This is a genomic window from Streptomyces sp. NPDC004266, from assembly GCF_042874095.1.
Taxonomy (GTDB): domain Bacteria; phylum Actinomycetota; class Actinomycetes; order Streptomycetales; family Streptomycetaceae; genus Streptomyces.
On sequence record NZ_JBIAMM010000001.1, the window covers coordinates 507470 to 564448 of the forward strand.

General features: G+C 73.0%; 48 protein-coding genes (2 of these 48 only partly in view). 24 read left to right on the plus strand and 24 right to left on the minus strand.

The window, feature by feature from the left end; translation table 11 throughout:
* On the minus strand, nt 1–613 hold the 5' portion of the coding sequence (map, locus tag ACFYUZ_RS02275) for a type I methionyl aminopeptidase (RefSeq protein WP_389305506.1). Its footprint begins 245 nt before the window's first position; the window shows 613 of its 858 coding nt (coding positions 1–613); the start codon lies at nt 611–613; its stop codon lies off the left edge, out of view.
* A gap of 61 nt (nt 614–674) precedes the next feature.
* On the opposite strand from map, the gene ACFYUZ_RS02280 reads away from it, so the two are divergent.
* Nucleotides 675–908, plus strand: a complete 234-nt coding sequence (locus tag ACFYUZ_RS02280; protein WP_093876397.1) for a hypothetical protein — start codon at nt 675–677, stop codon at nt 906–908.
* Nucleotides 909–935: 27 nt separating this feature from the next.
* Here ACFYUZ_RS02280 and ACFYUZ_RS02285 read toward each other — a convergent pair whose 3' ends face one another.
* Together ACFYUZ_RS02285 and ACFYUZ_RS02290 are read right to left on the minus strand one after the other, a co-directional pair.
* On the minus strand, nt 936–2297 hold the full coding sequence (locus ACFYUZ_RS02285; RefSeq protein ID WP_389305508.1) for an MFS transporter: 1362 nt from the start codon (nt 2295–2297) through the stop codon (nt 936–938).
* Between the two features lie 92 nt (nt 2298–2389).
* On the minus strand, nt 2390–2992 hold the full coding sequence (locus ACFYUZ_RS02290) for a hypothetical protein (RefSeq protein WP_389305510.1): 603 nt from the start codon (nt 2990–2992) through the stop codon (nt 2390–2392).
* 106 nt (nt 2993–3098) lie between these two features.
* On the opposite strand from ACFYUZ_RS02290, the gene npdG reads away from it, so the two are divergent.
* Nucleotides 3099–3797 (plus strand): NADPH-dependent F420 reductase, encoded by a 699-nt coding sequence (gene npdG / locus ACFYUZ_RS02295; RefSeq protein WP_389305512.1) that lies wholly within the window; start codon nt 3099–3101, stop codon nt 3795–3797.
* Nucleotides 3798–3877: 80 nt separating this feature from the next.
* Nucleotides 3878–4066: a hypothetical protein gene (locus ACFYUZ_RS02300; RefSeq protein WP_389305514.1), complete on the plus strand. Its 189-nt coding sequence runs from the start codon at nt 3878–3880 to the stop codon at nt 4064–4066.
* Here ACFYUZ_RS02300 and ACFYUZ_RS02305 read toward each other — a convergent pair.
* Nucleotides 4063–4857: a site-2 protease family protein gene (locus ACFYUZ_RS02305; protein ID WP_389305516.1), complete on the minus strand. Its 795-nt coding sequence runs from the start codon at nt 4855–4857 to the stop codon at nt 4063–4065. The genes ACFYUZ_RS02300 and ACFYUZ_RS02305 overlap by 4 nt on opposite strands.
* 143 nt (nt 4858–5000) lie before the next feature.
* Between ACFYUZ_RS02305 and ACFYUZ_RS02310 the strand changes: the two genes are divergently transcribed.
* Nucleotides 5001–8297, plus strand: coding sequence for a BTAD domain-containing putative transcriptional regulator (locus ACFYUZ_RS02310; protein ID WP_389305518.1), 3297 nt, complete (start codon nt 5001–5003; stop codon nt 8295–8297).
* A gap of 15 nt (nt 8298–8312) precedes the next feature.
* On the opposite strand, the gene ACFYUZ_RS02315 is transcribed toward ACFYUZ_RS02310, so the two are convergent.
* The 3 genes from ACFYUZ_RS02315 to panB form a co-directional block, all read right to left on the minus strand.
* On the minus strand, nt 8313–9173 hold the full coding sequence (locus tag ACFYUZ_RS02315; RefSeq protein ID WP_389305520.1) for an ABC transporter permease: 861 nt from the start codon (nt 9171–9173) through the stop codon (nt 8313–8315).
* The gene (locus tag ACFYUZ_RS02320; protein ID WP_389305522.1) at nt 9170–10180 is read right to left on the minus strand and encodes an ATP-binding cassette domain-containing protein; all 1011 of its coding nucleotides are present in this window, start codon (nt 10178–10180) and stop codon (nt 9170–9172) included. The genes ACFYUZ_RS02315 and ACFYUZ_RS02320 overlap by 4 nt, the downstream gene beginning before the upstream one ends.
* A gap of 99 nt (nt 10181–10279) precedes the next feature.
* Complete coding sequence (panB, locus tag ACFYUZ_RS02325; protein WP_389305524.1) at nt 10280–11143, minus strand: 3-methyl-2-oxobutanoate hydroxymethyltransferase; 864 nt, start codon at nt 11141–11143, stop codon at nt 10280–10282.
* 189 nt (nt 11144–11332) lie between these two features.
* Here panB and ACFYUZ_RS02330 point away from each other — a divergent pair, with 189 nt between their 5' ends.
* From ACFYUZ_RS02330 to ACFYUZ_RS02345, 4 genes are all read left to right on the plus strand, one after another.
* Nucleotides 11333–12979, plus strand: coding sequence for an MFS transporter (locus ACFYUZ_RS02330; protein WP_389305526.1), 1647 nt, complete (start codon nt 11333–11335; stop codon nt 12977–12979).
* 91 nt (nt 12980–13070) lie between these two features.
* Nucleotides 13071–13727: a TetR/AcrR family transcriptional regulator gene (locus tag ACFYUZ_RS02335; RefSeq protein ID WP_389305528.1), complete on the plus strand. Its 657-nt coding sequence runs from the start codon at nt 13071–13073 to the stop codon at nt 13725–13727.
* Nucleotides 13728–13929: 202 nt separating this feature from the next.
* Nucleotides 13930–14952 (plus strand): endonuclease/exonuclease/phosphatase family protein, encoded by a 1023-nt coding sequence (locus tag ACFYUZ_RS02340; RefSeq protein ID WP_389305530.1) that lies wholly within the window; start codon nt 13930–13932, stop codon nt 14950–14952.
* A 91-nt stretch (nt 14953–15043) separates the two neighbouring features.
* Nucleotides 15044–16276 (plus strand): MFS transporter, encoded by a 1233-nt coding sequence (locus ACFYUZ_RS02345; RefSeq protein ID WP_389305532.1) that lies wholly within the window; start codon nt 15044–15046, stop codon nt 16274–16276.
* Here ACFYUZ_RS02345 and ACFYUZ_RS02350 read toward each other — a convergent pair.
* The 5 genes from ACFYUZ_RS02350 to ACFYUZ_RS02370 form a co-directional block, all read right to left on the minus strand.
* Entirely contained in the window at nt 16242–18002 is a 1761-nt protein-coding gene (locus ACFYUZ_RS02350; protein WP_389305534.1) for an NAD+ synthase, read from the minus strand. The two genes, ACFYUZ_RS02345 and ACFYUZ_RS02350, sit on opposite strands and share 35 nt — an antisense overlap.
* Nucleotides 18003–18249: 247 nt before the next feature.
* Nucleotides 18250–18669, minus strand: a complete 420-nt coding sequence (locus ACFYUZ_RS02355) for a CBS domain-containing protein (protein ID WP_389305536.1) — start codon at nt 18667–18669, stop codon at nt 18250–18252.
* Nucleotides 18670–18793: 124 nt separating this feature from the next.
* Nucleotides 18794–19423, minus strand: coding sequence for a DUF305 domain-containing protein (locus tag ACFYUZ_RS02360; protein ID WP_389305538.1), 630 nt, complete (start codon nt 19421–19423; stop codon nt 18794–18796).
* Nucleotides 19420–20097 (minus strand): DUF3105 domain-containing protein, encoded by a 678-nt coding sequence (locus ACFYUZ_RS02365; protein WP_389305540.1) that lies wholly within the window; start codon nt 20095–20097, stop codon nt 19420–19422. Before ACFYUZ_RS02365 ends, ACFYUZ_RS02360 begins: the two co-directional genes overlap by 4 nt.
* Before the next feature lie 91 nt (nt 20098–20188).
* Complete coding sequence (locus ACFYUZ_RS02370) at nt 20189–20527, minus strand: hypothetical protein (protein ID WP_389305541.1); 339 nt, start codon at nt 20525–20527, stop codon at nt 20189–20191.
* A gap of 293 nt (nt 20528–20820) precedes the next feature.
* Here ACFYUZ_RS02370 and ACFYUZ_RS02375 point away from each other — a divergent pair, with 293 nt between their 5' ends.
* The 3 genes from ACFYUZ_RS02375 to ACFYUZ_RS02385 all read left to right on the plus strand — a co-directional run bounded on the left by ACFYUZ_RS02375 (nt 20821) and on the right by ACFYUZ_RS02385 (nt 23909).
* Nucleotides 20821–22182, plus strand: a complete 1362-nt coding sequence (locus ACFYUZ_RS02375) for a glutamine synthetase family protein (protein ID WP_041128921.1) — start codon at nt 20821–20823, stop codon at nt 22180–22182.
* A 504-nt stretch (nt 22183–22686) separates the two neighbouring features.
* Nucleotides 22687–23208 (plus strand): GNAT family N-acetyltransferase, encoded by a 522-nt coding sequence (locus tag ACFYUZ_RS02380; RefSeq protein WP_389305543.1) that lies wholly within the window; start codon nt 22687–22689, stop codon nt 23206–23208.
* Between the two features lie 11 nt (nt 23209–23219).
* The gene (locus ACFYUZ_RS02385) at nt 23220–23909 is read left to right on the plus strand and encodes a histone deacetylase (RefSeq protein WP_389305545.1); all 690 of its coding nucleotides are present in this window, start codon (nt 23220–23222) and stop codon (nt 23907–23909) included.
* Here the strand turns inward: ACFYUZ_RS02385 and ACFYUZ_RS02390 are convergent.
* Nucleotides 23836–24267, minus strand: coding sequence for a VOC family protein (locus ACFYUZ_RS02390; RefSeq protein ID WP_389305547.1), 432 nt, complete (start codon nt 24265–24267; stop codon nt 23836–23838). The genes ACFYUZ_RS02385 and ACFYUZ_RS02390 overlap by 74 nt on opposite strands.
* A 47-nt stretch (nt 24268–24314) precedes the next feature.
* Nucleotides 24315–26432, minus strand: a complete 2118-nt coding sequence (locus ACFYUZ_RS02395; protein ID WP_389305549.1) for a PIG-L family deacetylase — start codon at nt 26430–26432, stop codon at nt 24315–24317.
* A gap of 231 nt (nt 26433–26663) precedes the next feature.
* Between ACFYUZ_RS02395 and ACFYUZ_RS02400 the strand changes: the two genes are divergently transcribed.
* A complete protein-coding gene (locus tag ACFYUZ_RS02400; RefSeq protein WP_389305551.1) occupies nt 26664–29651 on the plus strand; it encodes a bifunctional [glutamine synthetase] adenylyltransferase/[glutamine synthetase]-adenylyl-L-tyrosine phosphorylase in 2988 nt (995 codons plus the stop codon).
* 15 nt (nt 29652–29666) lie between these two features.
* Here ACFYUZ_RS02400 and ACFYUZ_RS02405 read toward each other — a convergent pair whose 3' ends face one another.
* On the minus strand, nt 29667–30110 hold the full coding sequence (locus ACFYUZ_RS02405) for a MarR family winged helix-turn-helix transcriptional regulator (protein ID WP_389305553.1): 444 nt from the start codon (nt 30108–30110) through the stop codon (nt 29667–29669).
* 73 nt (nt 30111–30183) lie between these two features.
* Between ACFYUZ_RS02405 and ACFYUZ_RS02410 the strand changes: the two genes are divergently transcribed.
* Complete coding sequence (locus tag ACFYUZ_RS02410) at nt 30184–30594, plus strand: VOC family protein (protein ID WP_389305555.1); 411 nt, start codon at nt 30184–30186, stop codon at nt 30592–30594.
* A gap of 38 nt (nt 30595–30632) precedes the next feature.
* Here ACFYUZ_RS02410 and ACFYUZ_RS02415 read toward each other — a convergent pair whose 3' ends face one another.
* Nucleotides 30633–31247, minus strand: a complete 615-nt coding sequence (locus tag ACFYUZ_RS02415) for a TetR/AcrR family transcriptional regulator (RefSeq protein ID WP_389305557.1) — start codon at nt 31245–31247, stop codon at nt 30633–30635.
* Nucleotides 31248–31359: 112 nt separating this feature from the next.
* Here ACFYUZ_RS02415 and ACFYUZ_RS02420 point away from each other — a divergent pair, with 112 nt between their 5' ends.
* Together ACFYUZ_RS02420 and ACFYUZ_RS02425 are read left to right on the plus strand one after the other, a co-directional pair.
* Nucleotides 31360–32901 (plus strand): APC family permease, encoded by a 1542-nt coding sequence (locus ACFYUZ_RS02420; RefSeq protein WP_389305559.1) that lies wholly within the window; start codon nt 31360–31362, stop codon nt 32899–32901.
* The gene (locus ACFYUZ_RS02425; RefSeq protein ID WP_389305561.1) at nt 32811–34379 is read left to right on the plus strand and encodes an amidohydrolase; all 1569 of its coding nucleotides are present in this window, start codon (nt 32811–32813) and stop codon (nt 34377–34379) included. The genes ACFYUZ_RS02420 and ACFYUZ_RS02425 overlap by 91 nt, the downstream gene beginning before the upstream one ends.
* A 60-nt stretch (nt 34380–34439) precedes the next feature.
* Here ACFYUZ_RS02425 and ACFYUZ_RS02430 read toward each other — a convergent pair whose 3' ends face one another.
* Nucleotides 34440–35351, minus strand: a complete 912-nt coding sequence (locus ACFYUZ_RS02430; RefSeq protein ID WP_389305563.1) for a phosphatase PAP2 family protein — start codon at nt 35349–35351, stop codon at nt 34440–34442.
* Between the two features lie 74 nt (nt 35352–35425).
* Complete coding sequence (locus tag ACFYUZ_RS02435) at nt 35426–36460, minus strand: LacI family DNA-binding transcriptional regulator (RefSeq protein WP_356905382.1); 1035 nt, start codon at nt 36458–36460, stop codon at nt 35426–35428.
* A gap of 336 nt (nt 36461–36796) precedes the next feature.
* Between ACFYUZ_RS02435 and ACFYUZ_RS02440 the strand changes: the two genes are divergently transcribed.
* The 7 genes from ACFYUZ_RS02440 (at nt 36797) to pulA (ending at nt 50001) form a co-directional block, all read left to right on the plus strand.
* Nucleotides 36797–38074, plus strand: coding sequence for an extracellular solute-binding protein (locus ACFYUZ_RS02440; RefSeq protein WP_389305566.1), 1278 nt, complete (start codon nt 36797–36799; stop codon nt 38072–38074).
* 19 nt (nt 38075–38093) lie between these two features.
* Nucleotides 38094–39107: a carbohydrate ABC transporter permease gene (locus ACFYUZ_RS02445; protein WP_389305568.1), complete on the plus strand. Its 1014-nt coding sequence runs from the start codon at nt 38094–38096 to the stop codon at nt 39105–39107.
* Nucleotides 39101–39973 carry a sugar ABC transporter permease gene (locus ACFYUZ_RS02450; RefSeq protein WP_389306256.1) on the plus strand — a complete coding sequence of 291 codons (873 nt, stop codon included), beginning with the start codon at nt 39101–39103 and terminating at the stop codon, nt 39971–39973. The genes ACFYUZ_RS02445 and ACFYUZ_RS02450 overlap by 7 nt, the downstream gene beginning before the upstream one ends.
* A 48-nt stretch (nt 39974–40021) precedes the next feature.
* Nucleotides 40022–41695: a glycoside hydrolase family 13 protein gene (locus ACFYUZ_RS02455; RefSeq protein ID WP_389305570.1), complete on the plus strand. Its 1674-nt coding sequence runs from the start codon at nt 40022–40024 to the stop codon at nt 41693–41695.
* A complete protein-coding gene (locus ACFYUZ_RS02460) occupies nt 41683–42762 on the plus strand; it encodes a LacI family DNA-binding transcriptional regulator (RefSeq protein ID WP_389305572.1) in 1080 nt (359 codons plus the stop codon). The genes ACFYUZ_RS02455 and ACFYUZ_RS02460 overlap by 13 nt, the downstream gene beginning before the upstream one ends.
* A 122-nt stretch (nt 42763–42884) precedes the next feature.
* On the plus strand, nt 42885–44570 hold the full coding sequence (locus tag ACFYUZ_RS02465) for a carbohydrate-binding module family 20 domain-containing protein (protein ID WP_389305574.1): 1686 nt from the start codon (nt 42885–42887) through the stop codon (nt 44568–44570).
* A gap of 67 nt (nt 44571–44637) precedes the next feature.
* Nucleotides 44638–50001, plus strand: coding sequence for a pullulanase-type alpha-1,6-glucosidase (pulA, locus tag ACFYUZ_RS02470; protein ID WP_389305575.1), 5364 nt, complete (start codon nt 44638–44640; stop codon nt 49999–50001).
* Nucleotides 50002–50072: 71 nt separating this feature from the next.
* Here pulA and ACFYUZ_RS02475 read toward each other — a convergent pair whose 3' ends face one another.
* Nucleotides 50073–50585: a GNAT family N-acetyltransferase gene (locus ACFYUZ_RS02475; protein ID WP_389305577.1), complete on the minus strand. Its 513-nt coding sequence runs from the start codon at nt 50583–50585 to the stop codon at nt 50073–50075.
* Between the two features lie 53 nt (nt 50586–50638).
* Here ACFYUZ_RS02475 and ACFYUZ_RS02480 point away from each other — a divergent pair, with 53 nt between their 5' ends.
* Nucleotides 50639–50971 carry a 5-carboxymethyl-2-hydroxymuconate Delta-isomerase gene (locus ACFYUZ_RS02480; protein WP_389305578.1) on the plus strand — a complete coding sequence of 111 codons (333 nt, stop codon included), beginning with the start codon at nt 50639–50641 and terminating at the stop codon, nt 50969–50971.
* Here ACFYUZ_RS02480 and ACFYUZ_RS02485 read toward each other — a convergent pair.
* A complete protein-coding gene (locus ACFYUZ_RS02485; RefSeq protein ID WP_389305580.1) occupies nt 50956–51669 on the minus strand; it encodes a TetR/AcrR family transcriptional regulator in 714 nt (237 codons plus the stop codon). The two genes, ACFYUZ_RS02480 and ACFYUZ_RS02485, sit on opposite strands and share 16 nt — an antisense overlap.
* Before the next feature lie 37 nt (nt 51670–51706).
* Between ACFYUZ_RS02485 and ACFYUZ_RS02490 the strand changes: the two genes are divergently transcribed.
* Nucleotides 51707–52171 carry a hypothetical protein gene (locus ACFYUZ_RS02490; RefSeq protein ID WP_389305582.1) on the plus strand — a complete coding sequence of 155 codons (465 nt, stop codon included), beginning with the start codon at nt 51707–51709 and terminating at the stop codon, nt 52169–52171.
* A gap of 6 nt (nt 52172–52177) precedes the next feature.
* Here ACFYUZ_RS02490 and ACFYUZ_RS02495 read toward each other — a convergent pair whose 3' ends face one another.
* The 4 genes from ACFYUZ_RS02495 to ACFYUZ_RS02510 form a co-directional block, all read right to left on the minus strand.
* On the minus strand, nt 52178–53230 hold the full coding sequence (locus ACFYUZ_RS02495) for a PDR/VanB family oxidoreductase (protein WP_389305584.1): 1053 nt from the start codon (nt 53228–53230) through the stop codon (nt 52178–52180).
* A complete protein-coding gene (locus ACFYUZ_RS02500) occupies nt 53230–54114 on the minus strand; it encodes a metal-dependent hydrolase (RefSeq protein WP_389305585.1) in 885 nt (294 codons plus the stop codon). Before ACFYUZ_RS02500 ends, ACFYUZ_RS02495 begins: the two co-directional genes overlap by 1 nt.
* A 72-nt stretch (nt 54115–54186) precedes the next feature.
* The gene (locus ACFYUZ_RS02505) at nt 54187–56316 is read right to left on the minus strand and encodes a hypothetical protein (protein WP_389305587.1); all 2130 of its coding nucleotides are present in this window, start codon (nt 56314–56316) and stop codon (nt 54187–54189) included.
* 55 nt (nt 56317–56371) lie between these two features.
* Nucleotides 56372–56979, minus strand: partial view of a tyrosine-protein phosphatase gene (locus ACFYUZ_RS02510; RefSeq protein WP_389305589.1) — the 3' portion only. The gene runs 193 nt beyond the window's last position; 608 of the gene's 801 nt are visible here — the last part of the coding sequence; its start codon lies off the right edge, out of view — the gene reads right to left on this strand; it ends in the stop codon at nt 56372–56374.

The following is a 56979-nucleotide window of genomic DNA, read 5'->3' on the forward strand; positions in this document are numbered from 1 at the left end:
GCCCCGTGAAGTCGCGCACGACCCCGTAGCCGAAGCGCTTGGCGTACGACTCGATGACCCGCCCGATGATGTTGATCTGGCGGCCCGGCTTCACCGCCTTGATGGCCCGGTTGAGGGACTCCCGGGTGCGCTCCACGAGCAGCCGCGACTCCTCGTCGACGTCGCCGCAGAGGTACGTGGCGTTGTTGTCGCCGTGGACGCCGTTGATGTACGCGGTGACGTCCAGGTTCACGATGTCGCCGTCCCGCAGGACGGTGGAGTCCGGGATCCCGTGGCAGATGACCTCGTTGATCGAGGCGCACAGCGACTTCGGGAAGCCGCGGTAGCCCAGCGTGGACGGGTAGGCGCCGTGGTCGCACATGTACTCGTGCGCGACCCGGTCGAGCTCGTCGGTGGTGACGCCCGGGGCGATGTGCTTGGCGGCCTCCTCCATCGCCTGCGCGGCGATGCGGCCGGCGATCCGCATCCGCTCGATGGTGTCGGAATCCTGCACCTCGGGCCCGGTGTACGGGGCCGGGGCGGGCTTCCCGACGTACTCGGGACGGCGGATGGAGCCCGGAACGGAGCGATGGGGGGAGAGCTCCCCCGGTACGAGAAGCGACTGGCCAGACATGCCAGCGAGTCTAACGACCGGGTCTGGGGCAGCATGGTCCCGAAGGAAGGAGCCGAAGACGATGGCCCTGTTCAAGAAGCGCACCACGGGCAAACCGGGCGAGTGGTACTACTGCCTGGAACACAAGAAGGTCGAGGAGGGCCCCGAGTGCCCGGCGAAGAACCGCTTCGGCCCGTACGCCAGCCGTGAGGAGGCCTCCCACGCCATGGAGACCGCCCGCGACCGGAACCTGGAGTGGGAGACCGACCCCCGCTGGCACGACGCCGCCGGGAAGGACCGCACGGAGGACGAGTAACACCCCCGCGGGGGCGGCCGGGACCCGTCAGACGGTTCCGGCCGCCTCCTCCCGCGTGCCCTCCTCCCGGGCGCCCTCCCGCTGGGCCCCTTCCCGCTGGGCCCCTTCCCGCTGGGCCTTCCGGCGCAGCGAGTCCTCGTCCGTCGCGGAGTCGTACGCGAGGAGCCTCGGCAGCGCCAGACAGAGCAGCCCCACCGAGGCCACGCACGCCACGCCGCCCGTCCAGACGGCCGCCCGGGTGCCGGTCCAGCCGGCCATCGCGCCCGCCCGGACCTGGCCCAGCTGCGGGCCCACGCTGTAGGAGAGCACCTCGATGCCGGCGAGCCGGCCGCGCAGCTCCTCCGGGATCGTCTGGTTCCAGATCGTGGCGCGCCCGAGCCCGCTCAGCATGTCGCCCGCGCCCGCCAGGCCCAGGCAGAGCAGCACCAGCCACACGTTCCCGAACCAGCCGGCCGCCGCGATCGCCAGACCCCAGCCGGCCGCGCCACCGGCCACGAGCAGCCCGTGCCGCCGCACCTTCGAGGTCCAGCCGCTGGTCAGGCCCAGGACCAGCGAGCCGATCGAACCCGCCGCGTACATCAGGCCCAGCGACCAGTCCGCGTCCAGCTCGTCCGCGAGGAACGGGAAGATCGTGTTCGGGAAGGCGAACAGCATCGCCGCCAGGTCGATCACGTACGTGCCGAGCAGGACCGGCCGCGACCAGGCGTACCGCGCGCCCTCCGCGATGCCCCGCAGCGAGGGCTTCTCCGCGTCGTGCGCGGCCGGCGCGGGGGAGAGCCGGCGGCACATCAGGACCGAGACCGTGAAACAGACGACCGTCACCCCGTACGCGGGCGCGTGGCCCGCGTACGCCACCACCAGACCCGCGACCGCCGGACCCGCGATCGAGCCGATCTGCCAGCGCAGCGAGTTCAGCGCGGCCGCCGCCGTCTGCTGCTCGTGCGGCACGATCCGGGCGAGCAGCGAGTCGAGCGCCGGACGCTGGAGCCCCGCGAGCGCCGACACCCCGGCCGCCACCACGTACAGCGGCCAGAGCATCGGCTCCGGGAGCAGCGCGTCGACCAGCAGGAGCACGGCGATCAGGCCGAGCCCCGCCTCCGTCCAGAGGATCACCTTCCGACGGTCGACCGCGTCCGCGAGCGCCCCGCCGTACAGGCCGAACACCACCAGCGGCACCAGCTCGACCGCGCCCATCGCGCCGACCGCCAGCGGCGACCCCGTCAGCTCCTTGATCTGCAGCGGCAGGGCGATCATCGCCGTCGCGCTGCCGAAGTACGTGACGAGCCCCTGCACCCACAGGAGCCGGAAGTCACGGGACGAACGCCACGGCGCCGGATCGGGCAGCAGTGCGGTGAGCCTGGCGAGGAGGGAAGCGAGGGGGGAGGACACGACAGGCCATGCTCCGTCCGCCGGACGCCGGAGACAACCGAATTACGGCGGTACGGGACCGGGGCCCTCCGCAGGCCTGCGGAGGGGGAGACCTACCAGCGGGTCGGGGGCGGGGCCGTCAGACGGTCCGCGAGAGCCGAGAGGCGGTCACGGAAGCGGCGGCCGCCGCGCGGCGACGGCAGGCTGTTCTCCCCGGCCGCCGCGCTCACCAGGTGCTGCACCGTGTCCAGGTCCACCTCCGCCCCCTCCACCACCGTCAGCGCCTCGTGCGCGAGCCCCCGGACCTCCTCGTCGCCCCCGTCCAGCGACAGCACCGTCGCCCCCGCCCGCCGGGCGTCGTGCACCCGCTGGAGCACCCCCGCGTCCGGCCGCCCCGGCGCCACCATCAGCAGCGTCGCCCCGCGCCCCGCCGCCTCCAGGCGCCCCAGCCCGACCGCCAGGTGCGCCGGCGCCCCCGGCCGCACCCGGTGCCGCACGAGCGTCGGCGCCAGCTCCGGCAGCCCCGACCAGGCGGACTCGTCGACCAGATGCGCCGCCAGGTGCCACGGCTCGTACTCCTCCGTGCCCACCAGGAGCAGCCCGCCCCGGTGCGGCACCACCGAGGACCGGAGCGCGCCCGCGAACCGGCGGGCCGCCACCGGCCACTCCGTCCCGGCGAGCACTTCCCGCAGCAACGCGACCCGTACGGCATCCATGGGCCCGCATCCTGCCCCAGCCCGGCCCCGCGCGCGGCCCGGTCGCGGCAGTTCCACCCGTACGGGAGGGGCCCCACGGACCCGACCGGTCGGTAATGTCGGGGCCATGACTACGACTGACAGCAAGCCCGCCCCCAAGGACCCGTGGGACCTCCCCGACGTCTCCGGTCTCGTCGTCGGCGTCCTCGGCGGCACCGGCGACCAGGGCCGCGGCCTCGCCTACCGGCTCGCCAGGGCCGGCCAGAAGGTGATCATCGGCTCCCGCGCCGCCGAGCGCGCGCGGGACGTGGCGGCGGAGATCGGCCACGGCGTCGAGGGCGCCGACAACGCCGAGACCGCCCGCCGCAGTGACGTCGTCATCGTCGCCGTGCCGTGGGACGGCCACGCCAAGACCCTGGAGTCGCTGCGCGAGGAACTCCGCGGCAAGCTCGTCGTGGACTGCGTCAACCCCCTCGGCTTCGACAAGAAGGGCGCCTACGCCCTCAAGCCCGAGGAGGGCTCCGCCGCCGAGCAGGCCGCCGCGCTCCTCCCGGACTCCCGGGTCGCCGCCGCCTTCCACCACCTCTCCGCCGTCCTCCTCAAGGACACCTCCATCGAGGAGATCGACACGGACGTCATGGTCCTCGGCGAGGAGCGCGCCGACGTCGAGATCGTCCAGGCCCTCGCCGGCCGCATCGCCGGCATGCGCGGCGTCTTCGCCGGACGGCTGAGGAACGCCCACCAGGTCGAGTCGCTCGTCGCCAACCTGATCTCCGTCAACCGCCGCTACAAGGCCCACGCGGGGCTGCGGGTCACCGACGTCTGAGCCGGAGACCGGACCCTTCGGGGCATGGGGGACACTGGACGGGCACCATCAGCCGTACCCGCCCGACAGGAGCCGACCCCATGCCCCGCCTCGCCCTCTACGCCCTCGTGGTCTGCGCCCTGGCCGTCACCGCGGCCGTCGTCTCCTTCGTCCAGGGCAGCTTCCTCGGCATCGTCTGGGTCCTCCTCGCCGGCCTCTCCTCCAACATGGCCTGGTACTACCTCCGCCGCGCGAAGGCCGAGAAGGCCGCGGCGGCCGTGGAGTCCTAGATCCGGCAGAACTCCGGGGCCTCCTCCCAGAACCGGAACAGCTGCGAGCCGCAGTACCGGCTCAGCTCCGGCACCCCGAGGGACCGCATCAGGGCGTCGATCGCGTCGAAGAAGGCGTTGTTGACCGCCGGCACGAACAGCAGCGCGATCACCACGAAGAAGCCGTACGGCGCGTACGGCTCGATCTGCCGCTTCACCCTGTACGACAGCCAGGGCTCCACCACGCCGTAGCCGTCGAGCCCCGGCACCGGCAGGAGGTTCAGGAGCGCGGCCGTCACCTGGAGGAACGCCAGGAACGCCAGCGCGAACCGGAAGGCGGACGGCACGCCGTCGAGCGCGCCCAGCCAGAACGGCGCCGTGCAGACGAGCGCGAAGAGCACATTGGCCAGCGGGCCCGCCGCCGAGATCAGACTGTGCTTCCAGCGGCCCCTGATCCGGCCCTGCTCGATGAAGACCGCGCCGCCCGGCAGACCGATCCCGCCCATGATCACGAACAGCACCGGCAGGACGACGCTCAGCACGGCGTGCGTGTACGCCAGCGGATTCAGGGTCAGATAGCCCTTCGCGCCCACCGTGATGTCCCCGCCGTACAGGGCCGTCCGGGCGTGCGCGTACTCGTGCAGACAGAGCGACACGACCCACGCCGAGGTCACGAAGAGGAACACCGCGAGGCCGGGCGAGGCGGCGAAGCCCGTCCACACCGCCCACCCGGTGACGGCCGTGACGGCGAGGATCGCCAGGAAGACGGGGCTGATCCGCCGCTCGTGGTGCCGGGTGGTGGCCGTGGTCATGGAGGGGTCTCCCAGGGACGAAGGGCTGCTGCCGGGGAAACGTACCGGTCCCCGGGGGGAGTTCCACCCCCGCGGTGGGCGTCGCCCGCGCGGCGGGCGGTCCCGGCGGGGAGCCGTGCGGCGGTCTCGCGGAGAATGGGCCCGTGCGTTACTCCGTCCTCGGCCCGACCCTCGCCCGCACCCCCGACGGCACCGACGTGCCCGTCGGCGGCCCCCGGGTCCGCGCGCTGCTCACCGTCCTCGCCCTGCGGGCCGGCCGGATCGTCCCCGTGTCCGACCTCGTCGACGAGGTGTGGCACGGCGACGAGCCGCCCGCGGACGCGCCCGCCGCGCTCCAGGCCCTCGTGGGGCGGCTCCGCAGGGCCCTCGGCCGGGACCGGGTGGTCTCCGCCGAGGGCGGTTACCGGCTGGACGCCCGGCCCGAGGACGTGGACGTCCGCCGCTTCGAGGGCCTCGCCGCCGAAGGCCTGGCCGCGCTCGGCGTGGCCGACCCCGCACGCGCCGCCGCCCTCCTCGACGAGGCCCTCGGGCTCTGGCGCGGCCCGGCCTTCGCCGACCTGCCGGACCGGGAGGCGGAGGCCGCCCGCTGGGAGGCCCGCCGGCTCGACGCCCGCCGGGCCAGGCTCGACGCCGCCCTCGCGCTCGACGGCGCCGCGGCCGCCCTCCCCGAACTCACCGCCCTCTGCGCCGCACACCCCCTCGACGAGCCCCTCCAGGCCCTGCGGATCCGCGCCCTGCGGGACACCGGCCGGGCGGCCGAGGCCCTCGCCGCGTACGAGTCGGTCCGCCGCGCCCTCGCCACCCGCCTGGGCACGGACCCGTCGCCCGCCCTGCGCGCCCTCCACGCCGAGCTGCTGGCCCCGGAGCCCCCGCGTGCTCCCCTGCGGGGCAATCTGCGCGCCCGGCTGACCAGTTTCGTCGGCCGCGAGGAGGAGATCGCCCTGGTCCGGGACGACCTGCGCGGCGCGCGGCTCGTGACGCTGCTCGGCCCCGGAGGCGCCGGCAAGACCCGGCTCTCCCAGGAGGCGGCCGAGCGGGGGAACGAGGACTGGCCGGACGGCGCCTGGGTGGCGGAGCTCGCTCCCGTACGGGACCCCGAGGCCGTGCCCGAGGCGGTCCTCGCGGCCGTCGGCGCCCGCGAGACCGTGCTCCGCGGCGCCGGGGCCGAGGAGCTGCGGGGCGGCGGCGACCCGCTCGCCCGGCTCGTCGAGCACTGCGCCGGGCGTCGGATGCTCCTCCTCCTCGACAACTGCGAGCACCTCGTCGGCGCGGCCGCCGAACTGGCCGAGACGCTGCTCGCGCGCTGCCCCGGGCTCCGGGTGCTCGCGACGAGCCGGGAGCCGCTGGGCGTCCCGGGGGAGACGCTCCGCCCCCTCGGTCCGCTGCCGACCGGGATGGCGCTGCGGCTCCTCGGGGAGCGCGGCGCCGCGGTCCGTCCGGGATTCCGCGTCGAGGACGACCCGGTCGCCGCGGGCGAGGTCGTGCGCCGGCTCGACGGTCTGCCGCTGGCGATCGAACTGGCGGCTGCGCGGCTGCGGGTGCTGTCCCTGCGCCAGATCGCGGACCGGCTCGACGACCGGTTCCGGCTGCTGACGTCGGGCGCGCGGACGGTGCTGCCGCGTCAGCAGACCCTGCGGGCGGTGGTGGACTGGTCGTGGGAGCTCCTCGACGGGGCCGAGCGGGCGGTGCTGCGGCGGCTCGCGGTCTTCACGGGCGGGTGCGACCTGACGGCGGCGGAGACCGTCTGCGCGGACGAGGCCCCCGCGCCCGCCGCCGTCCTGGACGTGCTCGGCGCCCTGGTGGACAAGTCGCTGGTGGTGGCGGCGCCCGACGGCGGGGGGATGCGGTTCCGGCTCCTGGAGACCGTGGCCGAGTACGCCGGGGAGCGGCTCGACGAGGCGGGGGAGCGGGCGGCGACGGAGCGGCGGCACCTCACGTACTACCGCGAACTCGCCCGCCGCACCGACCCCGAGCTGCGCGGCTCCGGACAGGCGGGGGCCATCGCCCGGTTCGGCACCGAGTACGGGAACATCCGCACCGCCCTGCGCCGGGCCGTCGACGCCCGGGAGGAGGACGAGGCACTGGTCCTCGTCCACTCCCTGCTCTGGTACTGGCAGATGCGCGACCTGCGCGCCGACGCGCTGTACTGGGCGGAGTCCGTCGCCGCGCTCGGCCCCGACCCGTTCGGGACGCCCGCCGCCCCCGTCGTACCGCTGCACGAGCCGTGCACCGCCACGCCTCCGCCGCTCTCCGAGGAGCAGCGCTGGGAGGCCCGGCGCGGGGTGCGGCTGATCGAGCTGATCAACATGGACTACGAGACGGGACGCTGGATGACCCCCGCCGGCGTCGAGCGGCTGCGGCGGATCAACACGATCTATCCGCCGGGGCTCCCGCAGACCTGCCGGCTGCCCGGCTCCTTCACGGTCTTCGCGGTCCTCCTCATGGGCGAACCGGGCCGCATGGGCGAGGCCCTGGAGGCGCACGTCGGCGCCTGCCGCCGCCACGGCGACGAGTGGGAGCTCGCCCACGCCCTCCAGCTGCGCGCCAACATGCTGGCCAACCGGGGCGACCTGGCCGAGCGGGCGAGCGCCGACGCGGAGGAGAGCCTGGAGATCTTCGTCCGCCTCGGGGACGCCTGGGGCGCGGCCGAGGCGCTGTCCTCGCGCGCCGAGGCCCGGGAGCGACGCCTCGAGTTCGAGGGCGCGGCCCAGGACTTCGCCGACGCCATCGCGTACGCGGAGCGGATCGGCGCCCAGTCCCAGATGGCCCTGCTGCGCGCCCGCTACGCCGACATGCTGATCGAGACCGGCCGCGGCGAGGAGGCGGAGCGGATCCTGCGCCAGGTGGTGGAGGGCGAGCACGGGCGCGGCCACGAGCCGATGCTGGCCGGGCGGATCTTCCTGGGGCTGCTGCTGGGCCGGACCGGACGGACGGCCGAGGCCCGCGAGCAACTGGAGCGGCTGCTCGAAGAGTTCCGCTCGGACAGCCTCTTCAGCTCCGAGACGTTCTCCATCTTCGAGGGCTTCGCGCTCGGCAGCCTGGCCTGGGTGTACAACCTGGAGGAGCGGTACGACACGGCGTTCGAGCTGTCCCGGCGGGCGTACGAGCGCTCCCTGGGCGGCCTGTCGCTGATGGTCGCCCCGCAGATGCCGGCGATCCATCTGATCACCGCGGCCTGGGCGCTCGCCGGCTTCGGCGGCCCCCGTGCCCGTACCGCCGCCGTCCTGCTCGGCGGGTACGAGGGGCTGCTGCCGCCGGGGCATCTGGCGCCGCCGATGGAGCGGGAGAACCTGGCGCGGGCGACGGAGCTGTGCCGGTCCGCGCTCGGGGACGGGGAGTTCGAGGCGGCACACGCGGAGGGCGGCGGCCTCTCCAAGGAGGAGGCCGCCGCCCTGCTCGGTCGCGCCGCCGACGCGATCAGTGAGCGCGCCGAGTCATGACCCCCCGGTCGGGACTCAGGTCTTCTTGCGGAACTTGGCGACCGCGAGCGGTGCCGTCACGACGGTGATCAGCGCCGCCCAGCCGAGGGTCATCCACACCGAGTGGGCGACCGGGCCGCCGTTGATCAGGTGACGGGCGGCGTCGGCGAGGTTGGACAGCGGGTTGTAGTCGGTGAAGGTCTGCAGCCAGCCGGGCATCGTCGTCGGCGGGGCGAAGATCGAGGAGCCGAACTGCAGCGGCATCAGGACGAGCATGGCCATGCCCTGGACGGCCTGGGCCGTCTTCATGGTGAGGCCGAGCAGGATGAAGATCCACATCAGCGCGGCGCCGAAGACCATCGACAGACCGATGGCGGCGAGGAGGTGCAGGAACGAGGTGTGGATCGTCAGGCCGAGCAGGAAGCCCATGCCGAGCAGGATCGCGGTGGCGATGAGCATGCGGCCCACCTCGACGACGATCTTCGCGATGAGGACCGAGGACCGGGCGATCGGCATCGTCCGGAAGCGGTCCATGACCCCCTTCTTGAAGTCGTCGTTGATGCCGGTGCCGACGCCCATCGCGATGTTCATGCCCATCATCGCCATCAGGCCGGGCGTCACGTAGTTGACGTAGACGTCGTTGTGGCCCTTGCCGGCGATGGCGCCGCCGAAGACGTACACGAACAGCAGGATGAAGATGATCGGCATCAGGACGGCGTCGAACATCGACTCCGGGTCCTGCTTGATCTGGAGGGCGTTGCGCCGGGCCAGGGCGCCGATGTGGCGGAGGTTGGCCCGCAGGCCGATCCGGCCCTCGGCGACGGGGGCGGTGCGTGCCGCGGCCGGACCCGGATCCCGGGTGTCGGCGGGGGACTTGGTGACAGTGGTCGTGCTCACGCGGCGACCTCCTCGGTGATCGCGTCGGAAAGCTCGGAGTCGGCGGTCTTCTGACCGGTGATCGCGAGGAACACCTCGTCCAGGCTGGGCAGATGGGTGCCGATGTGGGCGATGCCGAAGCCGCGCGCGCCGAGCAGGCCCACGACGGCGGTCAGCTGCTCGTCGGTGAGGATCGGCACGTACAGCACGCCCTCGTCGGGCACGACGGTCGAGCCGGCGACGCCGTCGAGACCGGTCTCGCGGAGCGCGGCGGCCATGGCGGGCAGCCGGTCCGGGTCCACGGGGCGGACCTTCAGGGTCCGGCCGCCGACCTTGGCCTTGAGCTCGTCGACCCCGCCCTTGGCGATGACCTTGCCCCGGTCGATGACGGTCAGCTCGCTCGCGAGCTGCTCCGCCTCCTCCATGTACTGGGTGGTGAGGAGGACGGTGACGCCCTCGGAGACCATGCGCTGCACCTCGTCCCACACCTCGTTGCGGGTGCGGGGGTCGAGGCCGGTGGTCGGCTCGTCCAGGTAGAGGACGGCCGGCTGTCCGATCATGGAGGCGGCGAGGTCGAGGCGGCGCCGCATGCCGCCGGAGTAGTTCATGGCCGGACGCTTGGCGGCCTCGGTGAGGGAGAAGCGCTCCAGCATCTCGTCGGCGCGGCGGCGGGCCTCGGCCCGGGAGAGGTCGAGCAGCCGCCCGATCATGTAGAGGTTCTCCCAGCCGGACAGCTTCTCGTCGACCGAGGCGTACTGACCGGTGAGGCCGATGGTGCGGCGCAGCTGGCGGGGGTGCTTCACCACGTCGTAGCCGGCGACGGTGGCGGTCCCGGCGTCCGGGACGAGGAGGGTGGACAGGCAGCGGACGAGGGTGGTCTTCCCGGCGCCGTTGGGGCCGAGGACCCCGAGGACCGTGCCCTCCCGGACGTCCAGGTCGACCCCGTCGAGGGCCTTCGTCGCGCCGAAGTGCTTCACGAGGCCCCGGACCTCGACGGCGTTGGTGTGTGATCGCGTCATGTCCACCATGGAACAGGGCGCCACCGACAATCCCCCGACAGGTGACCGACAGCCCGCCGATGGGGGATGTCGGCGGGCTGTCGGAGGTGCCGCAGTGGCTTGACGGACCTAGTGGAAGGTGTGCTCCTCGGCGGGGAACGCCCCGCCGCCGACGTCCTCGGCGAAGGCGCGGGCGGCGTCGCCGAGCGTCTCGCGGAGGTTGGCGTACTGCTTGGTGAAGCGGGGCACCTTGCCGCCGGTCAGGCCGGCCATGTCGGTCCAGACGAGGACCTGCGCGTCGGTGCCGGCCCCGGCGCCGATGCCGATGGTCGGGATGTGCAGAGAGCGGGTGACCTCGGCGGCCAGCTCGGCCGGTACGAGCTCCAGGACGACGGCGAAGGCGCCCGCGTCCTGCGCCGCCTTGGCGTCGCTGAGCAGCCGGTGGGCGGCCTCGTCGGAGCGTCCCTGGACCCGGTAGCCCATGGTGTTGACGGACTGCGGGGTGAGCCCCAGGTGGGACATGACGGGGATGCCGGCCTGGACGAGCAGCTCGGTCTGCGGCAGCGAGCGCTCGCCGCCCTCCAGCTTGATCGCGCCGACGCCCGCGTCCTTGACGAGGCGGGTGGCGTTCCGCAGGGCCTGGACGGGCCCCTCCTGGTACGAGCCGAACGGCAGGTCGCCGACGACGAGGGCGCGCTTGGTGCCCCGGACGACGGCGGCGGACAGGAACGTCATCTCGTCCATCGTGACGGGCACGGTGGTCTCGTAGCCGAGGTGACAGTTGCCCATCGAGTCGCCGACGAGGATCACCGGGATGCCGGCCTCGTCGAAGACCGACGCGGTCATCGCGTCGTAGGCGGTGAGCATGGGCCACTTCTCGCCGCGCTCCTTGGCGGCGGCGATGTCGTGGACGGTGATGCGGCGCGTGCCCTTCCCCCCGTACAGCGCCTTGCTGCTGTCGGCGGGCGGTTTCTGGGCAGCCTGAAGCGTCATGGTGAACGGCTCCTCTTGTCATCTCGAGGCGCCCTGTGGCGTCCCCGGACCACGTCCATGGTGGCACTTCGCCGGGCGGGCGGGGAAGTGGGCCGGAGTGGCGCTGTTCACACCGCCGCAACGTAAAGCCTCTGTCAGTTTTTTCGATACGAGACGGTCTCGTATCGAAATGGCTCTAGGGTGGTGGCCATGTCACAGCCGTCCACCGCACCCACCCCGCCCGCCGGGCCCCGCGTCCCCGAGGCCGTCCACCGGCGGCGCTGGGCCGTCCTCGGCGTCCTCATGCTCAGCCTGCTGATCGTCGTCCTCGACAACTCCATCCTGAACGTCGCGGTGAAGACGATCGCCGCCCCCGCGCCCACCGGCATCGGCGCCACCCAGAGCGAGCTGGAGTGGTCCATCAACTCCTACACGCTGGTCTTCGCCGGACTCCTCTTCACCTCCGGCCTGCTCGGCGACCGCCTCGGCCGCAAGAAGGTGCTGCTCTTCGGCATCACCGTCTTCGGCATCGGCTCCGCCCTCGCCGCCCTCTCCGGCTCCCCGGGCGAACTCATCGCCTACCGGGCCGTCATGGGCCTCGGCGCCGCGTTCGTGATGCCCGCGACGCTCGCCGTCCTCATGAACGTCTTCGAACGCGACGAGCAGCCCAAGGCCATCGGCATCTGGGCCGGCAGCGTCGGCCTCGCCATCGCGATCGGCCCCATCACCGGCGGCATCCTCCTCGAACACTTCTGGTGGGGATCGATCTTCCTCGTCAACGTGCCCGTGGTGCTCCTCGCCCTCGCCCTGATGCTGTGGCTCGTGCCCGACTCCCGGGACCCGAGGCCCGGCCGCGTCGACATACCCGGCGTGCTGCTCTCCGTCGTCGGACTCGTCCTCCTCGTGTACGGGATCATCCGCGGCGGCGAACTGGCGAGCTTCACCGACGTGACCGTCGTCGCCCCCGTCCTCGGCGGCCTCGCTGTCCTCGTCGTCTTCGTCCTCCACGAGCGGCGCAGCGACCACCCGGCCATCGACATGTCGTACTTCAAGAAGCCCGCGTTCTCGGCGGCCGTCGCCGCGATCGCCCTCGTCTTCTTCGCCCTCATGGGCGTGACCTTCTTCTCCGCCTTCTACCTGCAGAGCGTGCGCGGCTACACCGCGCTGGAGTCCGGGCTGCTCATCCTGCCGCTCGCCGTCGCGCAGATGGTCTTCGCGCCCCGGGCCCGGCTCGTCGTCGAGCGCTTCGGCGCCCGGGCCGTCTGCACCGGCGGCATGCTGCTCGTCGCCGCCGGCCTGGCCGCCTTCGCCTTCTTCGAGGCCGACACCCCCGTCTGGGTCCTGGAGGTCGTCTTCTTCCTCCAGGGCGCGGGCATGGCGCACATCATGCCGCCGGTCACCGTCGCGATCATGCAGGCGCTGCCCCGCGAGAAGGCGGGCTCCGGCTCCGCGATCAACAACACCTTCCGGCAGGTCGGCGGCGCGCTGGGCGTGGCCGTCCTCGGCTCGGTGCTCTCCTCCACGTACCGGGGCGAGATCGAGGGACACCTGGGCGGCGTCCCGGCGGCCCTGCGCGACACGGCGGGCGAGTCCGTCGAGGCCACGCTCGCGGTCGCCGCGAAGCTCGGCCCGGCGGGCAAGGACCTGGTCGGCCCCGCGTACACGGCCTTCCTGGACGCCATGCACGTCACGGCGATCGCCTCGGCGGCGATCGGCCTGGCGGGAGCGGCGGTCGTGGCCGCCTTCCTCCCGGGGCGGGCGAATCCCGGCGGGTCCGGTGCCGGTGCGGGCGCCGGTGCGGCCGCGGCTCCGGCCCCGACGGCCGCGACGGCCACGGACAAGGCGCCGACCGGCTAGCCGACGCCCCGCCCGCGACGGGCGGGGCCCGGCGGGGCGCGGGGGAGAATCGGGGGGCGACAGGCAGTACCCGACGAGAGACGGAGCGCACGTGTCCCTGCAGGACGGCGGGAACCCCGACCCCCAGGACGACGGACCGAAGGCCGACGCGCCCGCGCCGGAGGCGGCCCGGCGGGGGCGGCCGCGGTCCGAGGCGGTCGAACAGGCCATCTTCGACGCGGTCGTCGGCCTCCTGGAGGAGGGCGTCCCGCTCACCGAGCTGTCCATCGAGCGGATCGCCCGCACCGCCGGGGTCGGCAAGGCCACCATCTACCGCCGCTGGCCCGGCAAGGAGGAGCTCTTCGTCGAGCTCCTGCGCTCCGTGGAGCCCGGGGACCCGGTGCTCACCGGCACCTCGGTCCGGGACGACCTCGTCATGCTCCTGGAGACGCTGCGGCGGCGCGGCCTCGCCAAGCGGTCCTCCGCCCTGCTCCACAACGTCTTCTCGCAGATGCAGGCCTATCCCAAGCTGTGGGAGGCCTACCAGAAGACCGTCATCGAACCGCGCCGCCGCCTCGGCATGGACACGGTGCGGCGCGGCATGGAGCTGGGGGAGATCCGCGACGACCTCGACGTCGAGTTCGTGAACGACCTCTTCATAGGGCCCCTACTCCTGCGCACCGTCATCAGGCCCGGCGCCCCCCTGGAGCCGGGGCTCGCCGAGCGGGTCGTCGACGCCGTCATGGAGGGCCTGCGCCCCCGTACCTGACAGAACCCCGCACCACCGCCCCGACCCGTACGAATGTGCGCGTTCTGTCACAGCCTCCCCGCCCGCGCCACCTGCAGGAACCCGCCACGCGCCCGTGTCGTCCCTGGGGGAGTGCGACGGACCCGTCATCGCCTAGTGTCGACGTCGGGTCACGGAGCGGGACAGCAGTGCGGCAAGGCAGCAAGGCAGTGAGGACAGTGCGATGGCGCGGGTGGACATGACGGAGACCGACCACGGCGGCGCGGGGAGCGGGCGCCCCCGGTCCCGGTTCCGGACCGCGCTCGACGGGCTCCGCCGCGACCGCGGGATCTGGCGCCGGGGCATCCTGCTCGCCGTGACGGCGGTGGCGCTCACGCTGCTCATGGTGTTCCACTCCGACATCCCCAACCGGATCGGCAACCTGGGCAGCCTCACCGAGACCTTCCTGCCCTGGCTCGGCCTCTTCGTGCCGGTCCTGCTGGTGCTCGCCCTCGTGCGGCGCTCCGCGACCGCGCTGATCGCCCTGCTGCTGCCGGCCGTGGTGTGGCTCAACCTCTTCGGCGGTCTCGTCGCCGACAAGTCGGCCCCCGGCGGCGACCTGACCGTCGCCACCCACAACGTGAACGCCGACAACCCCGACCCCGAGGGCACGGCCCGCCTGCTGGCCGCCTCCGACGCCGACGTGCTCGCCCTGGAGGAGCTGAAGGGCGACATGGTCCCGGTCTACGAGAAGAGCCTCGCGGAGACCTACCCGTACCACTCCGTCCAGGGCACGGTCGGCCTCTGGAGCAAGCTGCCGCTGCGGGCCGCGCAGCCCGTCGACATCCACATGGGCTGGACCCGCGCCATGCGCGCCTCGGTCGTCACGCCGAAGGGCGAGGTGGCCGTGTACGTCGCCCACCTCCCGTCCGTCCGGGTCAAGCTGAACGCCGGCTTCACCGCCAACCAGCGCGACACCAGCGCCAACGCCCTCGGCGAGGCCATCGCCGACGACCGGCACGAGCGGATCGTCCTCCTCGGCGACCTCAACGGCACCATGAACGACCGCGCCCTCAACGCCGTCACCTCGCAGCTGCGCTCCACCCAGGGCGCGGCGGGCGACGGCTTCGGCTTCAGCTGGCCGGCCTCGTTCCCGATGGCCCGGATCGACCAGATCATGGTCAAGGGCGTCGAGCCGGTGTCCTCCTGGGCGCTGCCGGAGACGAGGAGCGACCACCTCCCGATCGCCGCCCGTGTGGAGCTCTGAAACCCTCCCTTCATCCTCCGGAAGCCACCGGGAAGAAAACGTCTGAGACGATTTGTTTCGTCGAAGAACTAATTCCCGGAAAGGCTCTCTCATGCCCCTGGCGCTGCTCGCGCTCGCCGTCTCCGCCTTCGGCATCGGCACCACCGAATTCGTGATGATGGGCCTGCTCCCGCAGGTCGCCGACGACCTCGGCACCTCCGTCCCCACCGCCGGCCACCTCGTCTCGGCGTACGCGATCGGCGTGGTCGTCGGCGCCCCGCTCCTCACGGCGCTCGGCTCGCGGGTCCCGCGCAAGCGGATGCTCCTGCTGCTCATGGCCCTCTTCACGGTCGGCAACCTCGCCTCCGCGCTCGCCCCCGGCTTCGGCTGGCTCGTCGCCGGCCGGGTCCTCGCCGGGCTCCCGCACGGCGCGTTCTTCGGCCTCGGCGCCGTCGTCGCCGCCCGGCTCGTGCGCGAGGACCGGCAGGCGCGGGCGGTCGCCACGATGTTCCTCGGCCTCACCGTCGCCAACATCCTCGGCGTGCCGGCCGCGACCCTGCTCGGCCAGCACCTCGGCTGGCGGGCCACCTTCCTCGTGGTCTCCGCGATCGGCCTGCTCGCCATGGCCGCGCTCGCCCGCCTCGTCCCGCACGTCCCCGTGGACGGGCGGCAGGGCCTCGCCGGCGAGGTGCGCGCCCTCCGCCGCCCGCAGGTGCTGCTCGGCCTGCTCACGGCCGTCTTCGGCTTCGCGGGCGTCTTCGCCGTCTACTCGTACCTCGCCTCGATGACGACCGAGGTGATGGGCTTCGGCGACTCCACCGTCACGATCGTCCTCGCCCTCTTCGGCCTGGGCATGACCGGCGGGGCGCTCGCCGCCGGACCGCTGACCGACCGGGCGCTGCGCCCCACGCTGTACGGCTCGCTCGCGGCCCTCGTCCTCGCCCTGGTCGCCTTCCGCTTCACCGTCCACGTGCCCTGGCTCGCCCTGGTCACGGTGGTGGTGCTCGGCGCGGTCGGCTTCATGACGACCACCCCGCTCCAGATGCTGGTCATGAACAAGGCGAAGGACGCCCCGACGCTCGCCTCCGCCTCCAACCACTCCGCCTTCAACCTCGCCAACGCGGGCGGCGCCTGGGCCGGCGGAGCCGCCGTCGCCGCCGGCTGGGGCTGGACCTCCCCGGCCCTCGTCGGCGCGGCCCTCACCGCCGCCGGCCTCCTGATCGCGGCCGTGGCGGGCCTCCTCGACCGGTCCGGCACGGGAAAGGGGGCCTCCCGCGTCGTCGCGGGAAGCCCCCTGGGGGACGAGCGGGTCACGGAAGCGGCGTCTCCCGCCAGCGGTTCGTGATCGGCAGTCGCCGGTCCTTGCCGAAGCCCTTCGCCGAGATCTTGGTGCCCGGCGGGTACTGGCGCCGCTTGTACTCCGCCCTGTCCACCATCCGCAGCGTCCGCGTCACCAGCTCCTCGTCGAACCCGGCCGCCACGATGGCGTCCCGGCCCCGGTCCTGGTCCACGTACAGCGAGAGGACCGCGTCCAGGACGTCGTAGTCCGGCAGCGAGTCCGTGTCGACCTGGCCCGGGCGCAGCTCGGCGCTGGGCGGCTTGGTGATCGAGCTCTCCGGGATCGGCGGGGTCTGGCCCCGGTCCTCGGCCGCCCGGTTCCGCCAGCGGGCGAGGCGGAAGACGGTCGACTTGTACACGTCCTTGATGGGACCGAACGCGCCGACGGAGTCGCCGTAGAGCGTCGAGTAACCCACCGCCAGCTCCGACTTGTTGCCGGGCGCGAGGACGATGTGGCCCTCCTGGTTGGAGAGCGCCATCAGCATCGTGCCGCGCAGCCGCGACTGGAGGTTCTCCTCGGCGAGGCCGGTGAGCCCCAGCGCGCCCATGTACGCGTCGAACATCGGCTCGATCGACACGGTGCGGAAGTGCAGCCCGGTCCGGCGGGCCAGCTCGGCCGCGTCTCCGCGCGAGTGGTCGGAGGAGTACTTCGAGGGCATCGACACCCCGTACACGTTGTCCGCGCCGAGCGCGTCGCAGGCGATCGCCGCGACGAGCGCCGAGTCGATGCCGCCGGAGAGCCCGACGAGCACCGAGCGGAAACCGTTCTTCGCGACATACGCCCGCAGACCGATCACCAGCGCCGAGTAGATCTCCTCGTCGTCCTCCAGCCGGTGCGCGTAGCCGCCCAGCAGCTCCGGCTCGTACGCCGGCAGCGGCTCCTCCGACAGCACCACCCGGTCGATCCGCAGCCCGTCGTCGACCAGGCCCTCGGGCGCGTCCGCCTCCGCCGCCGGCAGCTCCAGATCGAGGATCACGCTGCCCTCCACGAACTGCGGGGCGCGCGCGATCACTTCGCCCGCCGCGTCCACGACGATCGAGTCCCCGTCGAAGACCAGCTCGTCCTGACCGCCCATCATGGCCAGGTACGCGGTGACGCACCCCGCCTCCTGGGCCCGCTTGCGGACCAGTTCGAGCCGGGTGTCGTCCTTGTCCCGCTCGTACGGCGAGGCGTTGACCGAGAGCAGCAGCCCCGCCCGGGCGCTGCGCGTCGCCGGCACCCGGCCCCCCTCCTGCCAGAGGTCCTCGCAGATCGCCAGCGCCACGTCGACGCCGTGGACGCGGACCACCGGCAGGGTGTCGCCCTGCACGAAGTAGCGGTACTCGTCGAAGACGCCGTAGTTCGGCAGGTGGTGCTTGGCGAAGCGCAGCACCACCTCGCCGCCGTACAGCACGGCCGCGGCGTTCTCCGGCGAACCGGCCGGCCGGCCGAGCCGCGGCTCGGCCCGCTCGGAGCGGTCGAGGTAGCCGACGACGACCGGCAGCTCCCCGAACCCCTCGTCCGCGAGGCGCCGGGCGAGACCGCGCAGGGCCGTCCGGGACGCCTCGACGAAGGAGGAACGCAGGGCGAGGTCCTCGACGGGGTATCCGGTCAGCGCCATCTCCGGGAACGCGACGAGATGCGCGCCCTGCCCGGCGGCGTGCCGGGTCCAGTGCACGATCGCCTCGGCGTTCCCGGCGATGTCTCCGACGGTCGAGTCGATCTGATTCAGGGCGAGGCGTAGTTGAGGCACCCGCCCAGTGTAATCGTCAGACCGACGCTATGTCCTGAGGACGGGACACGGAACCGCGCCCGGTCCCGCGCCGGCCCACCGGGCCGGTCGGGCGGCGGTCGTCATGGCCCCTGGCCGGCGTGGCCCGACCGGTGCGGCGACCAGCCGGTCCGGAGCCGCCCGCCCCCCACCGGCGCCCCGGCGCCCGAGCGCCACCGCCCGGACGCGAGGGTCCGGGCGGTGGCCCGAAAGGGGGCGGGGGAGCGGGTCAGGAACCGGCGTAGACGCTCGAGACGAACGCCTTGATCTGCTCGTCCGACAGGTGCTGGGCCAGATCGGCCTCGCTGATCATGCCGACGAGCCGCTTGTCCTCGATGACCGGAAGCCGCCGGATCTGGTGGCTCTGCATCTCCTCCAGGACGACGCCCACGTCCGCGTCCGACTCGACCCAGCGCGGGGTGCCCTTCGCCATGTCGCCGCAGGTGATCCTCGACGGGTCGTGGCCCTCGGCCACGCAGCCGACCACGATGTCGCGGTCCGTGATGATGCCGCAGAGCCGTTCGTTCTCGTCGGCGATGGGCAGCGAGCCCACGTTGTGGTCGCGCATCATCTGCGCGGCACGGTCGAGCGTCTCGTGTGCCGGGATCCACTGGGCCCCGGAGTGCATGATGTCCTTCGCCGTGGTCATGGGGTGCGTACCTTTCGTCGAACGTCGTCGTACGAAGTCCCCGAGCCCCATCCATTGTGGGCGGACGGCACGGCCCCCGCGACCGCAGCGGGTCACGGGGGCCGCGTGCCGGATCCGGCGGGGGTCAGGCCCCGCGCTTCTTCAGCATGTCCGCCATCAGCGCCATCTCGGACGTCTGCGCGTCGACCATGCCCTGCGCGAGGTTCCGCTCGATCTCCACGCCGCACTTCTGCACACAGCCCTCGGCCATGTGGACCCCGCCCCTGTGGTGCGCGGTCATGAGCCTCAGGTACAGGACCTCCGCCTCGCGGCCACTGGCCCTGCGCAGCTCGTCCAGCTGCGCGTCGGTCGCCATGCCCGGCATCAGGGCCCCGTCCAGCGAGTCCGCGTCGGCCGGGACGCCCATGCCCATCCAGGTCATCGGCTCGACCCCGGACTCGTTCTTGGGCAGCCCCCACAGGTCGAGCCAGCCGAGCATCATGCCCCGCTGGTTGGCCTGCGTGTTGGCGATGTCGTAGGCCAGCCGCCGGACCTCCTCGTCCCTCGTCCGGTCCCGGACGATGAACGACATCTCGACGGCCTGCTGGTGATGGACCGACATGTCCCGGGCGAAGCCGGCGTCCGCCGAGGAGGACACCGGGGTGCTCGGCGCCTCGTCACGGTCGGCGGAGGCGACGGTGACCGCGCCCCCGGCGAACAGCAGCGCGAGGACGACGGCGGCGACCGCCGCCCCCTGCGTACGGTCGAGCCTCACTGGCCCATCCCCGTACCGCCCTGGCCGTCCGCGCCGATCCCGCCCGTGCAGGCCGCGCCCGGCTCCGGGGTCTGCGGCCCCTGCACGTACTTCGTGAAGAAGGCGTCGACGCGCGGGTCGTCCGCGCCGTCCACGGTCACCTGCTTGCCCCAGGCGGACAGCATGATCGCCCCGGCCTGGTCGTCCACGGGGCTCATCAGCGAGTACTTGGTCTTGCCGACCTTGTCGGCCAGCTTCTTCACGTCGGCCTGGGAGGCCGACTTGTTGTACGTCACCCAGACGGCCCCGTGCTCCAGCGAGTGCACGGCGTTCACGTCGGCGATCTTCTTCGTGTAGACCACGCCGTCGCAGTTCATCCAGACCGGGTTGTGGTCACCGCCGACCGGCGGCTTCATGTCGTACTTGACGGCCGTCTCGACGTGGTTGCGGCCGAGCTTCTTCGGGTCCCAGGACTTCTCGGCCGCGATGGGGGCCTTCGCGGCGGCCTCCTTGGCGTCCTGCTCGTCGGACTTCTTCATCAGCACGAAGGTGCCGAAGCCGACGAGGCCCAGCACGACGACGGCGGAGACGCCGACGGTGATCAGGCGGTTGCGGCGCTCACGGGCCTGCTCGGCGCGGCGCATCTCCTCTATTCGGGCGCGGCGGTCGGCGGTGGCGGAGCGATTGGCGGCCATGGTGATGTCGTCCTTCTTCAGGGGTGGGGTGGAGTTCGGGGGTGGACGTGCGGGGACGGGGCCCGCCGCGGAGGCGGGGCGCCCGTCGCCGCTACGTCCGGAGAACTTGAAGGACGTGCAGGTCCGGCGCGCGCGGCCGGGCGTCCGAGCGGCGCGACGGCCCGTCACCGGAGGGCGGCGCGAGACGCGGCGCCCCGCCGTCCGCGTGCGGCGGGGTGTCGAGCGGGGGCGCGCTGAGCACCGCGGGGGAGAGCGAGGGGAAGAGGGAGCAGCCGCCGCGGTCGTACGGGCAGACGTACTCGCCGGTGACGGCGACGGCCGTCACCGCCCGCGGACCCGCCCCGTGGGGGACGCCGTGCCCCTCCGGCACCGTCCCCTGACAGAGGAAGAGCGCGGCGAGGAGCGTCGCCACGGCACTCGCCAGTGCCATGGGACGCGCGTGTCGGGACGGGCGTACGAGCCGTGTGGCCCCCATGGGCGCAGATCGTAGTGGGCGAAGGGCCTCTGTGGGCCGAACGGGGTACCACTCGGTACCGGCGGGCGGGTGCCGCACGGGCGGCGAAGCGTCCCGATCCGGCCGCTCCCCCGTTACCCGAGTCACATCCGAGCAGGCAGTATGGGTGTGCAACGTGCGCGAAACCATGTGGTGGGATGCTCAGGTGCCCCCCGATGCACCGGAGGCGGTGGGAGCAGGCGGCCTGACCAGCGAGGATGGGTGTGGAAATGGACAAGCAGCAGGAATTCGTGCTCCGTACGCTCGAGGAGCGCGACATCCGCTTCGTACGTCTGTGGTTCACCGACGTGCTCGGCTTCCTCAAGTCGGTGGCCGTGGCCCCCGCCGAACTGGAGCAGGCCTTCGACGAGGGCATCGGCTTCGACGGCTCCGCGATCGAGGGCTTCGCCCGCGTCTACGAGTCGGACATGATCGCCAAGCCGGACCCGGGCACCTTCCAGATCCTGCCGTGGCGCGCCGAGGCCCCGGGCACCGCCCGGATGTTCTGCGACATCCTCATGCCGGACGGCTCCCCCTCCTTCGCCGACCCGCGCTACGTCCTCAAGCGGGCCCTGGCCAAGACCTCCGACCTCGGCTTCACCTTCTACACCCACCCCGAGATCGAGTTCTTCCTCCTGAAGGACAAGCCGCTCGACGGCACCCGGCCCACCCCGGCCGACAACTCGGGCTACTTCGACCACACCCCGCAGAACGTCGGCATGGACTTCCGCCGCCAGGCCATCACCATGCTCGAATCGATGGGCATCTCGGTGGAGTTCTCCCACCACGAGGGCGCGCCCGGCCAGCAGGAGATCGACCTCCGCTACGCCGACGCCCTGTCCACCGCGGACAACATCATGACCTTCCGTCTGGTCATGAAGCAGGTGGCCCTGGAGCAGGGCGTGCAGGCCACGTTCATGCCGAAGCCGTTCTCGGACTACCCCGGCTCGGGCATGCACACCCACCTGTCGCTCTTCGAGGGCGACCGGAACGCCTTCTACGAGTCGGGTGCCGAGTACCAGCTGTCCAAGGTCGGCCGCTCCTTCATCGCGGGCCTCCTCCGCCACGCGGGCGAGACCTCCGCCGTCACCAACCAGTGGGTCAACTCCTACAAGCGCATCTGGGGCGGCTCCTCCCGCACCGCCGGCTCGGGCGGCGAGGCGCCCTCGTACATCTGCTGGGGCCACAACAACCGCTCCGCGCTCATCCGCGTCCCCATGTACAAGCCGGGCAAGACGGGCTCCTCCCGCGTCGAGGTCCGCTCCATCGACTCGGGCGCCAACCCGTACCTGACCTACGCGGTCCTCCTGGCCGCGGGCCTCAAGGGCATCGAGGAGGGCTACGAACTCCCGGCCGGCGCCGACGACGACGTCTGGGCCCTCTCCGACGCGGAGCGCCGCGCGATGGGCATCGAGCCGCTCCCGCAGAACCTGGGAGAGGCGATCGCCCTGATGGAGAAGAGCGAACTGGTCGCCGAGACGCTGGGCGAGCACGTCTTCGACTTCTTCCTGCGCAACAAGAAGCAGGAGTGGGAGGAGTACCGCTCCGAGGTCACCGCCTTCGAGCTCCGGAAGAACCTGCCGGTGCTGTGACGGGGAGCGTCCCCCGGCGGACCGTGGGCACGGAGCTCGTGCCCACGGCCGCCAACCGGCTGGCCAACACGGCGCTCGGTCTCGTGCCGGGTGCCGGCTTCCTCGTGTACGGGGCGGGGGCCGGGGCCGGCTGGGAGCGGGCGGCGGCGGTGGCCGCCGCCCTGGCGTGCGGGATCCTCGCCGTGCGGGGGTTCCGCGCGGGCGTCCGGTGCGAGGCCGAGCGGCTCGTGGTCCGGGGCTTCGTGTGGACGCGGGTGATACCGCGGGCGGCCGTCACCGGGGTCACCGGCTTCCCGGCCGTCCGCTGGACCGCGCCCGGAGGGAGACGCCGGTGGACGCCGGTCACGGCGCTCGTGGAAGCGTCGGAGGAGAAGGAGGGGACGCGGTCGCGCAAGCGGGCCGGCGTGGCGCGGCTGCGGCGCTGGGCGGCCCGCGGATGCCGTCCGCCGGAGGTCCGGCCGGAAACCCGTTGCCCGGGGCCCGGCGGGCGGTCAGACTGCCGCGGTGAAGATCGAATCCGTCGCCACCGCGCGGCTCGTCTTGCATCCGTTGAGCGAGGACGAGGCCGAGCGCATCGTCGCCCGGCGGTCCGGGGACGGGGACCGCTGGGGGGAGGAGTACCCCGGGGACGGGGACGTCCGGGCCGCCACCGGCTTCCTGCGCGGACTCGCCGGGCGGGGGGACCCGGGGGTGTTCCGGCCCTACGAGATACGGCTCGACGGCGTCGCCGTCGGCGGCATCGGGTTCCACGGACCGCCGGACGAGATCGGCGTCGCGACCGTCGGGTACGGCCTGGTGCCCGGGGCCCGGGGGAACGGATACGCCTCCGAGGCGCTCCGGGCGCTCCTCGAGGTCGCCCGGGTGGCCGGCGTCGCCGGGGTGAAGGGCGACGCCGACCTGGACAACCCGGCCTCGCACCGGGTGATGGAGGCCGCCGGCATGCGCTGCGTCGCCGAGGACGACACGCTCCGCCACTTCTACCTGGCCTTCCAGGGCCTGCGCGGATCCGGAGGACGGGCGCGCTAGCGTCTGGTCCCATGCCGGAGTCCGAGAACCGTGTCTGGTACGCCGCCTACGGGGCCAACATGCACGTCGAGCGGCTGCGGTACTACCTCGACGGCGGGCGTCCGCCCGGGGCCACGCGGACGTTCCCCGGGTGCCGGGACCGGCGCCCGCCCGAGCGGTCCGTGCCGGTCGTGCTGCCCGGCCGGGTGTACTTCGCGACCGACTCGCCCGTGTGGGGCGGCGGCCGCGCCTTCTACGACCCGGCGGCGGGCGGCACCGCGTGGGCCGTCGCCCATCTGCTGACGGCCGGACAGTTCTCCGACATCGCCGCCCAGGAGATGTACCGCGAGCCCGGCGTCGACCTCGACCTGGCCGAGGTCCGCGCCGCCGGGCGCCGCGCGCTCGGACCCGGCCGGTACGAGACCCTCGTGTGCCCCGGCCTCCTCGACGGCGTCCCGGTGCTCACCTTCACCGCGCCCTGGCCCATGCCCGGCGACGGCGGCCTGCGGACGCCCTCCGCCGCCTACCTGCGGCACCTGGCGGCCGGGCTCGGCCGGGCCGGGGCCTGGGCGCACGCCGAGGTCGCCGCCTACCTCGCGGCCTGCCCCGGCGCCGCCGGGCACTGGACGGCCGGGGCCGTCGCCGGCCTCAACGTTCCGACAGCTCCGACGGGGCCTCCTGTACGACCCAGCCGTTGCCGTCCGGGTCCGCGAAGGTCATGAACGAGTTCCAGGCGCCGCCCTTGCCGTCCTCCCAGCCCGAGGCGCCGACGTGCCGCACCGGCGAGACGTCGACGCCCCGGCCGAGGAGCTCCGCCCGGGCCGCCTCGATGTCCGTGACGCAGAGCTGGAGGCCGTGCAGGCCGCCGGGGCTCATCGCCTTCGTCCCCGGCATCGGCGGCATGCCGCTCAGCATCGCGATCGAGCAGCGCGAGCCCGGAGGCGTCGCCTGGATGATGCGCACGCCGGGCGCCACCTCGTCGTCCAGGTCGATCGTGAAGCCGCACCCCTCGCCGTAGAACTCCTTGGCGCGGTCCAGGTCGGTGACGGGGACGGGGATGACTTCCAGGGTCCAGTTCATGGCGACCACGGTCCCGTACGGGCCGGCCCCACGCACCCGGAACGCGGTCAGCGCGCCGCCGGGGTCCAGTGCAGGCGGCCGTCCAGGCCGATCGCCGCCACCCCGTCCGTCCCCGCGTCCGGCGCGCCGGAGAACAGGAACTTCTCCAGCGTCCACACCGGCCGCGCCCCGGCCCGGCCGTGCGGCGCCGTCGCCAGGAAGCCGGTGCGGGAGCGGACCGCGAGCAGGCCGTCGCCGCCGCTCACCGGGCCGAAGCCCGCGACGCCGGTGCCGGGCAGCTCCGTGACCGGGGAGACCGGCCCCGTACCGGAGAAGTCGGCGCTCCGCAGGTCGCCGGAGGCCGGCTTGCGGAACCAGAGGCGTACGCCGTCGCCGTCCGGCGCCGCGCTCGCGCTCAGCGCGAGGGTCGTCGGCGGCAGCCCGGTCGGCGCGGGCCCCGTCAGCGACCCGCCGGGGCTCTGCTCGGCCCAGGCGAGGACGGTGCTCGGGGTGCTGGCGAAGACGTGGCCCCGGCCCTCGGCGTCCGTCGCCGCCACCGGGTCGCCGTACACCTCCGCGCCGCCCAGGGACCGCCACGGGCCCCAGCCGCCGTCGGGCCGCTGCTCACGGGCCGTCAGCCGGTGGCGGCTGTCGCGCAGGACCAGGGTGGCCCGGCCGTCGGGGGCCACGGTCACGGCGGGCGCGCTGATGTCCGAGGTGCCCTCGGCGTCGCTCCGCTCGGGCGTGCCGAGCGGGAGCCAGGCGCCGAAGCCGGCGCCCGGCGCGGTCTGGACGGTGGTGACCACCTCGCGCCGGTAGGCGGTCGCGTCGCCGCCGAGCGTGGTGCGGGTGCCGAAGACGGCTATGCGGCCGTCGGGCAGGGTCACGGAGGTGATCCCGCTGTCGAGGCCGGTGCCGGGCAGCAGTTCCGGGCCCTGCCAGGCCACGGCGTCCGCCGGCTTCCGCCAGGCGGCGAGGCGCCCGTCGAGGACGGAGAAGGCGTGCAGTCCGCCGTCCGGGCCGCGCTGGACCCAGGAGGTGGAGGTGCCCCGGGCGTACCGGACGGTCTGGGTCCAGCCCCGCCCGCCGGGCCGCGCGGCCACCTTCAGGTCGCCGCAGCCGGCATCGGGGCCGCAGTCGTGGACCCCGTCCAGCCAGGCGTACGTCTTCAGGGTCCGCAGCTTCGCGTCGGCGGTCTCGGGGTCGAGGGTGTGCGGCAGGACGCTGGTCGGGTAGCCGAGGTAGTTCTGCACCCCGACGTGGGGGTGGCCGGGCAGTTCCGCGTACCGGGCGAGCGCGGCCTGCACGAACCGCGCCCCGTACAGGTGGTCCTGGTGGTCCCGGAACTTCCCGCTCTCCGGGTACGTGCCGGGGCTCGGGTCCTGCATCCGGACGAAGGTCGGCCGGAACCGCTCCAGGAGCCCGGTCACCGTGGCCACGACCTGCTCCTTCGTGTAGGCGAAGTCGGCGGTGACGGGGGTGCCGGCGGAGCGCTGCGAGCCGAGGGCGGTGATGCGGCCGTCCCAGAGGCCGTGGAGGCTGTGCGGCCGGTCGCCGTTGGTGGCTCCGGCCTCGCGTATCTGCAGCCACACCAGCTTGATCCGCGGCCGGGCGCGCAGGGTGTCCAGTTCGGCCCACCCGCCGCCGGCCGTGGGTATCGCGGTCCGGTCCCAGGGGCTGGTCCGGCTGCCCGTCGCCATCTCGGCGTAGGCGGCGCGTATGCCGTTCTGCCGGGCCTCGGCGTAGCCGGCCTTGTCGGGCGCGGCGGCCTTGGCGTCGTGGGGCCGGGCGTTGACGCCGTCGGACTCGCCGGCGGTGAGGTAGACGGCGGCGAGGGGGCTGCCGGAGTGGAGGGACTGGGAGACGTCCGGGTTCATGAAGAACAGGTCGTCGTCCGGGTGGGCCACGACCTGCATCACGGAGACGGGGGAACCGCCGCCCCGGAGGGGAGGCTTCACGGGCCCCGGCTTGTCGCTCTTCTCCGGCTCCCCCGGCTTCCCGGTCCTCCCCTGCGCCGGCAGGACCTCCGCGGGCCCGTGCGACGGATCCTCCGCCGCCTGCGGTGCCCCCGTCACGGTGAGGATCCCGGCGAAGGCACCGCCCACCAGGGCGGCCGTCACCGCCGTCGCGGCGGTCCTGCGGCGGGACGGGAGGGGGACGGAGCGGCGGAGGCGGCGGACGGGCATGTCTCGGTGGCGTGCTTTCCCATGAGGTCGGACGGACGGGGCGGTCCCGCGGAAGGCAAGACGAACTTTCAAGGAATACGGTTCATCGGGACCGAAAAGCCACCAATGTGCGAGACATCACGTGTGATCCACTGCGATCCGCGGCCCCGCACGCCCGAGCCCCGCGCTGCGGATAGGCTCGGTTCCCCGGGTTCGTCCCTGGGCTTGGACCTGCTCGGAGGGAGCGGCGGAATGACGGTGCCGGGACGCAGGAGCAGTACGTTCTCCCGTCTGCTGCGGCACGGGTTCACCGATCCCTCGGGGGCCGAACGCCTCCTCGACGTGCCCGAACTGTCCGCGCTGCGCGACGACCCCGTCCTCCTCGACGCCCTCGGCGCCACCGCCGACCCCGACCTCGCCCTGCGCGGTCTGGTCCGCCTCGTGGAGGCGCAGGCGGAGACGGAGCGGCAGACCCTCACCACCACGCTGCTCTCCGCGAAGCCGTTCCGGGACCGGCTCCTCGGGGTGCTCGGCGCCTCCGAGGCGCTCGCCGACCACCTGGCCCGGCACCCCCGCGACTGGGAGTCCCTCGTCACGTACGAGGCGGCCGACCTGCACCCGGGGGTCGCCGAGTTCGAGCGGGGGCTCGCCGAGGCCACCGACCCGGTGTCGCTGCGGGTCGCCTACCGCCGCTGCCTCCTCGCCATAGCGGCCCGTGACGTGTGCGGCACCACCGACGTGGCCCAGGCCGCCGCCGAGCTGGCGGACCTGGCGACGGCGACCCTGCGCGCCGCGCTCGCCATCGCCCGTACGGACGCGCCCGCCGACGCCGCCATGTGCCGGCTCGCGGTGATCGCGATGGGCAAGTGCGGCGGCCACGAGCTGAACTACGTCTCCGACGTGGACGTGATCTTCGTGGGGGAGCCCGTCGAGGGCGCCGACGAGGGCAAGGCGATCCAGGCGGCGACCCGGCTCGCCTCCCACCTGATGCGGATCTGCTCGGAGACCACCGTCGAGGGCACCATCTGGCCGGTCGACGCCAATCTGCGCCCCGAGGGCCGCAACGGCCCCCTCGTGCGCACCCTCTCCTCCCACCTCGCCTACTACCAGCGGTGGGCGAAGACCTGGGAGTTCCAGGCGCTGCTCAAGGCGCGCGCGGTGGCCGGCGACCCCGAGCTGGGCGCCCAGTACATCGACGCGGTCTCCCCGCTGGTCTGGCAGGCGGCCGAGCGCGAGAACTTCGTCCCCGACGTGCAGCAGATGCGCCGCCGCGTCGTCGCCGGCATCCCCGTCGCCCAGGTCGAACGCGAGCTCAAGCTCGGTCCCGGCGGCCTCAGGGACGTCGAGTTCGCCGTCCAGCTCCTCCAGCTGGTGCACGGCCGCAGCGACGCCACCCTGCACAGCGGCACCACCCTCGACGCGCTCGCCGCGCTGGCCGCCGGCGGCTACGTGGGCCGCGCCGACGCCTCCCAGCTCGACGAGGCGTACCGGTTCCTGCGGGCCATGGAGCACCGCATCCAGCTGTACCGGCTGCGCCGCACCCACCTCGTCCCCGAGGACGAGGCCGACCTGCGCCGCCTCGGCCGCTCCCTGGGGCTGCGCACCGATCCGGTCGCCGCGCTCAACAAGGAGTGGAAGCGGCACGCCGCCGTCGTGCGGCGGCTGCACGAGAAGCTCTTCTACCGGCCGCTGCTCGACGCGTTCGCGCAGCTCGCCCCCGGTGAGATCCGGCTCAGCCCGAAGGCGGCCGGGCAGCGGCTCGAAGCGCTCGGGTACGCGGACCCCGCCGCCGCCCTGCGCCATCTGGAGGCGCTGGCCTCCGGAGTGAGCCGGAAGGCCGCGATCCAGCGGACGCTGCTGCCGGTGCTGCTCGGCTGGTTCGCCGACTCCGCCGACCCGGACGCCGGACTCCTCGGCTTCCGCAAGGTCTCCGACGCCCTCGGCAAGACCCCCTGGTACCTGCGGCTGCTCCGCGACGAGGGCGCCGCCGCCGAGAACCTCGCCCGGGTCCTGTCCGCCGGGCGCCTCGCCCCCGACCTGCTGCTCCGCGCCCCCGAGGCCGTCGCGATCCTCGGCGACCCGGGGGGCCTGAAGCCGCGCGACCGGGGCCACCTGGAGCAGGAGGTCCTGGCGGCGGTGGGCCGCGCCGACGACGCCGAGCACGCGGTCGCGGTGGCCCGCGGGGTGCGCCGCAGGGAGCTGTTCCGTACCGCCGCGGCCGATCTCATCGGCTCGTACGGCACCGAGGACAGCCCCCGTGAGCCCGATCCGGGCGCGCTCGTGGACCGGGTGGGGGAGGCCGTCACCGACCTCAACGCGGTGACGATCGCGGGCGCCCTGCGGGCCGCCGTGCGCGCCGAGTGGGGCGAGGAGCTGCCGACCCGGTTCGCGGTGATCGGCATGGGCCGCTTCGGCGGTCACGAGCTCGGCTACGGCTCCGACGCCGACGTGCTGTTCGTGCACGAGCCGCGCGAGGGCGTCGACGAGCAGGAGGCGGCCCGGGCCGCGAACCGGGTGGTCACGGAGATGCGGCGGCTGCTCCAACTGCCCACGGCCGACCCGCCGTTGCTGATCGACGCGGATCTGCGCCCGGAGGGCAAGAACGGCCCCCTGGTGCGCAGCCTGAAGTCGTACGAGGCCTACTACCGCCGCTGGTCGCTCGTCTGGGAGAGCCAGGCGCTGCTGCGCGCCGCGCCGATGGCGGGGGACCAGGAGCTGGCGGACCGCTTCATCGAACTGGTCGACCCGCTGCGGTATCCGGCGGAAGGCCTGGGCGAGGAAGCGGTCCGCGAGATCCGCCGCCTCAAGGCCCGGATGGAGTCCGAGCGGCTGCCGCGCGGCGCCGATCCGACGCTCCACGCCAAGCTCGGGCGCGGCGGCCTCAGCGACGTCGAGTGGACGGTCCAGCTGCTCCAGATGCGGCACGGCTGGGCCGAACCGGGCCTGCGGACGACCCGTACCCGTGAGGCCCTGGCCGCCGCCCACGCGGCGGGTCTGATCCCGACGGAGGAGGCGCAGACCCTCGACGAGGCCTGGGTCCTCGCCACCCGCGTGCGCAACGCGGTGATGCTGGTCCGCGGCCGCCCCGGCGACACCTTCCCCTCGGAGTCGCGCGAACTCGCAGCGGTGGGGCGGTACATGGGGTACGAGGCGGGGCACGTCGGCGAGATGGTCGACGACTACCGCCGGATCACCCGACGGGCCCGCGCGGTGGTGGAAGAGCTTTTCTACGGGGGCTAGGGCCTGTCCTCCCGCTCAGCCGATCCCTTCGTGCACCCGGAGCAACAGGCCCTGGAGCAGGGTCCGTTCCTCCGGGGTCAGCGGTGCGAGCAGTTCGTCCTGGACGGAGCGGGCCTCGGCGTCGAGCTCCGCGAGGAGTTCCCGGCCGGCCGGGGCGAGGGTGACGGAGACCCGTCTGCGGTCCTCGGGGTCGCGCGCCCGCTCGACGTACCCGCCGGTGGTCAGCTGGTCCACGACCTTGGCGATGTCGCTGGGGTCGACGCCGAGCCGGACGACGAGGTCGCGCTGGGCGTGCGGGCCGAAGTCGGAGAGGGCGGCGAGGACCGCCATGTCCCAGAGGCGCAGGCCGCGTTGGGCCAGCCGGTCGGCCAGTATGCCCCGGGCGCTCTTGCCGATCCTGGAGAGCAGGTAGGTGCTGAGGCCGAGCAGGGCGGGCGGGGTGGATCGCGCGGAGTGCATGACGGAAGTCTAGGGTGCGTACCTATAGTGGGTCGGCACCCACTGTTTCGCGCGACGATCCGAGGAGCCCGCCGTGCACGCCCCGTACCCCCGTCTGCTCGTCACCCGCTTCGCCGACTGCTTCCGCTTCTACGCGGCCGTCCTGCCGCCGCTGACCGGCGCGGACCTCGACAAGGGCGGGCCGGACGGGCCGTACGCCAACTGGGAGGTGGACGGCCGGGGCGTCCTGGTGCTGTTCGACCGCGCCGCGATGGCCTCCGTCCTCGGCACCGGGGACCTGCCGGCCCTTCCGGAGCCGGCCCAGGACACCGCGATGCTCGTGCTGCGGGTGGACGACGTCGACGAGGCCCTCGCCCTCTGCCTGCGGGCCGGCGGCGACCCCGCGCTCGGCGCGGCCGACCGCCCGGAGTGGGGCCCCGGGCTGCGCACCGCCCACCTCCGCGACCCCGAGGGGCGGCTCGTCGAGCTCCAGTCCTACAGCTGATCCGTCCCACGGGTGATCCGCCCCGCGGCTGATCCGCCCTACGGCTGATCCGTGTCGAGCAGCGTCCGGACGTGGGTCAGGTAGCCGGCCAGGGCCAGTTCGAAGGCCCGGTCGGCGCGGCCCTCGGAGAACGCGCCGAGGGCGCGGGCCAGCTGGGGGGTGGCCGTCTCGTCGGCCAGCTCCCACATCGTCTCGGGCGCCGCCATGTCGAGGGCCGAGCCGAGCACCAGGTTCTCCAGGCCGATGATCACCGGCATCACGTCCGCCGGCGGGAAGCCCGCCTCCAGGAGGTGGGTGACGGCCTTCTCGTACTGCTGGAGCACCTTGGGCGCGCGCACCGGTGAGGCGGTGAGCAGCGGGATCGTGCGCGGGTGGGCGGCGAAGGCGGCGCGGTACGAGCGGGCCCAGGCGGCCATGGCCGCGTCCCAGGGCGTCAGCTCGAAGGCGGCGTCGTCGATGGCGTCGCAGACCCGCTCGCGCAGCAGCTCCACGATGCCGTCCCGGCCGTCCACATGGTGGTACACCGAGGCCGTCTGCGCCCCGAGTCGGCGGGCGATCTGCGGGACGCTGAACTCTCCCTGCTCGTCGACGAGTTCGAGCGCAGTGGTGGTGATGCGCTCCCGGTCGAGGAGGGGTGTGCGCGGCCGGCCCATGAAGGTCTTCCCCCAGTCCAGGTCTTCCCGAATCGTTGGGCACGAGGCTACATTGCGCCAACCGAAAGGCTTTAGGTTTACTGCTCCTGCCGCAGAAGGGCCTCCCCACCCCATGTCGTCCAGCACGCCCGACGAGCCGCCCGGGCTCCGCACCGGCACGCTCACCACCGCCGACATCTCCTTCTTCGTCGTGTCCGCCGCCGCCCCGCTCACCGTCATGGCCGGCGTCGCCCCCATCGCCCTCGTCCTCGGCGGCATCGGCGCCCCCGCCGGATACCTCCTCGCCGGCCTCACCCTCGCCGTCTTCGCCGTCGGCTTCACCACGATGAGCCGCCACGTCCGCAGCGCCGGCGCCTTCTACGCGTACATCGCCCAGGGCCTCGGCAAACCCCTCGGCATCGCCGCCGCCCTCGTCGCCATGGTGGGCTACAACGGCATGGAGATCGGCGTCTACGGACTCCTCGGCTCCGCCACCGCCGACACCGCCCACGCCCTGTGGGGCGTCGACCTGCCCTGGCTGCCCATCGCCCTCGCCGGCCTGCTGCTCATCTGGTACGGCGGCTACCGCTCCATCGACTTCGGCGCCAAGGTCCTCGGCGTCCTCCTGGTCGCCGAGACCGGCATCCTCGTGCTCCTCGCGGCGGGTGTCCTGATCAAGGGAGGCGCCCACGGGATCTCGCTCGGTTCCTTCGCCCCCGGCAACGTCCTCGTCCCCGGCACCGCCGCCGTGCTCGCCTTCGCCTTCTCCGCCTTCACCGGCTTCGAGTCGACCGTCATCTACCGCCGCGAGGCCCGCGACCCGGCCCGCACCATCCCCCGCGCCACCTACATCGCGGTCGGCTTCCTCGGGCTCTTCTACGCCTTCGTCGTCTGGACCGTCATCCAGGCCTTCGGCGACGACAAGGTCGTCGAGGCCGCCGCGGGCGACACCGGCGGACTCTTCTTCGCCGCCATCACCAGCTACGTCGGCGGCTGGGCCGCGGACCTGATGCACGTCTTCATCGTGACCAGCATCATCGCCTCGCTCCTCGCCTTCCACAACGCGATCAACCGCTACGCCCTCGCGCTCGCCGAGGAGGGCGTCCTGCCCGCCGCGCTCGGCCGCGTCCACCCGCGCCACCGCTCCCCGCACCTCGCCGGCGCCGCCCAGACCGTGCTCGGCGCCGCCATCGTGCTCGGCTTCGCCGCGGCCGGCGCCGACCCGTACACCCAGCTGCTGCTCTGGGTGAACACCCCCGGCATGCTCGGCCTCATGGCGCTGATGCTGCTCGCCGCCCTCGCCGTCGTCCGCTACTTCCGGCGCGTCCCGCACCGGGAGGGCGCCCTGCGCACCCTCGTCGCCCCGGCCACCGCCGCCGTGCTGCTGGCCGTCGCCCTCTGGCTCGTCGCCTCCAAGGTCGCCCTGTTCACCGGCGCCTCCCCCACCGTCAACACCGTCCTCGTCGCCGTCGTCCCCGCCGTCCTCGTCCTCGGGCTCCTCCTCGCGCACCGGCTCCGCCGCACCCGCCCCGAGGTCTACGCCCGCTTCGCCGCCGAACCCGACACCGAAGGAGCAGACCCCTCGTGTCCGCACCCGACCTCGTCCTCGTCAACGCCCGAGTCCGCGACCCCGAGCTCACCGGCGCCACCGCCGTCGCCGTCAACGGCGGGCTGATCACCGCCCTCGGCACCGACGCCGAGGCCCGCGCCTGGGCCGGACCCGGCACCGAGACGGTCGACCTCGCCGGCGCCACCCTCACCCCCGGCCTCACCGACGCCCACAGCCACCCCGTCTGGGGCCTGGAGATGTTCACCGGCACCGACCTCTCGGCCGTCACCGACCTCGAAGGGCTGCGCGCCGCCCTCCGCCGCGCCGAACGCCGCGACGGCTGGGTCCTCGGCTTCGGCCTCGACCACAACGTCTTCGGCGGCCGCCCCGTCCACCACGACCTCGTCGAGGACGCCCTCGACGGCGCCCCCGCCCACCTGCGCCTCTACGACGGACACTCCGTCCTCGTCAGCGCGGCCGCCCTCAAGGCCGCGGGCATCGAAGGCCCCCGCGCCTTCGCCCAGCACTCCGAGATCGTCTGCGACGCCGACGGCCGCCCCACCGGACACCTCGTCGAGCACGCCGCCATGGACCTGATGACCCCGGTCCTGCCCGCCCAGCCGTACGCCGAACGCCGCGACCGGCTCGTCGAGCTGCTCGGCGCCATGGCCGCCACCGGCCTCACCACCGCCCACGTCATGGACCTCGGCGGACACGACGTCCCCGGACTCCTCGCCGGCATCGAGGAGGACGGCGACCTGCCGGTCCGCCTCCGCCTCGCCCCCTGGTGCATGCCCGGCGCCACCGCCGAGGAGCTCGACGCGTTCGTACGGCTCCAGGAGCGGGCCGGCCGCCTGTGGGCGATCGGCGGCGTGAAGTTCTTCATGGACGGCACCGTCGAGGGCGGCACCGCCTGGCTGGAGCACGCCGACTGCCACGGCCAGGGCACCGACGCCTTCTGGCCCGACCCCGCCGCCTACTCCGCCGCCGTGCGCCACCTCCACCGGGCCGGTGTCGGCACCGCCACCCACGCCATCGGCGACGCCGCCGTCCGGCACGTCCTCGACACCGTCGAAGGCCTCGGCACGGGCGGCCCCCGCCACCGGATCGAGCACATCGAGACCGTCCCCGACGACCAGCTCGGGCGCTTCGCCGCACTCGGCGTCGTCGCCTCGATGCAGCCCCCGCACACCGCGTACACCCGCGCCGACCACACCGACGAGTGGTCCAGGCGGCTCGGCGAGGAGCGGGCCGCCCGTGCCTGGCGCTGCCGCGACCTGAGGGACGCCGGGGCGCACCTCGCGCTCGGCTCCGACTGGCCCATCGCCCACTACGACGCCCGCCAGGTCCTCGCCACCGCCCGCGCCCCGCGCGGCGCGGCCTCGGCCCACCGCGGCCTGACCGGCCTGATGGCCCTGGAGGGGATGACCACGCACGCGGCGCTCGCGGCGGGGGAGGAGACGGTCGCGGGCCGGATCGCCCCGGGACACCGGGCCGATCTCACCGCCTTCGGCCTGGACCCGGTGGAGGCCCCGGCGGACGAGACCGCCGAGGCCCCGGTCCGGCTGACGGTCGCCGGCGGCAGGATCACGTACAGGGGCTGACGGGGAGGGCGCCCCGCACGGGAGCCGGCCGGCCCGGCACGGAGACCGGCCGGAGCCGGGTCACTTGCCGGAGACGACCGGCTCCACGTCGTCCTTCTCGCGGTCCGTCCCCGCCACCGGGGGCGGACCGCTCCGCCGCGGGGTCGACGCCGCCGGCTCCACCAGCTTCGGCAGGCGGTGGGGGCGGGAGCCGTACCAGAAGTAGGAGACGGCGAAGCCGAAGGACAGGCAGAGCACGCCGCCGACCGCGTCCATCCAGAAGTGGTTGGCGGTGGCGACGATGACGACGAGGGTCGCCGTCGGGTAGAGCAGGCCGAGGATCTTCGCCCAGGGCGCCCGGGCGAGCAGGAAGACGGTCAGCCCGCACCAGAGCGACCAGCCGATGTGCATCGACGGCATCGCCGCGTACTGGTTCGACACGTGCTTGAGGTTGCCCGAGGCCATCGAGCCCCAGGTGTGGTGGACGAGCACCGTGTCGACGAAGTTCTGGCCGTTCATGAGCCGGGGCGGCGCGAGCGGATACAGGTAGTAGCCGACCAGGGCCACACCGGTGGTCGCGAACAGGACCGTGCGGAACGCCGCGTAACGGCCCGGATGCCATCGGTACAGCCACACCAGCACACCGATGGTCACGACGAAGTGCAGCGTGGCGTAGTAGTAGTTCATCGAGACGATCAGCCATGTCACCGAGTTCACGGCGTGGTTGACGGCGTGCTCGAAGGCGAGACCCAGGGACTGCTCGGTCTTCCAGATCCAGTCGGCGTTCCTGAGCGCCTCGGTCTTCTGCTCCGGCACCGCGTTGCGGATGAGCGAGTACGTCCAGTAGCTCACCGCGATGAGCAGGATCTCGAACCAGATGGTGGGGCGGCGGGGCGAGCGCGCGCGCAGCCGCGCGAACCTTCCCTCGTCGGCCACGATGGGTGACGACGGGGTCGTCCGGCTGTCCAAGCTCTTCACGGTCGTTTCACCCATAGCGAGAGAGTCTGCCAGATCCCGCCCCCCGACCGATCATCCCTCGGTCGGGTTCCCGGTGCACCCGCTCCACCTCAGGAAGGAGTGCGCGCGGGCGACGGAGCCGACGCGGTCGAACCGCGAACCACCAGCTCAGGCATGAAGACGAACTCGGAGTGCGGAGCCGGGGTGCCCCCCACCTCCTCCAGGAGCGCGCGGACCGCGGCCTGTCCCATCGCCTGCACCGGCTGCCGGATCGTGGTGAGCGGCGGATCGGTGAACGCTATGAGCGGAGAGTCGTCGAAACCGACGACCGAGACGTCCCGGGGCACGTCCAGGCCCTGCTGCCGGGCCGCCCGGATCGCGCCGAGGGCCATCATGTCGCTCGCGCAGACGACCGCCGTGCAGCCGCGGGAGATCAGCGCCCCGGCCGCGGCCTGGCCGCCCTCCAGGGTGTAGAGGGAGTGCTGGATCAGCTCCTCGGACTCCTCGGGGGAGAGGCCGAACCGCTCCGCCATGCCCTGCTGGAATCCCTCTATCTTGCGCAGCACCGGCACGAACCGCTTCGGGCCGACGGCGAGACCGATCCGCGTGTGCCCGAGGGCGGCCAGGTGCGTCACGGCCAGCCGCATCGCCGCCCGGTCGTCGGGGGAGACGAAGGGCGCCTGGACCTTCGGGGAGAAGCCGTTGAGGAGGACGTACGGGACGCCCTTGCCGCGCAGCTGGTCGTAGCGCGTCATGTCGGCGGTGGTGTCGGCGTGCAGACCGGAGACGAAGATGATGCCGGCGACGCCGCGCTCCACCAGCATGTCGGTGAGCTCGTCCTCGGTGGACCCGCCCGGGGTCTGGGTGGCGAGGACCGGGGTGTACCCCTGGCGGGTCAGGGCCTGGCCGATGACCTGGGCGAGGGCGGGGAAGATCGGGTTGTCCAGCTCGGGGGTGATGAGGCCGACGAGTCCCGCGCTGCGCTGGCGCAGACGCACGGGCCGCTCGTAGCCGAGCACGTCGAGCGCGGCAAGGACGGATTCGCGGGTGGCGGCGGCCACCCCCGCCTTGCCGTTGAGCACGCGGCTGACTGTGGCCTCACTGACCCCCGCCTGGGCTGCGATGTCGGAGAGCCGCGCGGTCATGAGGATGGACTGTACCGGTCACGGGGCGTATTGCCCACCGCTACCACCGGGTCGCCTCCGAGGCCCTCACGCTGCAAGGCCTTGCAGTCCTTGCCGTCGCCTTGCGGGGGCATTCGGGCGGGAAAGAGGGCCGATCGTCCCTGTCAAGCGATCCTTCGGCAACCTTCGGGACACGCGGATGTAACGATCGGCGGACCTTGCAGAAAGTTCCCGCAAGGTCTTTCGGCGCGTTTTCATCCCTGTTACGTTCCTGGCAACCCGGAGCGCCGCGAGGGAGCGGTCGCATGAGGAAGGTTCCAGCCCCTCGTCACCCCCGGGATCATCGAAGGAGTTCACATGCGGCGTGGCATAGCGGCTACCGCGCTGGTCGCGGCCCTGGGCGTGACCCTGGCGGCGTGCGGCGGCAGCGACAGCGGTTCCAACGGCGGCTCGAAGGGCTCGGGCGAGCTCTCCGGCACCGTGACCTGGTGGGACACCTCCACGGTCGGCTCCGAGGACAAGGTCTTCAAGAAGGTCGCCGAGGACTTCACCAAGGCGCACCCCAAGGTCACCGTCAAGTACGTGAACGTGCCCTTCGGCGAGGCGCAGAACAAGTTCAAGAACGCCGCGCAGTCCGGCTCCGGCGCGCCCGACGTCATCCGCTCCGAGGTCGCCTGGACCCCCGAGTTCGCCGACCTCGGCTACCTCGCCCCGCTGGACGGCACCCCCGCCCTCAAGAACCAGGACGACTTCCTCAAGCAGGCCGCGGCCTCCACCAAGTACAACGGCAAGACCTACGCCGTCCCGCAGGTCATCGACTCCATGGGCATCTTCTACAACAAGAAGATCTTCAAGGAGGCCGGCGTCCAGGTCCCCAAGACCATCGAGGAGCTCAAGGCCGTCTCCGCCAAGATCAAGCAGAAGACCGGCAAGACCGGCCTGTACCTGCGCGGCGACGACGCCTACTGGTTCCTCTCCTTCCTGTACGGCGAGGGCGGCGACCTGGTCGACGCCGAGAACAAGAAGATCACCGTCGACAACCCGGCCGGCGTGAAGGCCTTCAAGGTCGTCAAGGACCTGGTGGACTCCGGCGCGGCCAAGACGGACGCGACCGACGGCTGGAACAACATGCAGACCGCCTTCAAGGAAGGCAAGGTCGCCATGATGATCAACGGCCCCTGGGCCGTCTCCGACACCTACGCCGGCAAGGAGTTCGCCGACAAGGCCAACCTGGGCATCGCCCCGGTCCCGGCCGGCTCGGGCGGCCAGGGCGCCCCGCAGGGCGGCCACAACCTCGCCGTCTACGCGGGCTCCAAGAACCTCGACGCCTCCTACGCCTTCGCCGAGTACATGACCTCGGCCGAGACCCAGGCGAAGATCTCGAAGGAGCTCAGCCTCCTCCCCACCCGCGAGTCGGTCTACATCAAGCCGGACGTCGCGACCAACGAGATGATCGCCTTCTTCAAGCCGGTCGTCGACAAGGCCGTCGAGCGCCCCTGGATCCCGGAGACCGGCAGCCTCTTCGCGCCGCTCGTCACCGAGTACACCAAGGTCCTGACCGGCCAGACCACCCCGGAGACCGGAGCCAAGACGGTGGGCGACGGCTACCGCAAGCTCCTGAAGGACTGGAAGTAACAGGAAGGCAGGCCGGCTGATGGCCGTGGACACCACCGGCCAGTCGGTGGCGAAGGCCGCGGGCGACGACGTCGCCCGCGGCCGGAGCCGCGGAACTGGCAGTCACCGGGGCGTGGCGAAGCGCTCCCTCTCCACCCACTGGTACGCCTGGGCGATGGTCGCTCCGGTGACGATCGTGATCGCCGTGATCATCGGCTACCCGCTGGTCCGCGGCGTCTACCTGTCGCTGACCGACGCCAACGAGCGGAACGTCGCGCGGTCGATCGGTGTCAACCAGATCCCGGCCAGCTACGAGTTCGTCGGTCTGGACAACTACACCGACGCGATCACCGGCGGCCAGTTCCTCGGGACGCTCGGCTGGACGATCGTCTGGACCGTGTCCTGCGTGGCGCTGACCTTCGCCCTCGGCCTCGGCCTCGCCAACATCCTGAACCGCAGGATCGCCGGCCGCTCCGCCTACCGGCTGATGCTGATCCTGCCCTGGGCCGTGCCCGGATTCGTCTCCGTCTTCGCCTGGCGCTTCCTCTACAACCAGGACAACGGCCTGCTCAACAAGGTCCTCGCGGGCGGCGGCATCGACGCCGTCCCGTGGCTCAACGACCCGACCTGGGCCAAGCTCTCGGTCATCGCCACCAACGTCTGGCTCGGCGTCCCGTTCATGATGGTCGCCCTCCTCGGCGGACTCCAGTCCATCCCCGGCGAGCTGTACGAGGCCGCCGAGATGGACGGCGCGAGCGCCTGGCAGCGCTTCCGGCACATCACCATGCCGGGGCTCCGGTCCGTCAGCACCACCGTGATCCTGCTGAGCACCATCTGGACCTTCAACATGTTCCCGGTGATCTTCCTGCTCACCCGGGGCGGGCCCGGCGAGGCCACCCAGATCCTCGTCACCCAGGCCTACAAGTTCTCCTTCGAGGTCAGCCCGCGCGACTTCGCCCAGTCGTCCACGTGGGGCGTGCTCATCCTGGTCCTCCTGATGGTCTTCGCCGCGTTCTACCAGCGCGTCCTCCGCAAGCAGGGAGAAGTCTGGTGACCACCACGACCCCCGCCCCCCAGCCCCTGAACGCCCCGGTCCGGGGCCGCCGCTCCCCGATCGCCTCGGTCGGTCTGCACCTCACGCTGATCACGGCCTCCGTGATCGCCGTCTTCCCGGTGCTGTGGGTCCTGCTGACCTCGCTGAAGCCGGCGAGGTTCGCGACCACCACGGACTTCTTCAAAGAGACGACGTTCGAGAACTACACGAACCTGCTGAACGACACCCCGTTCCTCACCTGGTTCGGCAACTCGCTGCTCGTCGCCGGTCTCACCACCGTCCTCGGCGTCTTCGTCTCCGCCACCACGGGCTACGCCGTCAGCCGCTTCCGGTTCCCCGGCAAGCGCGGCCTGATGTGGACGCTGCTCATCACCCAGATGTTCCCGGTCGCCGTCCTGATCGTGCCGATCTACAACATCATGGCGACGATGGGCCTGCTCAACCAGCCGGTCGGCCTGGTCATCACGTACCTGACCATCGCCGTCCCGTTCTGCGCGTGGATGATGAAGGGCTTCTTCGACACCATCCCGCGCGAGATCGACGAGTCCGGCTACGTCGACGGCCTCACCCCGTTCGGCACCTTCTGGCGGCTCATCCTGCCGCTCGCCAAGCCGGGCATCGCGGTCACCGCCTTCTACTCCTTCATCACCGCCTGGGGCGAGGTCGCCTACGCCTCCGCCTTCATGGTCGGCGACGAGAACCTCACGCTCGCCGGCGGACTCCAGAAGTTCGTCAACCAGTACGGCGCCCAGTGGGGCCCGATGTCCGCGGCCTCCGTGCTCATCGCCGTCCCCGCCGCCCTGGTGTTCCTCTTCGCCCAGCGGCACCTGGTCACCGGCATGTCCGCCGGCGCCGTCAAGGGCTGACGGTTGAACGCCCCACCTGTACGCCCCTCCTTACCTCCCAGGGAAGACATGACCCAGCATCTCGCCACCCCGGCCGACGTCCCCACCACCGGCACGCACACGGGCTGGTGGAGAGACGCCGTGATCTACCAGGTCTACCCGCGCAGCTTCGCCGACGGAAACGGTGACGGCATGGGTGACCTGGAGGGCGTCCGCAGCCGGCTGCCGTACCTCAAGGAGCTCGGCGTCGACGCCGTCTGGCTCTCCCCGTTCTACGCCTCGCCGCAGGCCGACGCCGGCTACGACGTCGCCGACTACCGGGCCATCGACCCCATGTTCGGCTCGCTCCTCGACGCCGACGCCCTGATCCGCGAGGCCCACGAACTGGGCCTGCGCATCATCGTCGACCTGGTCCCCAACCACTCCTCCGACCAGCACGAGTGGTTCCAGCGCGCCCTGCGCGAGGGCCCCGGCTCGGTGCTCCGCGAGCGCTACCACTTCCGCCCCGGCAAGGGCGTCAGCGGCGAACTCCCTCCCAACGACTGGGAGTCCATCTTCGGCGGCCCCGCCTGGACCCGTACGGAGAACCCGGACGGCACCCCCGGCGACTGGTACCTCCACCTCTTCGCCCCGGAGCAGCCCGACTTCAACTGGGAGCACCCCGCCGTCCGCGACGAGTTCCGCTCCATCCTGCGCTTCTGGCTCGACATGGGCGTCGACGGCTTCCGCGTCGACGTCGCCCACGGCCTGGTCAAGGCCGCCGGGCTGCCCGACATCGGCGCCCACGACCAGCTGAAGCTGCTCGGCAACGACGTCATGCCCTTCTTCGACCAGGACGGCGTCCACCAGATCTACCGCTCCTGGCGGCAGATCCTCGCCGAGTACGACGGCGAGCGCATCCTCGTCGCCGAGGCCTGGACCCCGACCGTCGCCCGCACCGCGAACTACGTGCGCCCCGACGAGATGCACCAGGCCTTCAACTTCCAGTACCTGGGCACCCACTGGGACGCCGCCGAGCTCCGCACCGTGATCGACGCCTCGCTCGACGCGATGCGCCCGGTCGGCGCCCCCACCACCTGGGTGCTGTCCAACCACGACGTCACCCGGCACGCCACCCGCTTCGCCAACCCGGCGGGCCTCGGCACCCAGCTCCGCGAGGCCGGCGACCGCGAGCTCGGCCTGCGCCGCGCCCGCGCCGCGACCCTGCTCATGCTGGCCCTGCCCGGCTCCGCCTACGTCTACCAGGGCGAGGAGCTCGGCCTGCCGGACGTCACCGACCTGCCCGACGAGGTCCGGCAGGACCCGTCGTTCTGGCGGGCCAGCGGCCAGGACGGCTTCCGCGACGGCTGCCGGGTGCCGATCCCGTGGACCGTCGAGGGCTCCTCGTACGGCTTCGGCGACGGCGGCTCCTGGCTGCCGCAGCCCGCGACCTGGAGCGCCCTGAGCGTCGAGGCGCAGACCGGCGACCCCGGCTCCACCCTGGAGCTGTACCGCAGCGCGCTCGCCGTCCGGCGCGAGCGCCCCGAACTCGGTGCGGGCGACTCCGTCGAATGGCTGGAGGCACCCGAGGGTGTGCTCTCCTTCCGCCGCGACGGATTCGTCTGCACCGCCAACACCACCGGCCGGGCCATCACCGTCCCGCTGCCCGGCCGGTATCTCCTCTCCAGCGGGGAGGTGGACGGCTCCGCCGTGGAGGGGACGGTGGAGCTGCCCGCCGACACCACCGTCTGGTGGGCGGCGTGACGATCCCCCTGCCGCGGGGCGCCGGGAACGGCGCCCCGCGGCTCGCGGACATCGCCGCGCAGTCCGGGGTCAGCGAGGCCACCGTCAGCCGCGTCCTCAACGGCAAGGCGGGGGTGGCCGGCGCGACCCGGCACAAGGTGCTGGCGGCGCTCGACGTGCTCGGCTACGAGCGTCCCGTACGGCTCAAACGCCGCAGCGCGGGCCTCGTCGGGCTCGTGGTGCCCGAGCTGACCAACCCGATCTTCCCGGCCTTCGCGCAGGTCGTGGAACAGGTCCTCGCCGGGCACGGCTACACCCCGGTCCTCTGCACCCAGATGCCCGGCGGCGCCACCGAGGACGAGCTCGTCGACCAGCTCGTGGAGCGCGGGGTGGCCGGCATCGTCTTCCTCTCCGGCCTGCACGCGGACGCCACCGCCGACCCCGCGCGCTACGCCCGGCTGACCGAGCGCGGCGTCCCGTACGTCCTCATCAACGGCTACAACGAGCACATCGACGCCAACTTCGTCTCCCCGGACGACCGGGCCGCGGCCAGGATGGCCGTCCGGCACCTGGTCGAGCTGGGCCACGAGCGGATCGGCCTCGCCATCGGCCCCACCCGGTACGTGCCCTCGCGCCGCAAGGCCGAGGGCTTCACCGCCGAGCTGTACGAACTCCTCGGCGTCGACCGGGCCGAGGCCGAACGGTTCATCAGGCCCACGCTCTTCGGCGTCGAGGGCGGGCACGCGGCCGCCGACATCCTGCTCCGCGAGGGCTGCACGGGCATCGTCTGCGGCTCCGACCTGATGGCGCTCGGCGTGATCCGCGCCGTCCGCGCCCGCGGCCTCGACGTGCCCGGGGACGTCTCCGTCGTCGGCTTCGACGACTCGCCGCTCATCGCCTTCACCAGTCCGCCGCTCTCCACCGTGCGCCAGCCCGTGCAGGCCATGGCGACGGCGGCCGTCGGCGCGCTCCTGGAGGAGATCGAGGGGAACCCGGTGCAGCGCACGGAGTTCGTCTTCCAGCCGGAGCTGGTGGTGCGCGGTTCCACGGCGCAGCCGCCCGGCCGGCTTCCGCACGTCCTTCCGTAACAAGTCACGTCGAGGTGTCCGGAGGGTTGACCGGGCGCCGGGGCACTCATACGGTCACGGCTGAAAACAGTTGCTGACATTTTCGGCAACTTCTTGCGACAGTGAAGTCAGCAGGAGGAGACATGGCCAGAAAGACCGTGGCAGCTGCACTCGCCCTCGTGGCGGGAGCCGCTGTGGCCGTCACGGGCAACGCCCCGGCGCAGGCCGCCCCACCCGGCGAGAAGGACGTCACCGCGGTGATGTTCGAATGGAACTTCGCCTCGGTCGCCCGCGAGTGCACCCAGCGCCTCGGCCCGGCCGGATACGGATACGTCCAGGTGTCCCCGCCCCAGGAGCACCTCCAGGGCGGCCAGTGGTGGACCTCGTACCAGCCGGTCAGCTACAAGATCGCCGGACGTCTCGGCGACCGCACCGCCTTCAAGAACATGGTCGACACCTGCCACGCGGCGGGCGTGAAGGTCGTCGCCGACTCCGTCATCAACCACATGGCGAACGGGTCGGGCACGGGAACGGGCGGGACCCCGTTCTCCAAGTACGACTACCCCGGCCTCTACTCGGGCGCGGACATGGACGACTGCCGGGCCGCGATCTCCGACTACCAGGACCGGGCGAACGTCCAGAACTGCGAGCTGGTCCAGCTCCCCGACCTCGACACGGGCGAGGACTACGTCCGCGGGAAGATAGCCGGCTACCTCAACGACCTGCTGTCGCTCGGCGTCGACGGCTTCCGCGTCGACGCCGCCAAGCACATGCCGGCGGCCGACCTCGCCAACATCAAGTCACGGCTGACGAATCCTTCCGCCTACTGGAAGCAGGAGGCCATCCACGGCGCCGGCGAGGCCGTCCAGCCGAGCGAGTACCTCGGCAACGGCGACGTCCAGGAGTTCCGCTACGCCCGCGACCTCAAGCGGGTCCTGCAGAACGAGAAGCTCGCCTACCTCAAGAACTTCGGCGAGGCCTGGGGCTACATGCCCTCCGGCCAGTCCGGCGTCTTCGTCGACAACCACGACACCGAGCGCGGCGGCGACACCCTCAACTACAAGGACGGCGCGAACTACACCCTCGCCTCCGTCTTCATGCTCGCCTGGCCCTACGGCTCCCCGGACGTCCACTCCGGCTACGAGTGGACCGACAAGGACGCGGGCCCGCCCAACAACGGCCAGGTGAACGCCTGCTACAGCGACGGCTGGAAGTGCCAGCACGCCTGGCGCGAGATCTCCTCCATGGTGGCCTTCCGCAACACCGCCCGCGGGCAGGCCGTCACCAACTGGTGGGACAACGGCGGCAACGCGATCGCGTTCGGCCGCGGCTCCAAGGCGTACGTGGCGATCAACCACGAGTCCTCCGCCCTGACCAGGACCTTCCAGACCTCCCTGCCCGCCGGCACCTACTGCGACGTGCAGTCGAACACCGCCGTCACGGTGAACCCGTCCGGCCAGTTCACGGCCACCCTCGCCGCGAACACCGCCCTCGCCCTGCACACCGGGGCCATGAGCTGCGGCACCCAGCCGGCCACCGCCGGCGCCTCCTTCAACGTGAACGCCACCACGGTCACCGGCCAGAACATCTACGTCACCGGCAACCGCGCCGAACTCGGCAACTGGGCCCCCGCCTCCGCCCTCAAGCTCGACCCGGCCGCTTACCCCGTCTGGAAGCTGACGGTGTCCCTGCCCGCCGGAACGGCCTTCGAGTACAAGTACATCCGCAAGGACGCGGCCGGGAACGTCACCTGGGAGTCCGGCGCCAACCGCACCGCGACCGTCCCCGCCTCGGGCCAGATCGTCCTGAACGACACCTTCCGCAACTGAGCCTCCCCCTCGCAAGGGCCGTCCCGCCGGGGCGGCCCTCTCTTCCCGTACCTCCAGGGAGCACCCCGTGACACGCAAGAGAACGGCGGTCGCGCTGGCCGCCGCGCTGTGCGCCGCCCTCGTGCCCGCCGTCCCCGCGACGGCCGCGCCCCGGCCCCCCGCCCCGCCCTCCGACCGGGCCCTCGCCGCGCAGCCGGCCCGCCATGACCTCACCCGCGAGCAGTTCTACTTCGTCCTGCCCGACCGCTTCGCGAACGGCGACGCCTCCAACGACAGGGGCGGCCTCACCGGCAGCCGCCTGGAGACCGGCTTCGACCCCACCGACAAGGGCTTCTACCAGGGCGGCGACCTCAAGGGCCTGACCGAACGGCTCGACTACATCAAGGGCCTCGGCACCACCGCCATCTGGATGGCGCCGATCTTCAAGAACCGGCCCGTCCAGGGCACCGGCAAGGACGCGTCCGCCGGCTACCACGGCTACTGGATCACCGACTTCACCCAGGTCGACCCGCACTTCGGGACCAACGAGGACCTGAAGAGGCTGATCGCCGCCGCCCACGCCAAGGGCATGAAGGTCTTCTTCGACGTCATCACCAACCACACCGCCGACGTCGTGGACTACGAGGAGAAGTCCTACGGCTACCTCTCCGAGGGCGCCTTCCCCTACCTGACCAAGGACGGCGTGCCCTTCGACGACGCCGACTACGCCGACGGCACCCGCCCCTTCCCCGACGTCGACCGCGACTCCTTCCCGCGCACCCCCGTCGTCGCCCCGGACCGGAAGGACGCCAAGGCCCCCGCCTGGCTCAACGACCCGACGATGTACCACAACCGGGGCGACTCCACCTTCGCCGGCGAGTCCTCCACGAACGGCGACTTCGTCGGCCTGGACGACCTGTGGACCGAGCGTCCCGAGGTCGTCCGGGGCATGGAGAAGATCTACCAGCGCTGGGTGCGCGACTTCGACATCGACGGCTTCCGCATCGACACCGTCAAGCACGTCAACACCGAGTTCTGGACCCAGTGGGCCACCGCCCTCGACGAGTACGCCGCCCAGCGGGGCCGCGAGGACTTCTTCATGTTCGGCGAGGTCTACTCCGCCGACCCGGCGATCACCGCTCCGTACGTGACCGAGGGACGCCTCGACGCCACCCTCGACTTCCCCTTCCAGGACGCCGCCCGCACCTTCGCCTCCCAGAGCGGCCCGGCGGACAAGCTGGCGAACCTCTTCGCGCAGGACTACCGCTACACCACCGACAAGGCCAACGCCTACGAGTCGGTCCCCTTCCTCGGCAACCACGACATGGGCCGCTTCGGCACCTTCCTCAAGCAGGACAACCCCAAGGCCGACGAGGCCGAACTCCTCCAGCGCTACCGCCTCGCCAACGAGCTCATGTTCCTCAGCCGCGGCAACCCCGTCGTCTACTACGGCGACGAGCAGGGCTTCACCGGCCCCGGCGGGGACAAGGACGCCCGCCAGCCCCTCTTCGCCTCGAAGAGCGCCGACTACCTCGACGACGACCAGCTCGGCACCGACCGCACCCACGCGAGCGACGCGTACGACACCACCCACCCGCTCTACCGCCAGATCGCCGCACTGTCCGCGCTCACCCGGCAGAACCCGGCGCTGCGCGACGGCATCCAGCAGGAGCGCCGGTCCCAGGGCTCCGTCTACGCCTTCTCCCGCACCGACGCCCGGCAGCGCGTCGAGTACCTCGTCGCCGCCAACAGCGCGACCACCCCGCAGACCGTCACCGTGCCCGCCGACTCGGCCGCCTTCCAGGTCCTGTACGGCGGCAAGGGAGCCGTCACCGCGCAGGACGGCAAGGTCACCCTGACCGTCCCGGCCCTGTCCTCCCTCGTCCTCAAGGCCGACGCCCCGCTCCCCGCCCCGGCCACCGCGCCCGGCCTCGCCCTCAGGGCCCCGGCCGCCGGCGCCACCGGCACCGTCGAGCTCGGCGCCGACGTCACCGGCGGCGGCCTGAACCGCGTGGTCTTCGCCGCCCAGGCCGGCGACGGACCGTGGCAGGTGCTCGGCTCCGCCGACCACGCCCCCTACAAGGTCACCCAGAAGATCACCGCCCCCGCCGGAACCCCCCTGCGCTACAAGGCCGTCGTCGTCGACGCCGCGGGCCGCACCGCGAGCGCGACCGCCGCGACCACCAGCGGCGCGCCGGCCGTCGAGCAGCCCCCGACCGCCACCCAGCGCGACTACGCGATCGTCCACTACAAGCGCGCGGACGGCGACTACGCCGACTGGGGCCTCTACACCTGGGGCGACATCGCCGACGGCGAGGGCACCGGCTGGCCCGCCGGCAAGCCCTTCACCGGCCGCGACGCCTACGGCGCCTTCGCCTACGTCAGGCTCAAGCCCGGCGCCTCCTCGGTCGGCTTCATCGCCGTGAACAAGGACGGCGTGAAGGACACCGACGCCGACCGCAGCATCGACCTCTCGAAGACCGGCGAGGTCTGGATCGAGCAGGGCCGCCCCGAGGTCCGCACCGCCGCCCCCGACGGCGCCTACCCGCCCCAGGACACCACCAAGGCCGTCCTGCACTACAAGCGCGCCGACGGCGACCACACCGGCTGGGGCCTGCACACCTGGACCGGGTCCGCGAACCCCACCGACTGGAGCAGGCCGCTGCAGCCCGTCCGCACCGACGCGTACGGAGCCGTGTTCGAGGTCCCGCTCGCGGCCGGGGCGACCTCGCTCAGCTACATCCTGCACAAGGGCGACGAGAAGGACCTGCCCACCGACCAGTCCCTCGACCTCAAGGCGAACGGCCACGAGGTGTGGCTGCTCGGCGGGCAGGACAAGTACCTGCTGCCGCAGCCCAAGGGCAGCGGCGCGGCCCTCGACCTCGGCAAGGCCCAGGCCGTCTGGATCGACGCGAACACCCTCGCCTGGAACGGCAGCGACGCCGCCGCCTCCAGCGTGCTCCTCGCCTCCCGCGAGGGGGACATCACGGTGCGGGACGGTGCCCTCACCGGCGACCGCACGGTGCTCCGCCTGAACCGGACACAGCTCACCGACGCCCAGAAGGCGGCCTTCCCGCACCTGAAGGCCTACGGCGCCTACACCGTCGACCCGCGTGACCGCGACCGCGTGCGCCCGGCCCTCCGAGGCCAGCTCGTCGCCGCCCAGTACGCGGCGAACGGCGCCGTCCTCACCGCCACCGGCGTCCAGACCGCCGGCGTCCTCGACGACCTCTACGCGGCGAGGGCCACGCAGGCCGACCTCGGCCCGGTCTTCCGGAACGGCCGCCCCACCCTCTCCCTCTGGGCCCCCACCGCCCGGTCCGTCGCCCTCGAACTCGACGGGAGGACCGTGCCCATGCGGCGCGACGACGCCTCCGGCGTCTGGTCCGTCACCGGCCCCCGGAGCTGGGCGGGCAAGCCCTACCGGTACGTCGTGAAGGTCTGGGCCCCGAGCGTCCGGAAGGTCGTCGAGAACCGGGTCACCGACCCCTACTCCACCGCCCTCACCACCGACTCCGCCCGCAGCCTCGTCGTCGACCTCGCCGACCCGAAGCTCGCCCCCGCCGGCTGGAAGACCCTGAGGAAGCCCGCCGCCGTGCCGCTGCGGGACGCCCAGATCCAGGAACTCCACATCCGGGACTTCTCGGTCGCCGACCCCACGGCGAAGGCCGGCCACCAGGGCACCTACCTCGCCTTCACCGACAAGGACAGCAAGGGATCGCGGCACCTCCGCGACCTCGCCGCCTCCGGCACCTCCTACGTCCACCTGCTCCCGGCCTTCGACATCGGCACCATCCCCGAGGAGAAGTCCGCGCAGACCACCCCCGCCTGCGACCTGAAGGTCTACGCCCCCGACTCCGAGGAGCAGCAGGCCTGCGTCACCGCCGCCGCGGCGAAGGACGCCTACAACTGGGGCTACGACCCCCTGCACTACACCGTCCCCGAGGGCTCCTACGCCACCGACCCCGAAGGCACCCGCCGCACGGTCGAGTTCCGGCAGATGGTCCAGGCCCTCAACGGCGACGGACTGCGCACCGTCATGGACGTCGTCTACAACCACACCGTCGCCGCCGGACAGTCCGACAAGTCCGTCCTCGACAAGATCGTGCCCGGCTACTACCAGCGCCTCCAGGCCGACGGCTCCGTCGCCACCTCCACCTGCTGCGCCAACACCGCGCCCGAGAACGCCATGATGGGCAAGCTCGTCGTCGACTCGGTCGTCACCTGGGCCAAGGAGTACAAGGTCGACGGCTTCCGCTTCGACCTCATGGGCCACCACCCCAAGGCCAACATCCTGGCCGTGCGCAAGGCCCTGGACGCGCTGACCGTCGAGAAGGACGGCGTCGACGGCAAGGCGATCGTCCTCTACGGCGAGGGCTGGAACTTCGGCGAGGTCGCCGACGACGCCCGCTTCGTCCAGGCCACCCAGAAGAACATGGCCGGCACCGGCATCGCGACCTTCTCCGACCGGGCCCGTGACGCCGTGCGCGGCGGCGGCCCCTTCGACGAGGACCCCGGCGTCCAGGGCTTCGCCTCCGGCCTCTACACCGACCCCAACACGTCGCCGGCCAACGGCACCCCCGAGCAGCAGAAGGCCCGCCTCCTGCACTACCAGGACCTCATCAAGGTCGGCCTCACCGGCAACCTCGCCTCGTACACCTTCACCGACACCTCAGGGCGCACGGTCAAGGGCTCCGAGGTCGACTACAACGGCGCCCCCGCCGGATACGCCGCCGCCCCCGGAGACGCCCTCGCCTACGCCGACGCCCACGACAACGAGTCCCTGTACGACGCGCTCGCCTTCAAGCTGCCGGCGGACACCTCCCCGGCCGACCGCGCCCGCATGCAGGTCCTCGCCATGGCGACGGCGACCCTCTCGCAGGGTCCGGCGCTCTCCCAGGCCGGCTCGGACCTGCTGCGCTCCAAGTCCCTGGACCGCAACTCCTTCGACAGCGGCGACTGGTTCAACGCCATCCACTGGGACTGCCGCGACGGCAACGGCTTCGGCCGCGGCCTGCCGCCGGCCGCCGACAACAGGGCCAAGTGGTCCCACGGCAAACCGCTGCTCGTGAACCCGGCCCTCACGGTCGGCTGCGCGCAGATCGACGGCGCCTCCGCCGCCCACCAGGACCTGCAGAAGATCCGTACCACCGAGCCGGTGTTCTCCCTGGCCACCGCGGACCGCGTCCAGCAGGCCCTGTCCTTCCCGCTCTCCGGCCGCGACGAGACCCCGGGCGTCATCACCATGCGCCTCGGCGACCTGGTGGTCGTCCTCAACGCGACCCCGGGCGGCGCCACCCAGGAGGTCGGCGACCTGGCCGGGAAGGGCTACGCCCTCCACCCGGTCCAGGCCGGCGGCTCCGACCCGGTGGTGAAGTCCGCCGCGTACGACCGGGCCACGGGCACCTTCACGGTCCCGGCCCGGACGGTCGCGGTCTTCAAGGCGAACTGACCGGGGGCCCTGGCGCGGCAGCCGTCACGCCAGGGCCCTCTCCGCGAGCCGCACCGGGCGCACGGGGCCCGTCACGCCAGGGCCTTCTCCATCAGCCGTACCGCGTACACACGGCCGTCCGTCCCGACCTTCTCCAGGCGCGGGGCGGCGTCCGCGTACCCGGCCCCCTCGTAGTACGTCCCCAGGACCGGGTTGCGCGCCTCGCAGTCCAGCCGGGCCAGCGTCCGGCCCGAGGCCGCGATCCGCCCCTCCGCGTGCGCTAGCAGCGCCCGCCCCGCACCCGCGGGCGCCGCCTCCCGGTCGGTCATCAGCCGGTGCACGTACCCGGCCACCGGCGGCTGCGGCCCCCAGACGTCCCGGTCCTCCCACCACAGCTCGTACGCCCCCACGGTCCGCCCCTCGTGCGCGGCGAGCCACACCTCGCCCTCGGCGATCCGCGCGCGGAAGTGTCCGGGGCCCCGGGTCCCCGGCTTCCACTGGTCGATCCCGCTGCGCACCATCCAGTGCGCCACCCCGTCGAACAACTCCACCAGAAGGTCGAGATCGCGTGCGTCCGCCTGCCGGAAGGTCACTTGTGTCGTCATGGTGGTCACCGTAAAGGTGTGGCCAGACATCCGTTCCCCCAGGAGTGACCCCCATGCCGCAGATCACCGTCGACTACTCCGCGCCGCTCGACCGGCGCGGCTTCGCGCGCGCCCTGCACCCGCTCGTCGTGGAGACGGTCGACGCCTCGCTCGACGCCTGCAAGACCCGGTTCCGCGAGGTCGAGGAGCTGGTCGTCGGCGACGGAGCGACCGACGACGTGATCGTGCACGTGGAGATCGCCCTGCTGCCGGGCCGTACGGAGGAGGCCAAGGCGCGGCTCGCGGAGGCCGTCCTCGACCTGCTGCCCGCCCACCTCAAGGCGACCGAGGGCGTCCGTCTCTCCGTCGAGATCCGCGACCTCGACGCCTCCTACCGCAAGCGCTGATCGGGTACGCGGGGCGCGAGCGCCGTGAGCCTGGCCACCAGGTCCCCGAAGGGGCCGTCGGCCGGCTCGTCGGCGAGGATCCGGACGAGGATCTCCGCCGTCTCCGCGTCGTACGCGGCGCTCACCGCGGCCAGCGCGGCGAAGTCGTGCACCAGCTGGAGCTCCAGCTCCGCGCGCGGCACCCGGCGGCCGTCCAGCCACAGCAGCGCCGTCGACTCGGCGAGCGACACCCAGGAGCGGACGACCAGTTCGAGCCGGGCGCCGGGCTCCTCGACCGCCAGATGGGCCAGGATCTGCTCGTACGCGGCCTGCCGGACCTCGTCGATCATCGCGTTCGTCGTGGACGAGCCGACCGCGGGCCCGCCGCGCATCAGCGCCGCGAAGCCCGGCCCGTGCTCGTCCACGAAGTCGAAGAAGCGGCCCATCACCCGCAGCAGCCGCGCCCCCAGCGGCCCGTGCGGCGGCTCCACGAAGCGGGCCGCCAGCTCGTCCGCCGCCCGCCGCAGCGCCGCCTCGTAGAGGCTCTGCTTGCCGGGGAAGTAGTGGTAGACCAGCGGCCGCGAGATGCCCGCGGCCGCGGCGATCTCGTCGATGGACACCTCGTCGGGAGAGCGGTGGCCGAAGAGTTCGAGGGCCACCCCGATCAGCTGTTGCTTGCGCTCCTCGACGCCCATCCTGCGGCGTACCCCGGTCGTCATACGAACAGCCTAACCGCGTCCGTTACGCTCCTGCCCCATGAGCGCTTCCGACCAGGACACCCCGACTGCCGAGGCCCCGGAGGCCGACGAGCCCAGGAAGGCCGAAGAGGCCCGGGAGAACCCGGAGCCCCCCGAAGTCCGAGAGGAGTCCGAGGAGTCCGAGGAGCCGGACGGGTCGGACGAGTCGGACGAGCCCGAGGAGTCGGACGAGCCCGCCGAGGCCGCCGGAGAAGCCGCGCACGGCGAGGGGCTCACCCCGAAGCAGGCACGGCGGCTGCGCGTCGCCGCCGCCTCCGTGCTCCTGGTCGCCCTGGCCGTGGTGCTCGTCATCCGGCTCGCGAGCCGCACGTCCGTCCTGGTCGTCGGCGTGTACGGCCTCGCCATGATCCTCTGCGGGATCGTGATCGAGCTCTCCCGCAACGGCCGCACCCGCCTCGGCACCTGGCTCCTGGCGGGCGGCCTCCTCACCGCGCTGGCCCTGGACTGGCTGGTCCTTCCGTAACCGCCGTCACAGGTCCAGGACGAGCCGCTTCCCCGCGCAGCGCGAGACGCAGATCAGCATCGAGCCGTCCCGCTCGTCGTCGGTGAGCAGCTCGTCCCGGTGGTCGATCTCGCCCTCCAGGACCCGCTGTCGGCAGGTGCCGCAGAAGCCCTGCCGGCAGGAGTACGCGAGGCCGGGCAGCTCGTCGCGGACCGCCGACAGGAGCGACTGGTCGGCCGCCACCGTCAACGTCCGCCCGGAGCGGCGCAGTTCGACCTCGAAGGCGGTGCCGCCGGTCGTCGCGGCGGCCGTGAAGCGCTCCAGGCGCGGCGCCCGGCCCTCCGGCATCGCCGCGCCCACCGCGTCCATCAGCCCGTCGGGCCCGCAGCAGTAGACGGCCGTCCCCTCGGGCAGGTGCGCGAGGAACTCCAGCTCGGGGAAGCCGGATTCGTCCTCGGCGACGACGGTCACGCGGTCGCCGCCCAGCGCCTCGATCTCCGTCAGGTACGGCATGGTGGCCCGGCTCCGCCCGCAGTACACGAGCCGCCAGTCCGCCCCGGCCGCCTCGGCGGCCCGGAGCATCGGCAGGACGGGGGTGATGCCGATGCCGCCGGCGACGAAGACGTACGCGGGGGAGTCGACCAGCGGGAAGCGGTTGCGGGGCCCCCGGATCTCGATCTCCACGCCCTCCTGGAGCCGCTCGTGCACCTCGCGCGAGCCGCCCTGCCCGTCCTCGATGAGACGGGTGGCGACGGTGTACGAGGTCGGGTCGGCCGGATCGCCGCAGAGCGAGTACTGCCGGACGAGCCCGGAGGGCAGGACGAGGTCGATGTGGGCGCCCGGCTGCCAGGCGGGCAGTCCGGCGCCCTCCAGGCGGAGTTCGACGACGCCGTCGGCGGGCGTGGTGCGCCCGGCGACGAGGACCTTGCGCGGGACGGTGCTGCCCCGGCCGTAGCCGGAGACGGGCACGTCGAGGGCGGGCATCGGCCAGAGCGGGGCGGTGCTCATCCGGCCGCGGACGGCACGGCGGACGAGCAGCGCGGCCCCGGCGACGAGGGCGACGGTGGTGAAGCGGGGCATCAGCGGCCTCCGTTGGCGCCGGGGGAGGAGGCCAGGTAGGCCATGGCCTGCGCGGTGTCGCCCTCCTGGGAGGGGTGGTAGGCGCGGCTGAGGTAGCGGGGTATGGAGCGCAGCATGGCCGGGGTGGAGGGCAGCACGCCCTGCCGGCCCTTGCGGACGAAGTCCGCGAAGGAGGCCTTCGGGTCGAGCAGGCTGGGGTCGTTCTCCATGAAGAAGCGGATGCCCCGCTGCCAGAGGAAGACCAGGGCGGAGAAGGCGAGCGCCCAGGTGCGGGCGCGGCGCCGGTAGCCGCCGTCGAGGTGCATGAAGAGCTCGAAGGCGACCGCGCGGTGCTCGACCTCCTCCGCCCCGTGCCAGCGCAGCAGGTCCAGCATGGTGGGGTCGGCGCCGACCCGGTCGAGCGCGTCGGCGTTGAGGACCCAGTCGCCGAGGAAGGCGGTGTAGTGCTCGATGGCGGCGATCAGCGCGACCCGCTCCATCAGCCACCAGCGGCGCGGCCGGCCGGGCGGCAGGGTGCGGTCGCCGAGGAGCTTCTCGAAGAACCAGTCGACCTGCGCGGTGTACGGGGTGGGGTCGAGGCCCAGCTTCCGCAGGTGGGGGAGGACGTCGTCGTGGGCCTGGGAGTGGATGGCCTCCTGGCCGATGAAGCCGATGACGTCCTCGCGCAGCCGGTCGTCGGTGACGTACGGCAGGGCCTGCTTGTAGACGTGGACGAACCAGCGTTCGCCGGCCGGCAGCAGCAGGTGCAGCACGTTGATCGTGTGCGTGGTGAAGGGGTCGCCCGGTACCCAGTGGAGCGGTGTCTCCTCCCAGTCGAAGGAGACCTTGCGGGCCTTGAGCTCGACGTGCTCCGACGCCACCGGTGCAGGCTGCGTATTAGACATGCTGTCAATGTACTGAGGGGTAGGGCCTGGCAACAGGCCCGTGCGCCGTCTTTTCGCTCCTGTTACCTCAGGTCACCGCAGGGCCGTCCTCCGCGTGCCGTCCCCCAGGGTGCCGTTCAGGTCGGCGCGCGCCCCAGCCGTCGCCCTCACCGCGAGCAGCGGGCCGTCGGAGCGGCCCTTCACGCCGCCCGAGGTCCGCAGGGACGTGAAGTCGTCGCTGCCCGCCGCCAGGACGAACCAGTCGCCGCCCGGCGCCTGCCACAGCACGCCCGCCAGGACCCGGGGATCGCGCACCCCGCAGGCCGGCGAACCCTCGGAGCGCGCCGCGAGCGCCGCCGGGGCCTCGGGCGACGGGACCAGGAACTGGGCGAGGACCCGGCTGCCCGTGCCCCGCCAGGTCTCCGCGCGCGTGCACACCCAGGTGGCCCGCCCGGCGCCCTCCGGCAGCGGCTGCCGGGCGAACCGCCAGGCGTTCACCGACCGCACCCCGTGCGCCCGCACCTCCGCCAGCCCGCACGCCGTCCGCGCCCACGCCTCCCGCGCCTCCGCCCCCGTCGCGTCCACGGGCGCGGCGGGCGGCCCCCACAGCAGCCGGGCCGGGGCCGACTCGCCCAGATCGGTGAGGAGCCGCGTCCCCGAACCGTCCCGCACCTGGAGGGCGTTCCACCGGGTGCAGGCGCCGGCCCGCGCGGGACCCGGCACGGGGTCGGTCACCCCGTCCGCGCCCCGCACCAGCGGCCGCGGCGCCTTCGCGGGCGCGAGGAGGTCCCGTACGGCCGTCTCCCGCACCCACGGGGCCGTCAGATAGCGGACGTCGCCCGCCGCGCGGGAGACGACGAGCGCGGCCGAACCGACCGAGTCGGCCGCGTCCGTCCGCGCGAAGTCCAGCGCGGCCCCCGCCGTCCCCTCGACCGGCTCCGCGTACCGCACGGCCCGCAGCCCGTCGTGGAAGAGCACCACCCGCATGGCGTCGACCCGCCCCGCGAACAGCAGTTGCGGCGGCCCCATGGGCGGCCCGACGGGCGTCCCGGGCGTCGCGGAGGAGCGTACGGAGCCGCCGGGCCGGGCCCACACGGCGAGCGCCCGCCGCAGCAGCGCGCTGTCGCGGGTCAGGCCGCCGCGCGCGGGCCACACCGAGAAGTCCTGCCGCGTCGACCCCGGCCAGACCGCCGGGTCCACCCGCTTGACCGCGCCGGGGTCGAGGGCGGCCTCGGCGGCGGGGTTGCGGGCGTACGAGGGCGCCGCAGCACCGTTTCTGCCCCAGCCGTCCCCGGGCAGCCCGAGCAGCGTCCCGCACACCACGAGCGCCACGACGGCGACGAACGCGGCCCGGGCGTGCTGCCGCCGCCGCATCAGATCGGTCGGCCGCGCCTGCAGGGCACACGGATCGAACTCGTCGGACTCCAGCAGGGCGGCGCCGCTGAGCCGCCGGGGGAGATCGGGGCCGGAGCCGCCCCCGAACCCGCCCCGGCCCGCTCCGCCCCCACCGGAACGGCCACCTGCCCTCCCGGGCCCGGCCTGCTCGCCCACCCGGTCGGAGCGGCCGCCCGGCGCGCCGGACCTCCGGGGGGCGGCCTGCGCGCCGACGCGGAACGCGTCGGGGGCGGGGTCCTCCGTCGCGTCCGCGTCCGTCGCGTCCGCGTCCAGCGCGTCCGCCTCCGCCAGGGCCGCCGCCGGGTCCTCGACGCCCGCCGCCGCCAGGACGCGCAGGACCTCGGGGTCGCCCTGGCGCTCCAGACCGCGGAGCACGTACGCCGCCCGGCCGGGACCGGAGAGCCGCGACAGCCGCTGGTCCAGGGCGAGCTCGTCGGCGCCGCCCACCCGGGGGAAGAGCCGGAGCCCCCACACCTGCGGCAGCAGCGGCGGGAACTGGGCCCGGCGCGGCAGCGCGAGGCGCCGGAGCGGCAGCCCGGCGATCAGCGCCTGCCGCAGCACCTCGCCCCGCACGTACGCGTAGCCCGGATCCACCGCGTCCTCGTCCCGCCGCGGACCGGGCACCGCCGGGCCCGGGACCCGGCGGCGGGGCAGCGACCGCTGGACGAGGGCGTGCGCGGTGAGCACCCGGCGGTTGCGGCCGAGCGCCGGCGGCAGGACGAGATAGGCGATGCGGACGAGCCGTGGATACCGCTCGACGAGCGCGGCCTCGGCCTGTTCGACGTCGACGGGGCCCACGGGCGAGGGAACGAGATCCTGGGTGCTCACGTTCAGCAGAACGAGCGATTCTTCCGATGGTCACCCCGGACCGTAGGGGGGAGGTTCAGGCAGCCGGGACCGTCAGGCGCTCGCGGATCAGCTCCGTCACCTCGTCCGGGACGCCGAGGCCCTCCCGTACGTACTTCTCCATCGTCCCGTGCCGGACCGCGACCTCGTCGAGCGCCGCGTCCAGGTACTCCGGCAGGACCCCGATCAGTTCGAGCGCGAGCTCGGGGTCGCCGCCCTGGGCCGTGAAGCCCTCGATCATGGGCGCGAACGCCAGCCGTACCGCCGGGTTGACCGCCAGGTACTCGGCCCGCACGGTCTCCTCGTCCGCCCCGAGGAGGGACAGGACGACCGTCGCCGCCCAGCCCGTACGGTCCTTGCCCGCCGAGCAGTGGAAGAGCAGCGGCCCCGCGTCCGGCGCGCCCAGCTCGTCGAGCAGGGTCCGGTAGGAGGCGCGGGCGGAGTCGCTCGAGACGAAGGTCCGGTAGGTCCGGGCGAAGGCCGCCCGGACCCGGCCGCCGCCGAGGTGCTCCTCGGCGAGCGCCGGATCGGCGAGCAGGGTCTTCAGGCGTGCGGCGGGCGGCAGTCCGCTGCCGGCCAGGTAGTCGGCGAGGACGTCCGCGACGAGCAGCCGGGCGCCGGACGGCAGCCGGTCCGGCCGGTCGC

Bases quoted from the DNA above. Each gene is read 5' to 3' on its own strand.
- ACFYUZ_RS02370 (WP_389305541.1), bottom strand. From the start codon at position 20,527: ATGGCACTGGCGAGTGCCGTGGCGACGCTCCTCGCCGCGCTCTTCCTC.
- ACFYUZ_RS02395 (WP_389305549.1), bottom strand. From the start codon at position 26,432: ATGCCCGTCCGCCGCCTCCGCCGCTCCGTCCCCCTCCCGTCCCGCCGC.
- ACFYUZ_RS02345 (WP_389305532.1), top strand. From the start codon at position 15,044: ATGCCCCTGGCGCTGCTCGCGCTCGCCGTCTCCGCCTTCGGCATCGGC.
- ACFYUZ_RS02280 (WP_093876397.1), top strand. From the start codon at position 675: ATGGCCCTGTTCAAGAAGCGCACCACGGGCAAACCGGGCGAGTGGTAC.
- ACFYUZ_RS02340 (WP_389305530.1), top strand. From the start codon at position 13,930: ATGGCGCGGGTGGACATGACGGAGACCGACCACGGCGGCGCGGGGAGC.
- npdG (WP_389305512.1), top strand. From the start codon at position 3,099: ATGACTACGACTGACAGCAAGCCCGCCCCCAAGGACCCGTGGGACCTC.
- ACFYUZ_RS02465 (WP_389305574.1), top strand. From the start codon at position 42,885: ATGGCCAGAAAGACCGTGGCAGCTGCACTCGCCCTCGTGGCGGGAGCC.
- ACFYUZ_RS02305 (WP_389305516.1), bottom strand. From the start codon at position 4,857: ATGACCACGGCCACCACCCGGCACCACGAGCGGCGGATCAGCCCCGTC.
- ACFYUZ_RS02405 (WP_389305553.1), bottom strand. From the start codon at position 30,110: ATGCACTCCGCGCGATCCACCCCGCCCGCCCTGCTCGGCCTCAGCACC.
- ACFYUZ_RS02430 (WP_389305563.1), bottom strand. From the start codon at position 35,351: ATGGGTGAAACGACCGTGAAGAGCTTGGACAGCCGGACGACCCCGTCG.
- ACFYUZ_RS02485 (WP_389305580.1), bottom strand. From the start codon at position 51,669: ATGACGACCGGGGTACGCCGCAGGATGGGCGTCGAGGAGCGCAAGCAA.
- ACFYUZ_RS02445 (WP_389305568.1), top strand. From the start codon at position 38,094: ATGGCCGTGGACACCACCGGCCAGTCGGTGGCGAAGGCCGCGGGCGAC.
- ACFYUZ_RS02420 (WP_389305559.1), top strand. From the start codon at position 31,360: ATGTCGTCCAGCACGCCCGACGAGCCGCCCGGGCTCCGCACCGGCACG.
- ACFYUZ_RS02475 (WP_389305577.1), bottom strand. From the start codon at position 50,585: ATGACGACACAAGTGACCTTCCGGCAGGCGGACGCACGCGATCTCGAC.
- ACFYUZ_RS02390 (WP_389305547.1), bottom strand. From the start codon at position 24,267: ATGAACTGGACCCTGGAAGTCATCCCCGTCCCCGTCACCGACCTGGAC.
- ACFYUZ_RS02500 (WP_389305585.1), bottom strand. From the start codon at position 54,114: ATGTCTAATACGCAGCCTGCACCGGTGGCGTCGGAGCACGTCGAGCTC.
- ACFYUZ_RS02320 (WP_389305522.1), bottom strand. From the start codon at position 10,180: ATGGTGGACATGACGCGATCACACACCAACGCCGTCGAGGTCCGGGGC.
- ACFYUZ_RS02435 (WP_356905382.1), bottom strand. From the start codon at position 36,460: ATGACCGCGCGGCTCTCCGACATCGCAGCCCAGGCGGGGGTCAGTGAG.
- ACFYUZ_RS02415 (WP_389305557.1), bottom strand. From the start codon at position 31,247: ATGGGCCGGCCGCGCACACCCCTCCTCGACCGGGAGCGCATCACCACC.
- ACFYUZ_RS02490 (WP_389305582.1), top strand. From the start codon at position 51,707: ATGAGCGCTTCCGACCAGGACACCCCGACTGCCGAGGCCCCGGAGGCC.
- ACFYUZ_RS02440 (WP_389305566.1), top strand. From the start codon at position 36,797: ATGCGGCGTGGCATAGCGGCTACCGCGCTGGTCGCGGCCCTGGGCGTG.
- ACFYUZ_RS02375 (WP_041128921.1), top strand. From the start codon at position 20,821: ATGGACAAGCAGCAGGAATTCGTGCTCCGTACGCTCGAGGAGCGCGAC.
- ACFYUZ_RS02455 (WP_389305570.1), top strand. From the start codon at position 40,022: ATGACCCAGCATCTCGCCACCCCGGCCGACGTCCCCACCACCGGCACG.
- ACFYUZ_RS02495 (WP_389305584.1), bottom strand. From the start codon at position 53,230: ATGCCCCGCTTCACCACCGTCGCCCTCGTCGCCGGGGCCGCGCTGCTC.
- ACFYUZ_RS02300 (WP_389305514.1), top strand. From the start codon at position 3,878: ATGCCCCGCCTCGCCCTCTACGCCCTCGTGGTCTGCGCCCTGGCCGTC.
- ACFYUZ_RS02290 (WP_389305510.1), bottom strand. From the start codon at position 2,992: ATGGATGCCGTACGGGTCGCGTTGCTGCGGGAAGTGCTCGCCGGGACG.
- panB (WP_389305524.1), bottom strand. From the start codon at position 11,143: ATGACGCTTCAGGCTGCCCAGAAACCGCCCGCCGACAGCAGCAAGGCG.
- ACFYUZ_RS02355 (WP_389305536.1), bottom strand. From the start codon at position 18,669: ATGACCACGGCGAAGGACATCATGCACTCCGGGGCCCAGTGGATCCCG.
- ACFYUZ_RS02365 (WP_389305540.1), bottom strand. From the start codon at position 20,097: ATGGCCGCCAATCGCTCCGCCACCGCCGACCGCCGCGCCCGAATAGAG.
- ACFYUZ_RS02330 (WP_389305526.1), top strand. From the start codon at position 11,333: ATGTCACAGCCGTCCACCGCACCCACCCCGCCCGCCGGGCCCCGCGTC.
- ACFYUZ_RS02480 (WP_389305578.1), top strand. From the start codon at position 50,639: ATGCCGCAGATCACCGTCGACTACTCCGCGCCGCTCGACCGGCGCGGC.
- ACFYUZ_RS02400 (WP_389305551.1), top strand. From the start codon at position 26,664: ATGACGGTGCCGGGACGCAGGAGCAGTACGTTCTCCCGTCTGCTGCGG.
- ACFYUZ_RS02385 (WP_389305545.1), top strand. From the start codon at position 23,220: ATGCCGGAGTCCGAGAACCGTGTCTGGTACGCCGCCTACGGGGCCAAC.